Annotated in this window: 50 protein-coding genes and 1 pseudogene; 28 read left to right on the top strand and 23 right to left on the bottom strand. The window is 63.4% G+C overall.

Annotated elements, in window-relative coordinates; all coding sequences use genetic code 11:
* Positions 1-66: 66 nt before the first annotated feature.
* The 5 genes from M622_RS39660 to M622_RS39670 form a co-directional block, all read right to left on the bottom strand.
* Positions 67-738, bottom strand: a complete 672-nt coding sequence (locus M622_RS39660; RefSeq protein WP_217995310.1) for an SIR2 family protein — start codon at positions 736-738, stop codon at positions 67-69.
* Positions 739-899: 161 nt separating this feature from the next.
* Positions 900-2,516 (bottom strand): hypothetical protein, encoded by a 1,617-nt coding sequence (locus M622_RS40415; RefSeq protein ID WP_217995311.1) that lies wholly within the window; start codon positions 2,514-2,516, stop codon positions 900-902.
* Between the two features lie 162 nt (positions 2,517-2,678).
* The gene (locus M622_RS39665; protein WP_084520726.1) at positions 2,679-3,350 is read right to left on the bottom strand and encodes a cold shock domain-containing protein; all 672 of its coding nucleotides are present in this window, start codon (positions 3,348-3,350) and stop codon (positions 2,679-2,681) included.
* 102 nt (positions 3,351-3,452) lie between these two features.
* A complete protein-coding gene (locus M622_RS40145; protein ID WP_157282008.1) occupies positions 3,453-3,965 on the bottom strand; it encodes a hypothetical protein in 513 nt (170 codons plus the stop codon).
* Positions 3,966-3,971: 6 nt separating this feature from the next.
* Positions 3,972-4,556, bottom strand: a complete 585-nt coding sequence (locus M622_RS39670; protein ID WP_084520727.1) for an SHOCT domain-containing protein — start codon at positions 4,554-4,556, stop codon at positions 3,972-3,974.
* Positions 4,557-4,690: 134 nt separating this feature from the next.
* Here M622_RS39670 and M622_RS29795 point away from each other — a divergent pair, with 134 nt between their 5' ends.
* From M622_RS29795 to M622_RS29825, 7 genes are all read left to right on the top strand, one after another.
* Entirely contained in the window at positions 4,691-5,716 is a 1,026-nt protein-coding gene (locus M622_RS29795; RefSeq protein ID WP_052028707.1) for an integron integrase, read from the top strand.
* A gap of 169 nt (positions 5,717-5,885) precedes the next feature.
* On the top strand, positions 5,886-6,821 hold the full coding sequence (locus M622_RS29800; protein ID WP_021249304.1) for a phosphoribosylaminoimidazolesuccinocarboxamide synthase: 936 nt from the start codon (positions 5,886-5,888) through the stop codon (positions 6,819-6,821).
* Between the two features lie 110 nt (positions 6,822-6,931).
* Positions 6,932-9,040: a M3 family metallopeptidase gene (locus M622_RS29805; protein ID WP_021249305.1), complete on the top strand. Its 2,109-nt coding sequence runs from the start codon at positions 6,932-6,934 to the stop codon at positions 9,038-9,040.
* Positions 9,041-9,110: 70 nt separating this feature from the next.
* On the top strand, positions 9,111-10,676 hold the full coding sequence (locus M622_RS29810) for a Fic family protein (RefSeq protein WP_021249306.1): 1,566 nt from the start codon (positions 9,111-9,113) through the stop codon (positions 10,674-10,676).
* Between the two features lie 91 nt (positions 10,677-10,767).
* Positions 10,768-11,541, top strand: coding sequence for an exodeoxyribonuclease III (gene xth, locus M622_RS29815; RefSeq protein ID WP_021249307.1), 774 nt, complete (start codon positions 10,768-10,770; stop codon positions 11,539-11,541).
* A gap of 31 nt (positions 11,542-11,572) precedes the next feature.
* On the top strand, positions 11,573-12,283 hold the full coding sequence (locus M622_RS29820; RefSeq protein WP_031346821.1) for a Crp/Fnr family transcriptional regulator: 711 nt from the start codon (positions 11,573-11,575) through the stop codon (positions 12,281-12,283).
* A 113-nt stretch (positions 12,284-12,396) separates the two neighbouring features.
* Entirely contained in the window at positions 12,397-12,588 is a 192-nt protein-coding gene (locus M622_RS29825) for a YgaP family membrane protein (RefSeq protein ID WP_021249309.1), read from the top strand.
* A 77-nt stretch (positions 12,589-12,665) separates the two neighbouring features.
* Here M622_RS29825 and rsmA read toward each other — a convergent pair whose 3' ends face one another.
* Genes rsmA through M622_RS29845 form a run of 4 tightly spaced genes read right to left on the bottom strand, consistent with a single transcriptional unit; the run spans position 12,666 to position 18,390 of the window.
* On the bottom strand, positions 12,666-13,499 hold the full coding sequence (gene rsmA, locus M622_RS29830) for a 16S rRNA (adenine(1518)-N(6)/adenine(1519)-N(6))-dimethyltransferase RsmA (protein ID WP_021249310.1): 834 nt from the start codon (positions 13,497-13,499) through the stop codon (positions 12,666-12,668).
* 37 nt (positions 13,500-13,536) lie between these two features.
* Positions 13,537-14,568, bottom strand: a complete 1,032-nt coding sequence (gene pdxA, locus M622_RS29835; RefSeq protein ID WP_021249311.1) for a 4-hydroxythreonine-4-phosphate dehydrogenase PdxA — start codon at positions 14,566-14,568, stop codon at positions 13,537-13,539.
* A complete protein-coding gene (locus tag M622_RS29840) occupies positions 14,565-15,881 on the bottom strand; it encodes a peptidylprolyl isomerase (RefSeq protein WP_021249312.1) in 1,317 nt (438 codons plus the stop codon). Before M622_RS29840 ends, pdxA begins: the two co-directional genes overlap by 4 nt.
* Positions 15,882-15,912: 31 nt before the next feature.
* Entirely contained in the window at positions 15,913-18,390 is a 2,478-nt protein-coding gene (locus M622_RS29845; RefSeq protein ID WP_021249313.1) for an LPS-assembly protein LptD, read from the bottom strand.
* A gap of 99 nt (positions 18,391-18,489) precedes the next feature.
* On the opposite strand from M622_RS29845, the gene M622_RS29850 reads away from it, so the two are divergent.
* The 9 genes from M622_RS29850 (at position 18,490) to hemF (ending at position 28,258) form a co-directional block, all read left to right on the top strand.
* On the top strand, positions 18,490-19,548 hold the full coding sequence (locus tag M622_RS29850) for an aminoglycoside phosphotransferase family protein (protein ID WP_021249314.1): 1,059 nt from the start codon (positions 18,490-18,492) through the stop codon (positions 19,546-19,548).
* 45 nt (positions 19,549-19,593) lie between these two features.
* Positions 19,594-20,334: an N-acetylmuramate alpha-1-phosphate uridylyltransferase MurU gene (murU, locus tag M622_RS29855; RefSeq protein WP_021249315.1), complete on the top strand. Its 741-nt coding sequence runs from the start codon at positions 19,594-19,596 to the stop codon at positions 20,332-20,334.
* 97 nt (positions 20,335-20,431) lie between these two features.
* Complete coding sequence (locus M622_RS29860; RefSeq protein WP_021249316.1) at positions 20,432-21,787, top strand: aminopeptidase P N-terminal domain-containing protein; 1,356 nt, start codon at positions 20,432-20,434, stop codon at positions 21,785-21,787.
* Positions 21,780-22,973, top strand: coding sequence for an FAD-dependent monooxygenase (locus tag M622_RS29865; RefSeq protein WP_021249317.1), 1,194 nt, complete (start codon positions 21,780-21,782; stop codon positions 22,971-22,973). The genes M622_RS29860 and M622_RS29865 overlap by 8 nt, the downstream gene beginning before the upstream one ends.
* A gap of 137 nt (positions 22,974-23,110) precedes the next feature.
* Positions 23,111-24,133 carry a tRNA dihydrouridine synthase DusB gene (dusB, locus tag M622_RS29870; RefSeq protein ID WP_021249318.1) on the top strand — a complete coding sequence of 341 codons (1,023 nt, stop codon included), beginning with the start codon at positions 23,111-23,113 and terminating at the stop codon, positions 24,131-24,133.
* Positions 24,130-24,369, top strand: coding sequence for a helix-turn-helix domain-containing protein (locus M622_RS29875; RefSeq protein ID WP_021249319.1), 240 nt, complete (start codon positions 24,130-24,132; stop codon positions 24,367-24,369). Before dusB ends, M622_RS29875 begins: the two co-directional genes overlap by 4 nt.
* Positions 24,370-24,456: 87 nt before the next feature.
* The gene (purH, locus tag M622_RS29880) at positions 24,457-26,052 is read left to right on the top strand and encodes a bifunctional phosphoribosylaminoimidazolecarboxamide formyltransferase/IMP cyclohydrolase (RefSeq protein ID WP_021249320.1); all 1,596 of its coding nucleotides are present in this window, start codon (positions 24,457-24,459) and stop codon (positions 26,050-26,052) included.
* A gap of 13 nt (positions 26,053-26,065) precedes the next feature.
* The gene (purD, locus tag M622_RS29885; RefSeq protein WP_021249321.1) at positions 26,066-27,343 is read left to right on the top strand and encodes a phosphoribosylamine--glycine ligase; all 1,278 of its coding nucleotides are present in this window, start codon (positions 26,066-26,068) and stop codon (positions 27,341-27,343) included.
* A gap of 6 nt (positions 27,344-27,349) precedes the next feature.
* Entirely contained in the window at positions 27,350-28,258 is a 909-nt protein-coding gene (gene hemF, locus M622_RS29890; protein ID WP_021249322.1) for an oxygen-dependent coproporphyrinogen oxidase, read from the top strand.
* Between the two features lie 78 nt (positions 28,259-28,336).
* Here hemF and M622_RS29895 read toward each other — a convergent pair whose 3' ends face one another.
* From M622_RS29895 to hemC, 4 genes are read right to left on the bottom strand one after another with little or no spacing between them, the layout of a single operon-like run.
* Positions 28,337-29,563, bottom strand: coding sequence for a heme biosynthesis HemY N-terminal domain-containing protein (locus M622_RS29895; protein ID WP_021249323.1), 1,227 nt, complete (start codon positions 29,561-29,563; stop codon positions 28,337-28,339).
* A 10-nt stretch (positions 29,564-29,573) separates the two neighbouring features.
* On the bottom strand, positions 29,574-30,890 hold the full coding sequence (locus tag M622_RS29900) for a uroporphyrinogen-III C-methyltransferase (protein ID WP_021249324.1): 1,317 nt from the start codon (positions 30,888-30,890) through the stop codon (positions 29,574-29,576).
* A 9-nt stretch (positions 30,891-30,899) separates the two neighbouring features.
* On the bottom strand, positions 30,900-31,685 hold the full coding sequence (locus M622_RS29905) for a uroporphyrinogen-III synthase (protein WP_021249325.1): 786 nt from the start codon (positions 31,683-31,685) through the stop codon (positions 30,900-30,902).
* A 7-nt stretch (positions 31,686-31,692) separates the two neighbouring features.
* Positions 31,693-32,625, bottom strand: a complete 933-nt coding sequence (hemC, locus tag M622_RS29910) for a hydroxymethylbilane synthase (protein WP_021249326.1) — start codon at positions 32,623-32,625, stop codon at positions 31,693-31,695.
* Between the two features lie 31 nt (positions 32,626-32,656).
* Here hemC and M622_RS29915 point away from each other — a divergent pair, with 31 nt between their 5' ends.
* Together M622_RS29915 and ppc are read left to right on the top strand one after the other, a co-directional pair.
* The gene (locus M622_RS29915; RefSeq protein WP_157282011.1) at positions 32,657-33,196 is read left to right on the top strand and encodes a thioredoxin fold domain-containing protein; all 540 of its coding nucleotides are present in this window, start codon (positions 32,657-32,659) and stop codon (positions 33,194-33,196) included.
* Between the two features lie 69 nt (positions 33,197-33,265).
* A complete protein-coding gene (ppc, locus tag M622_RS29920) occupies positions 33,266-36,016 on the top strand; it encodes a phosphoenolpyruvate carboxylase (RefSeq protein WP_021249328.1) in 2,751 nt (916 codons plus the stop codon).
* Here ppc and M622_RS29925 read toward each other — a convergent pair whose 3' ends face one another.
* Together M622_RS29925 and M622_RS29930 are read right to left on the bottom strand one after the other, a co-directional pair.
* Positions 36,017-36,793, bottom strand: a complete 777-nt coding sequence (locus M622_RS29925; RefSeq protein WP_021249329.1) for a LytR/AlgR family response regulator transcription factor — start codon at positions 36,791-36,793, stop codon at positions 36,017-36,019.
* Entirely contained in the window at positions 36,790-37,818 is a 1,029-nt protein-coding gene (locus M622_RS29930) for a sensor histidine kinase (protein ID WP_021249330.1), read from the bottom strand. The genes M622_RS29925 and M622_RS29930 overlap by 4 nt, the downstream gene beginning before the upstream one ends.
* Positions 37,819-37,916: 98 nt before the next feature.
* Between M622_RS29930 and argH the strand changes: the two genes are divergently transcribed.
* The 7 genes from argH to M622_RS29965 all read left to right on the top strand — a co-directional run bounded on the left by argH (position 37,917) and on the right by M622_RS29965 (position 44,796).
* Complete coding sequence (argH, locus tag M622_RS29935) at positions 37,917-39,362, top strand: argininosuccinate lyase (RefSeq protein WP_021249331.1); 1,446 nt, start codon at positions 37,917-37,919, stop codon at positions 39,360-39,362.
* Between the two features lie 11 nt (positions 39,363-39,373).
* Entirely contained in the window at positions 39,374-40,660 is a 1,287-nt protein-coding gene (locus M622_RS29940) for a serine/threonine-protein kinase (protein WP_021249332.1), read from the top strand.
* Positions 40,657-41,562 (top strand): fructosamine kinase family protein, encoded by a 906-nt coding sequence (locus M622_RS29945; RefSeq protein WP_021249333.1) that lies wholly within the window; start codon positions 40,657-40,659, stop codon positions 41,560-41,562. Before M622_RS29940 ends, M622_RS29945 begins: the two co-directional genes overlap by 4 nt.
* Positions 41,563-41,830: 268 nt before the next feature.
* Entirely contained in the window at positions 41,831-42,448 is a 618-nt protein-coding gene (locus M622_RS29950; protein ID WP_021249334.1) for a hypothetical protein, read from the top strand.
* On the top strand, positions 42,445-42,720 hold the full coding sequence (locus M622_RS29955) for a hypothetical protein (protein ID WP_021249335.1): 276 nt from the start codon (positions 42,445-42,447) through the stop codon (positions 42,718-42,720). The genes M622_RS29950 and M622_RS29955 overlap by 4 nt, the downstream gene beginning before the upstream one ends.
* A gap of 58 nt (positions 42,721-42,778) precedes the next feature.
* The gene (locus M622_RS29960) at positions 42,779-43,642 is read left to right on the top strand and encodes an HprK-related kinase A (protein ID WP_021249336.1); all 864 of its coding nucleotides are present in this window, start codon (positions 42,779-42,781) and stop codon (positions 43,640-43,642) included.
* A complete protein-coding gene (locus tag M622_RS29965) occupies positions 43,639-44,796 on the top strand; it encodes a nucleotidyltransferase domain-containing protein (protein WP_021249337.1) in 1,158 nt (385 codons plus the stop codon). The genes M622_RS29960 and M622_RS29965 overlap by 4 nt, the downstream gene beginning before the upstream one ends.
* Here the strand turns inward: M622_RS29965 and grxD are convergent.
* The 5 genes from grxD to M622_RS29990 all read right to left on the bottom strand — a co-directional run bounded on the left by grxD (position 44,793) and on the right by M622_RS29990 (position 49,043).
* A complete protein-coding gene (gene grxD / locus M622_RS29970) occupies positions 44,793-45,116 on the bottom strand; it encodes a Grx4 family monothiol glutaredoxin (protein WP_021249338.1) in 324 nt (107 codons plus the stop codon). The two genes, M622_RS29965 and grxD, sit on opposite strands and share 4 nt — an antisense overlap.
* A 130-nt stretch (positions 45,117-45,246) precedes the next feature.
* Positions 45,247-46,107 (bottom strand): peptide chain release factor N(5)-glutamine methyltransferase, encoded by an 861-nt coding sequence (gene prmC / locus M622_RS29975; RefSeq protein ID WP_021249339.1) that lies wholly within the window; start codon positions 46,105-46,107, stop codon positions 45,247-45,249.
* Positions 46,107-47,186 (bottom strand): peptide chain release factor 1, encoded by a 1,080-nt coding sequence (gene prfA / locus M622_RS29980; RefSeq protein ID WP_021249340.1) that lies wholly within the window; start codon positions 47,184-47,186, stop codon positions 46,107-46,109. Before prfA ends, prmC begins: the two co-directional genes overlap by 1 nt.
* Before the next feature lie 57 nt (positions 47,187-47,243).
* A complete protein-coding gene (gene hemA / locus M622_RS29985; RefSeq protein WP_021249341.1) occupies positions 47,244-48,497 on the bottom strand; it encodes a glutamyl-tRNA reductase in 1,254 nt (417 codons plus the stop codon).
* Between the two features lie 93 nt (positions 48,498-48,590).
* Positions 48,591-49,043 carry a YkgJ family cysteine cluster protein gene (locus M622_RS29990; RefSeq protein ID WP_217995312.1) on the bottom strand — a complete coding sequence of 151 codons (453 nt, stop codon included), beginning with the start codon at positions 49,041-49,043 and terminating at the stop codon, positions 48,591-48,593.
* Between the two features lie 442 nt (positions 49,044-49,485).
* On the opposite strand from M622_RS29990, the gene M622_RS40150 reads away from it, so the two are divergent.
* The 3 genes from M622_RS40150 (at position 49,486) to M622_RS30005 (ending at position 51,045) form a co-directional block, all read left to right on the top strand.
* Positions 49,486-49,866 (top strand): hypothetical protein, encoded by a 381-nt coding sequence (locus M622_RS40150; RefSeq protein ID WP_157282017.1) that lies wholly within the window; start codon positions 49,486-49,488, stop codon positions 49,864-49,866.
* A 115-nt stretch (positions 49,867-49,981) separates the two neighbouring features.
* Positions 49,982-50,587 (top strand): type IV toxin-antitoxin system AbiEi family antitoxin domain-containing protein, encoded by a 606-nt coding sequence (locus tag M622_RS30000; RefSeq protein WP_021249344.1) that lies wholly within the window; start codon positions 49,982-49,984, stop codon positions 50,585-50,587.
* Complete coding sequence (locus M622_RS30005; protein WP_021249345.1) at positions 50,584-51,045, top strand: nucleotidyl transferase AbiEii/AbiGii toxin family protein; 462 nt, start codon at positions 50,584-50,586, stop codon at positions 51,043-51,045. Before M622_RS30000 ends, M622_RS30005 begins: the two co-directional genes overlap by 4 nt.
* Here the strand turns inward: M622_RS30005 and M622_RS30010 are convergent.
* The 3 genes and pseudogenes from M622_RS30010 to M622_RS0120235 form a co-directional block, all read right to left on the bottom strand.
* Positions 51,024-51,890: pseudogene (locus tag M622_RS30010) on the bottom strand (IS3 family transposase); the annotation flags it as partial. The gene M622_RS30005 and the pseudogene M622_RS30010 overlap by 22 nt on opposite strands.
* Positions 51,891-52,317: 427 nt before the next feature.
* On the bottom strand, positions 52,318-55,395 hold the full coding sequence (locus M622_RS30015; protein WP_021249347.1) for an AAA family ATPase: 3,078 nt from the start codon (positions 55,393-55,395) through the stop codon (positions 52,318-52,320).
* Positions 55,392-57,212, bottom strand: coding sequence for a hypothetical protein (locus M622_RS0120235; RefSeq protein ID WP_021249348.1), 1,821 nt, complete (start codon positions 57,210-57,212; stop codon positions 55,392-55,394). Before M622_RS0120235 ends, M622_RS30015 begins: the two co-directional genes overlap by 4 nt.
* Positions 57,213-57,671: the final 459 nt, after the last annotated feature.

The raw sequence follows: 57,671 nt of genomic DNA on the forward strand, positions 1-57,671 counted from the left end.
GGACGGGGGAAAGGGGCGAATCATGCCAAAATCTCAGAATCTAGGCCATTGTTATATAAGCGTTTGTTAATAGTGCACCAACGCCGCTGGAATGGGTTCTCCATACTTTTGTTTTCGATAGGCTATAGCACCACCATCAAACCCATCCCAATAAGGAATTTTATTTAGTGCTAATGCATCTTCTAAAAGAGTGTCATAGTTGGTTGTGAAAATATTGACAGCTTTTCTTCGCTCATGAACACCAGCGGATGCGTGATTAAATAGAGTGTCAACAAATTCTAAATGTGCTTCGATGTCTACAATTGGTTTAGACAAAGAGCCTTCTTCAACTGTATTTCCATCCTTGTCCTCAACATAGCCACACCGGATAACATTTGAGATAGACTCAAGAATTTTATTATGTACATCCTCTAGGGTTGCTAAATCAACTTCCACCCCACGAATTACAGTTTTCTTTTCTTTATTTCTTTCAGCTAATGCAGCATAGTCGCCAAGATGACTAAGAACATGCTCTATATGGCACTGCTCTGGCAGCTCTTCAAACAGTGGAGTGATAATATCGTCATATAACTTCTTATGACTAGCTTCTATATCCTTCTTAACTTTATTCGTTAAAGGGTACATTAACGGTAATTTAGCATCGAAACTTATTCCTGCACCCAATAGCCAACTTTGCTCACTACACTTCAAGTGTTCCTCTACTTGCAAGAACAACTCGTCATCAATCAAATCATCCATTTTCTTTCCTTCTTATAGAGTTGTACCGAAGCTTGCAACCAGAGCGTTATAACGCCTGAGCTCAGGTGCGTTTGAGGAGACGCCTGCTTTTGCGACAGCAAAAGTGGGTGGCGGGTCAAACGTCACCTGCAGCGATTTGTTGGGCGGCAGCTTCACCTCGCTTACCTACCGGGCAGAGGGAGGTGTTTACCGCAGTGACCTATTAATACGCGCCTTGATGCTTGGTCGACCTCAAAATGCACGCGAATAGTAGATTTTGGATCATCCGCGACGCCGACCTTTAGATGCTTAAGCATTTCGACCTCCCGCCCATCAAAATCAAACTTGCGATAGGCCGAATATTGTTTGTTGTTGGCAACCGTATCGGATTCTCTCGCGGCAAATTCATTATTAGTAAAAGTCGCACGGGCGTCAGTGTCCCCCCCTTTGAGATAGGCGGGTAGATATTCGGTTACTAGCCGGTTCAACATGTCCAAGAGCCGCCGATTTTGGGCAAACGAACCGACCTCCCTTGCGCTTTCCACGGCAGAAGGCAGAACTACGAGACGTTTTGGGTACACCTTAGCAAGTAAACTCAAGCACTCCTCAGGGCTTGGACCTTTCGAGTCGGCCGCGACCTCGATTAAGTCTCTGACGATTTCCTCATCTTCAGGCAAATCTACCGCGACTTCGCTTCTCTGGCTGTTGATGTATGCGCTTTGCTTGATCTGTTTTTCGAGGTCTTGAACTTTCTCCTCACTTTCCAGCAACGTGAACTCCAAGCTCTCTTTTTGTTGCTGTGCTTGATCGAGGTCAGCACTGAGTTGGGATAGTTCTTCGTAGACCATCCCGAGTTCATCTCGTAACGCATCATCTGGTTTTTCAGCCAAGTCGGCGATACGTCTTTCAAGCCTCAACTTAGCCGACAGATTTCTTACGCCCTCGGGCCTTATTCGGTTTCGTTGCCTTGGGATATTGGTGTTGTGACTGACGCGCCCCAAGATGAAGCACTCTATTTTATGTGGAGTATCTAACTCGGCGGGAATGTCTCTGGGTAGGATTCTGTAAGCAAAAACCCTGCCATCTCTGTGCGGCACGCGAATGATATTGACCGCACCTGACCATGCAGAGTATTCGCGGCCAAGAACCTCCGCCATGTCGTAGCTGTTGAAATCTTTGGTGGCACCGACAACCTGTGCCAAGCCAAACAACATGTTTTGCAGCCTTTGCGGATCAACGGTGTACCTACCGTCATTGTCGGGGCTAACAATTACCAGCGGGTAATTACGCGATGAATTGTTAATGTCCGCCAAGAGGCCACGGTACGAATCCAAGCCGTCCCCCACCCACTTTACGGCCGATCCGATACTGCCAGGTGAGAATTGAACGTTTGGCTCATCTTGCACGTTCGAAAAAATGAACTTTACAACGCGAGGTCGGCTCGCCTGAACGGGGTCGGAAACGAGAATGCTTTGCTCTTCCGTATAAACGACGCACGAGAAATGGGCTGGTCCACCATCTTCGTCTTTCAGTCCAAGTTCCGTAACCCACTGCCTACCTGTGACGTTCGGGTCAGAATGCTTAAGCACCCACGAATACAGCCTGAAGTTATCCGCAATTGCTCTATCCGTCCTCAAATAAGCTTTTGGAGTTCCGCCTGTACGTTCTCCGGGAATTGTTATGTCTCGAATGACTACGCGTTCCCCCAATTTTTCAGATAACCAGCCTGATATGCCTCGGAGCACTTGAAGCGCTGGATTTTCCCCAACCAGCTCAATTTCATTTGCGTAAACAAGCACAATAAATCCCCCATGTTCCCCGTTCGATCAGTAGCTGGTTGTATCAAGCTCGGTACGTTCTAGCACTCGCTGTCTCTGCCGCTCAACGTTTGGTTAAGGGGCCGGCTTTAGCCGGTCCCGAGTGAGCGAAGCGAGCGACTTGAACCACTTGTTAGGTTTAGCTTACACAAACCATGTGACTGCACCGACGACACAAATGATCGGAACGGACGCAATAACCAAAAATAGACCAAGGCAACCTGAATTGGATGATGAATAAGAGCTCCGGCTTTCTTGTTGCTCTTTAGGTTGTTCGCGCAGCCATGCCTGGTGACAGGATTTGCAATATAGCCTATTCAGTCCTCTATTCCAGGCAAGGACTGTTCTCTCGTCGTGACTGGAGACCGCTCGGCACTTTGAGCATGAGAACAGTTTGTTTGCAGGCTGCTTCTTTCTGCTTGATATGAAGAAAATAACTAGTAGAAAAATTGCGCCAGGCACCAAGGCTGACTCTGGTGCGCCTGTTTTTATGAATAGACCTAATGAGATAGCAAGAAGTACAGCCAGAGCAAAGTAAGCAAAATAATCTAGCCCATCTTTCTTGACGGGCTCTGTGATTATTCTTTTAGAGCTCCCTGAGTTGGAAAGTGATACACCTTCAAGCAGCACGTGCGTTGCTTTGAGGCGACCTTGGGAGTCTTTGGCAACTTCAAAAATGACGGCGTCACCAACTTCAGGCTTGCGAGTTGCCTTTTTGACGCTTGAGATGTGGAAGAAAACCTGTTCGTTTTTACCTTCAGGACTGATGAAGCCGAAGCCTTTATCATCCTTCCATGAAACTATTTTTCCTTTCATTCTTGTGGAACTCTCATTTTTAACAGCGTACCTAACGACCAAGCTCACTGGCGGCTATGGAGCGTAGCGGAATAGCCGTCCAGTGCAGCGCCTTGTTATATTTTAACTGTATGCAGCAAGATAAGCGTCAGAGAATCTACGCCAAATTGGCTGAAGGTTTTCAAAATCCAATTTCCCATTGGATATTCCGCCTTTCATACTGCCCAACTGGACTTCGTCCGTAAGCACCTCGCTCTGGTTCTGCCAATGATCTTTAAGGTGTTTAGGCTTCTTTGGCGTGGGATACCGACCATCCCAAATAATATACTCTGCCAAAATATTGAATAGAGATTCTTCCTCATCTGTTATTGATAGGCCTGCTGTCGCAGCGAGATCAACAAGCTTGTGATTTTTGCTAAATTCAGTTTTTCGAGCAACACAATGAGCCTTGAAAATCAGCTCGAATGACATTCCAATCAACATTTTATAGGTTGCCCAGCAATTCACCTCAAGATTACGGTTTTCTTGCATTGCAACCCATAGGGTTCTAGCGGACACCAACAGATCATGCGACTTACTGTGCCAATATGCAGAGGTGCCTTGCCGCAATTCAAATTGCTTTTCATATGCATCCATAAATCGTCATGCCCGCTTTAGAAGTTTTCTCCTAGCCTCGTTAAACTCCTCCTCTGATATATGACCATCTTCCTTAAGCTTTGCCCATTTAATAAGCTCATCTGCAACGGAGTATTGTTTGAGCTTTTCTCCCTTTATGATATCCACCTCACCTAAAGCCACTGTATTCGATGGGTTTTTAGGTTTAGTTGCAAAAATTCCGTTGACTTCGATCCATTCGCTATGGTTAGAAAGTGGATTGATAAAGAGATGTTTCACAAAAACCAAATATGCTATACAAATTCCAGCGAACACTAGAGAAATGATCAGCTCTTCGCCCAGACGATCCCATCGGTCTTCTGCATTCAAAGTGGTTGCGCAGTAAGCTGCAGAGATAATGCAACCCACCAAAATGAGAGAGACATATCCACGAAAGTTTCTAGTTGCTGTGGTTACATGGGAAAAATCTTCATTCTTTTTCATCATGAATATCCCAAATGCTAAAAATAAAGTGGGAATTACCCCTACAAGAAACCCTATAGATGGAAGCATAAGCAATCCAAATATTAATATTTTACTTTGGTCGCTGCTGTTTAATGGTTGATTGCTCACACAATATCCTTTGGAATATAACGTGTTTTAGCCCGCAGTTCTGCGGGGTTGTGCGGAACCCTGCGGTATATCCGGTCGAAACCCGCAAGACGAAGTGCTTGATGTCAATCGCATTTCAGAGTTATTCTGTATTTATGTACAGCCCTAACCCAGCCGGCAAACCCCGCAGCCCTCGGAGCGAACCACCCGCCCCGCCGCTGACGGCTGTGCGGCTGCTCGACCAGGTACGGGAGCGAATTCGGTACAAGCATTACAGTTTGCGGACTGAGCAGCAATACGTTTATTGGGTACGTGCGTTCGTCCGCTTCCACGCGCTGCGCCACCCTCGCGAGATGGGCGCACCCGAGGTAGAGCAGTTCCTGAGTTGGCTCGCCGTGGAGCGCAAGGTGGCGGTGTCCACTCACAAGCAGGCGCTGGCCGCGTTGCTGTTTCTCTATCGTAGCGTCCTGGGCGTCGATCTGCCTTGGCTGTCGCAATTCGAGCGCCCGAAGACGCCGGTTCGTCTTCCGACGGTGCTGTCCCGCGAAGAAGTCAGCGCGCTACTGAACGCGATCGAGGGTCCGGTGGGCGATCTCGCTGGTCTGGTGTATGGGACAGGGATGCGCCTGATGGAAGCGCTGCGCCTGCGCGTCAAGGATGTCGACTTCCAGCGCAGACTGATCGTGGTGCGCGAGGGCAAGGGCAACAAAGATCGCGTGGTGATGTTGCCCGACCGTTGCGAGAATGCCCTGCGCGAACAACTGCGACGAGCGCATCTGCTGTGGGCGCAGGATCGTGCGGACGGGGTTCCGGGGGTGGAGATGTCGGAGTCGCTCATGCGCAAGTATCCGCGCGCAGCCGAGTCCTGGCCCTGGTTCTGGGTGTGGCCCTCGCCCACCTTGTCGGTCGATCCGCGCTCGGGCGTGCGCAGACGCCATCATCTATATGAAGAGCGCTTGCAGCGGGCGCTGCGTCAAGCGGTCCAGAAGGCCGGCATCGCGCGTCATGTCACGGTCCACACGCTGCGCCACTCGTTCGCCACGCACTTGCTCGAGGGTGGTTACGATATCCGCACCGTGCAGGAACTGCTCGGCCATGCCGATGTTTCGACCACGATGATCTACACGCATGTACTCAACCGCGGTGGCCGAGGCGTTGTGTCCCCATTCGACCGACTATGACCGGCCGCACAAGGAAATCAGTATCGTCGCGAACTCTCGCCGGCTTCCAACTTCCGCCGACGTCCCCCCGGGGCGATGCCTTTCACGCGTTTCCATTCGCCCCCGCCCGCTCGAAAGTACCCGCCCCTCCCCTATAATTCCGCCTTTGCCAGCAACCCGAGGCCCTACCGTGGCGACGCCCCTTTTCGAGACTTCCATCAAGAGCTTGCCGCTGCTTGGCCGCGGCAAGGTGCGCGACATCTATGCCGTCGACGACGCGACGCTGCTGATCGTGACCAGCGACCGCTTGTCGGCCTTTGACGTGATCCTGCCCGATCCGATTCCGGACAAGGGCCGCGTGCTGGTGGCGCTGGCGAATTTCTGGTTCGACAAGCTCGGCCACATCCTGCCCAACCAGCTCACCGGCATCGACCCCGAAACCGTGGTCGCCGCCGACGAGCGCGACCAGGTGCGCGGGCGCGCGCTGGTGGTGAAGCGCCTGACGCCGCTGCCGATCGAGGCGGTGGTGCGGGGCTATGTGATCGGTTCGGGGTGGAAGGATTACCAGGCCACTGGCGCCATCTGCGGCATTGCCCTGCCCGCCGGCTTGCAGCAGGCGGCGAAGCTGCCGGCGCCGATCTTCACGCCTTCGTCCAAGGCCGACATGGGCGAGCACGACGAGAACATCTCGTTTGAACAAGCCCAGGCACGCTGCACGACGATGCTCAAGGACGCGCTCGCCGGCACCGGCAAGACGGGCGCCCAGTTGGCCGAAGAGGCCCGCACGGCGGCGATTGCGCTGTATTCCGCGGCCGCCGATTACGCCGCAGGCCGCGGCATCCTCATCGCCGACACCAAGTTCGAGTTCGGCATCGACGCGGCCGGCACGCTGCACCTGATCGACGAGGCGCTCACGCCCGATTCCTCGCGTTTCTGGCCCGCCGACAGCTACCGCGAAGGCATCAGTCCGCCGTCCTTCGACAAGCAGTTCGTGCGTGACTACCTGGAAACGCTCGACTGGAACAAGACCGCGCCCGGCCCCAAGCTGCCGGCCGAGGTGATCGAGCACACCGCAGGCAAGTACCGCGAAGCCTACGAGCGCCTGACCGGCCAGGCCCTGGCCTGAGCGGCCGGCTTGCGTGCGCGGCACGGGAGGGCCGATCGGGGCACGATTGCTGCGCTGAACGGTCCCAGCCTTCGCACAGCCCCCTATTCATATAAGAGAGCCCCCCGCACATGAACGCTACCGTCGCCAATCCCTTGCTCGACTTTTCGGGCATGCCGCGCTTTGCCGATATCAAGCCGGAACACGTCGAACCCGCCATCCGCGGCCTGATCGACGAGAACCGCGCCCTCATCGAACGCCTCACCGCCGAAACCGCCACGCCGACCTGGGACGACTTCGTCAGCCCGATGGATGAGGCCGGCGAACGCCTCGGTCGCGCCTGGGGCGTGGTCGGCCATCTGCACAGCGTGTTCGACGTGCCCGAATGGCGCGAGGCCTACAACGCCATGCTGCCCGACATCTCGCGCTTCTTTGCCGAAGTGGGACAGAACCTGGCGCTGTTCGAGAAGTACAAGGCGCTGCACGACAGCGCGGAATTCGCCACCCTGTCGCCGGTGCGCCAGCGCATCCTCGAGCACGCCCTGCGCGACTTCCGCCTGTCCGGCGCCGAACTGGCCGACGAACTCAAGCCGCGCTTCCAGGCCATCCAGGAAGAACAATCGCAGCTCGCCGCCAAGTTCTCCGAGAACCTGCTCGACGCCACCAACGCCCACGCCGAGTGGGTCAGCGATGAGGCCGGGCTGGCCGGCATCCCTGAGGATGCGCGCGCAGCCGCACGCGAAGCGGCCCAAGCCGAGGCCAAGCCGGGCTGGAAGTTCACCCTGCAGATGCCGTCCTACCTGCCGGTGCTGCAATACGCCGACGACCGCGAGCTGCGCGCACGCATGTACCGCGCCAACGCCACCCGCGCTTCCGAGCTCGGCAATCCGGAGCTCGACAACGGCCCGCTGATCGGCCGCATCCTCGCCCTGCGTCATGAAGAGGCGCGCATGCTCGGCTACCGCAACTACGCCGAAGTGTCGCTGGTGCCCAAGATGGCCGACACGCCCGAGCAGGTGCTGGGCTTCCTGCACGATCTCGCCGCCAAGGCCAAGCCCTTTGCCGAGAAGGATCTGGAAGAGCTGCAGGCTTTCGCCAAGGCGGAGCTCGGCATCGACCGCCTCGAGCCCTGGGATCTGGGCTACGCCTCCGAAAAACTGCGCCAGGCGCGCTACGCCTACTCTGACCAGGAGGTGAAGCAGTACTTCCCCGAGCCCAAGGTGCTCGACGGCCTGTTCGGGGTGATCCGCGCACTGTACGGCGTTGACATCCTGCCCGACGAGGCGCCGAAGTGGGACCCGGACGTGCGCTTCTTTCGCATCGAGAAGGATGGTGAAAGGGGCAACGAACTCGTCGGCCACTTCTACCTCGACCTGCACGCGCGCAGCACCAAGCGCGGCGGCGCGTGGATGGATTCGGCCCGCAGCCGCCATCGCAACACCTGGGGCAGCGACAGCCCGGTGGCCTATCTGGTGTGCAACTTCCCCGGACCGGTGGGTGGCAAACCCGCCACCTTCACCCACGACGACGTGCTCACGCTGTTCCACGAGTGCGGCCACGGCCTGCATCACCTGCTCACCAAGGTGGATGAGCTCGCGGTCTCCGGCATCCACGGCGTGGAATGGGACGCGGTCGAGCTGCCCAGCCAGTTCATGGAAAACTTCTGCTGGGAATGGGACGTGCTGCAAGGCATGACCGCCCATGTCGACACCGGCGCGCCGCTGCCGCGTGCGCTGTACGACAAGATGATCGCCGCCAAGAACTTCCAGAGCGGCATGCAGACCGTGCGCCAGCTCGAGTTCTCGATGTTCGACCTGCGCCTGCACGGCGAGTTGGGCGCCAGCGCAGATGAAAGCGGGGATGCCGGCGCGGCGCCGGTGCCGATCGAACGCGTGATGGCCGTGCTCGACGAAGTGCGCAAGGAAGTGGCGGTGATGATTCCGCCCGCCTGGCACCGTTTCCCGCACAGCTTCGCGCACATCTTTGCCGGCGGCTACGCGGCGGGTTACTACAGCTACAAGTGGGCAGAAGTGCTGTCCGCCGACGCCTTCGAAGCTTTCGAAGAAGCCGGCGCCGGCCGCGGCAGCCTGCTCGACCCCGAAACCGGCGCGCGCTTCTGGCGCGAGATCCTCGCCGTCGGCGGCAGCCGCCCGGCACTGGAATCCTTCAAGGCCTTCCGCGGCCGCGAACCGAGGCCGGACGCACTGCTGCGTCACAGCGGGATGGTGGCGCAGGAATGAAAATCAGTCTTTTGACAAAGCACAATAGTAGTGCAATCATTAAGCACGATATTAGTGCGATGATGCTGAGATGGCCACTCCCAACGAGAAGCTTGCCGCATCGCTGGAAGAGCTCAAGACGCTTCAATACAAAGGGCTGCGCGTCATTCGCAGCGCAGCCCTGTCGCGCACGCACCGCGAGCGTCTGAGCAGGGCGGGCTATCTGCAGGAGGTCATCAAAGGCTGGTATTTGCCCGCCCGACCGGAAGTATCCAGCGCCAGTCTCGAAGGCAGCACAGCCGCCTGGTTCGCCGGCATGCGCGACTTTGTCGCCGGCTACTGCGAGGACCGGTTCGGCGAAAGCTGGCACCTGAGCCCGGACCAATCCCTGCTGCTGCGCTCCGGTGAGCGCAGCTTGCCACGGCAACTGCAGGTCTGGTCTAGCGCCGGTAATAACCAGTTGGTGTCCTTGCCCCACGCTTGCTCCTTGTTTATCTACCGGGCACCCGCACTGCTGCCCGCCGAACCGCATGCCGAAGATCAAGGCATCCGCCTCGTAACGCTGGCGGCTGCGCTCACGGCCGTGTCAGCAGCTTTCTTTATTCAGCAGCCACTGGCTGCGCGCGTGGCACTGGGGATGGTCGACGACACCGCAGAGCTGTTGCAACGCTTGCTCGACGGCTCCCACTCCGTCATCGCCGGACGGCTGGCGGCTGCGTTTCGGGCGGTAGGCCGTGCTGACTTCGCAAACAACATCACCCAAACCATGCGCAGTGCCGGCTACACGGTTCAGGAGGTTTCACCGTTCGACCTGCCACCGCTGCTGCTGCGTGCTGGCCAAGCCGTGTCACCCCACGTGCAACGCCTGCGCCTGAACTGGGCGGCGATGCGCGACGCTGTCATCGCCGCATTCCCGCCACCCAAGCCCCCACCGACCGACCCGATGCAAGCCCTCCGGGACATCGAGGAGCGCTACCTGGCGGACGCCTACCACTCGTTGTCGATCGAGGGTTACCACGTAAGCGCGGATCTGATCGAGAAAGTGCGCAACGGCGTCTGGGATTCGGAAGGCCCTGACCGCCAGCAGCGCGACGCCATGGCCGCCAAGGGCTATTTCGAGGCCTACAAGCTCGTGCGGGATTTCATCCTCAAAACGATGCGAGAACCAGCACAAGCGGTCGCGCCACAGAGTTTACGCGAGGCGATGAACACCTGGTATCTGGCGCTATTCAGCCCCAGCGTGCAAGCTGGCCTGCTCAAACCTTCGGATCTCGCCGGCTGGCGCAACAGCCAGGTGTTGATCCGCGGTGCGCTGCACGTGCCACCGGCCAAGGAAGCTGTGCGCGAAGCCATGCCCGTACTGTTCGAACTCATCGAAAGCGAGCCACACCCCGCTGCACGGGCCATTCTTGGGCACTTCCTGTTCGTCTTCATTCACCCTTACATGGATGGCAATGGTCGCCTGGCGCGTTTCTTGATGAACGCAATGCTCGTCACCGGTGGCTATGTGTGGACCGTCATTCCAGTGCAGCAGCGACAGACCTATATGGAGGTGCTGGAGCAAGCCAGTTCCTACGGCGAGATCGAACCGTTCGCAAGATTTGTCGCCCAACTGACGCGTGATCAGCTCTCAAGCCCCCTGCCGCGACCAAGCTGATTCAGATCGGCATGATTCACTCACCTGCCCCAGCACTTGCACGCTCTACACGCTGAAGAATTTCCCAATAATCCCAATAGGTTAAAAACCAATGAAACTTGTCACCTGGAACGTCAACTCGCTCAAGGTCCGCCTGCCCCAGGTCCTCGACTGGCTCGCCGCGCACAAGCCGGACGCGCTCTGCCTGCAGGAGCTCAAGCTCGAGGACAAGGTCTTTCCGCGCGCGGAGATCGAAGCGGCGGGCTACCACGCCGTCTTCATCGGCCAGAAGACCTATAACGGCGTCGCCATCCTCAGCCCGCAGCCGATCGACGAAGCCACGGTGGTGCGCAACATCCCCGGCTTCGAGGACGAGCAAAAGCGCCTCATTGCGGCGACGATCGACGGCGTGCGCGTGGTGTGCGGCTACTTCCCCAACGGCCAGGCGGTGGGCTCGGACAAGTTCGAATACAAGCTGAAGTGGCTTGCCGCGCTCACCGACTGGCTGGCCACGGAGCTGAAGACGCACGAGCGCCTGGTGCTGGCGGGCGACTTCAACATCGCGCCCGAAGACCGCGACGCCCACCCCGACTGGAAGGACGAGATCCACGTCTCCGAGCCCGAGCGCGCCGCCTTCCGCGCGCTGCAGGACCTCGGCCTGATCGATAGCTTTCGCCTGTTCGAGCAGCCCGAGCGGGTGTTTTCGTGGTGGGACTACCGCATGCTGGCCTTCCGGCGCAATTTCGGCCTGCGCATCGATCACCTGCTGGTGTCGCCCGCGCTGCGCGAAGCCTGTCGCAGTTGCACGGTGGACAAGGAACCGCGCCGGCTGGAACGGCCGTCTGACCACGCGCCGGTAGTGCTGGAACTGGATATGGGGGCGTGACGGCCATCGCCGAATGACTGACAATGGACCGATGACAACGCACCCAGACTCCCCCAGCACGCCCAGCACCCCGAGCACCGACAGCGAACGCCTGGAGGATTGCTACCCGGTGCTGGCCGCGCTTTCCGCCCCCGCACGCGAGCGTCTGCTGCGCGCGGCGCAGTGGATGCGCGTGCCGTCCGGGGCGATGCTGTTCGACGACCTGCAAAGCTGCGAGGGCTTTCCCTTCGTCATCGAGGGCTCGGTGCGCGTCAGCAAGTGCGCGCCGAGCGGGCGCGAGCTGCCGCTGTACCGCGTTGGCCCGGGCGAGACCTGCATCATTTCCTCGTCCTGCCTGCTGGGCCATGAGGACTACAACGCGCGCGGCGTCACCGAAGCTGACACCTTGCTGATGATGCTGCCCAAGCCGGTGTTCGATGAAATGCTGGGCGAGCGCCCCTTCCGCGAATTCATCTTTCATCTGTTTGCCGAGCGCATTGCCGACCTCATGCAGCTCATCGAGGAGGTGGCCTTCCGCAAACTCGATCAGCGCCTCGCGACCTTGCTGCTGGGCAAGGGCCGCCTGCTGCACGTGACCCACCAGCAGCTTGCCGATGAGCTCGGCAGCGTGCGCGAGATCGTCAGCCGCCTGCTCAAGAATCTGGCCGATCAGGGGCTGGTGCGCCTGGCGCGCGAGCAGGTGGAGATCCTCGACCCGGCAGGACTGCGCAAGCTGTCAGCAGAGGGCTCGAGCAAGCCCTGAGCGCACGCTCTTGACGGGCTATGTAACCATGGTTACAGACGCAGGACATGCCGACGTGATCCAATCACCTCACTGTCCCGTTTCTGTTACTTGTTACCTGTTAGGAGAACCCCATGAAGACAAACGTTGGCGGCATCGACAAGATTTTGCGCATCCTGGTCGGCCTCGGTCTGATCGCCTGGGCGCTGATGGGTGGTCCGGTTTGGGCGTGGATCGGCATTCTGCCGCTACTCACCGGCGCCATGGGCTGGTGCCCGGCCTACACGCTGCTGGGCATGAACACCTGCCCGCTGAAGAAGAAGTAAGTCCCCGCAGCACCAAGAAAAAGCCGGCTCAGAGCCGGCTTTTTTGCTTTGGTTTTCAGGCTGTAGCGCATGCCCGATCAATTCTGCGCGCGCGCGCTGCAATGGTTGGCGATGGCGACAAACTGCTCGAGCGACAGCCTTTCACCACGCAGGCCAGCATCGATGCCCAGCGCCTCGAAGTCGCTGTCGGTCATGAAGCTGCGCAGGGTGTTCTTCAAGGTCTTGCGGCGCTGACCGAAGGCGGCGGTGACGATCTGCCCGAACAGCACCGAGTCCTTCGCCCCCAGCTGGTCCTTGGGCAAGGGGGCCATGCGCACGATGCTGGACATGACCTTGGGCGCCGGTCGAAAGGCACCGGGCGGCACATCAAACATCCGCCCCATGCGAAAGCGGTACTGCAGCATCACCGACAGGCGGCCGTATTCCTCGGTGCCGGGCTCGGCCACCATGCGCATCACCACCTCTTTCTGCAGCATGAAGGTCATGTCCTTCACCTGGTCGGCGAAGTCGGCGAGATGAAAAAGGATGGGCGTGGAGATGTTGTAGGGCAGATTGCCGACGATGCGCAGCGCGGGCTCGCGGTCTGCACTCGGGCTGCCATCCGGCATTGCCGTCAGGCTGGAAAAATCGAACTTCAGCGCGTCGCCCGCGTGCACCGTGATCTGCTCCGGCGTGTAGCGTTCATGCAGGCGGGCGATCAGGTCGCGATCGATCTCGACCACATGCAGATGCCCGAGGCGCTCGATCAGGGGCGCGGTCATCGCGCCCAGGCCAGGGCCGATCTCGACCAGCAGTTCGCCCGGCTGGGGGCGGATGGCGTCGACAATCTTGCGGATGATGTTGGGGTCGGACAGGAAGTTCTGACCAAAGCGCTTGCGTGCGCGGTGGCCGTCGGTCTCGCGGTCTTGCATGGGAATCCTTGTTGCCGTGCGCGCTTACAGCGCTGTGTTACGACGCTGAGGTGGTGGCATGGGCGGCGCGTGCGATCACCATCATCGCCGCCAGATCGATTGCAGCGAACAGGCTGCCGGGGTCGGCGCGACCGCTGCCGGCAAGCTCGAGCGCGGTGCCATGGTCGACTGAAGTACGGATGATGGGCAGACCCAGCGTGACGTTCACGCCGCCACCGAAGCTGGCGTGCTTGAGTACCGGCAGACCCTGGTCGTGATACATCGCCAGCGCCACATCACCCTTTTCCAGGGTATGGGGCACGAACAAGGTGTCGGCCGGCAAGGGGCCGATGAGCTGCATGCCCTCGCCGCGCAGGCGTTCGAGCACCGGTTCGATGACCTCGATCTCCTCGCGCCCCATGTGCCCGCCTTCGCCGGCGTGCGGGTTGAGCCCCGCCACCAGGATGCGCGGCTGGGCAATGCCGAAGTCGGTGATGAGCGCCGCATGAACGATGCGCAGGGTCTCTTCCAGCGCCTGCGGCGTGATCGCCGCCGGCACCTGGGACAGCGGCAGGTGGGTGGTGACGAGCGCGACCCGCAAGCCGCCACCGACCAGCATCATCACCACACGTGGGGTCGCGGTGTGCTCGGCGAGGTATTCGGTGTGACCGCTGAAAGGCATGGCAGCGGCCGCACCCAGGCTTTCGCAGATCACCCCTTTGTGCACTGGCGCGGTGACCATGGCGGCAAACTCGCCGCGCTTGCAGCCGGCGATCGCACGGTCGAGCAGGTCGAGCACGTAACGGCCATTTGCTGCATCGAGCACGCCTGGCCGCGACGGTGTGGCCAGAGGCAGGTGCAGCACTTCAAGTACGCCGGAGCCGGGCTCGGCGTGCGCGTTCCAGGGCTCGAACCGTGTCGTAAAACCCGCGCGCGCGCCACGTTCACGCAGCAGATCGATGTCGCCCAGGACGACGGGGCGCAGCGGCCAGTCACGCTCCGCCAGGCGGGCGCACAACTCCGGCCCGATGCCGGCGGGCTCGCCGCTGGTGATGGCAAGGGCCGGCTTCGGCCTCTTGTCAGCGCTCACTCGCGCTCCAGGCGCACATCAACATAGGTGCTGTCACGCAACTGGCGCAGCCAGTCGTCGTAGGCCTCGTCGCCCTTACGCTCGCGCAGTGCTGCGCGAGCAGCGTTGCGCTTGCGCTCGTCGGTGACGTCCTGCAAGCGACGCTGCACCACCTGGATGAGGTGCCAGCCGAAAGGCGACTGCACCGGCGGACTGATCTCGCCCGGCTGCAGTGCGTTCATCGCGCGCTCGAACTCGGGCACCGTGTCGCCCGCGCTCAACCAGCCCAGGTCACCGCCCTTGGCCGCCGACAGGTCGGACGAGTTGGCCTTGGCCAGCTCAGCGAAGTCGCCGCCATTGACGATGCGCTCGCGAATCCCGCGCAAGCGCGCCTCTACATCGGCATCACTCAGCACTTCCGAGGTCTTGATCAGGATGTGGCGGGCATGGGTCTGTTCGAGCTTCTGCACCGCGGCATCGCCGCCGCCGCGTCGATCCACCAGTCGCACGATATGCAGGCCGGAGGCGCTGCGCAGCACCGGCGAAGTCTCGCCCGGCCGCATGTTGCGCACGGCTTCGGCAAACAGCGCCGGCAGACGGTCGAGCGGCCGCCAGCCCAGGCTGCCCCCTGACAGACCATCGGGAGCGTCCGACACCTCAGCCGCCACGCGGGCAAAATCTTCACCCGAGCGCAGGCGAACCATCACGCGCTCGGCGCGCGCACGCAGGGCCTCGATCTGTTGCGGTGATGCACTTTCCGGGGCGCCCAGCAGGATGTGTGCGACCTCGAACTCCTGGCCGGAAAAGGCATCCGGGTTGTTGGCGAGAAAGTTGTCGATCTCGGCATCGGAGACGACAACCTTGCTATCCACCTCGCGCTCGCGCAGGCGGGTCAGCAGGATCTCGGTGCGAATCTCGTCGCGGAAGCGCGTCCACGACACGCCGTCCCTGTCCAGCGTGGCGCGCAGCTGATCCATGCTGAGTTTGTTGTTGGCGGCGATGCGGTCGATGGCGCGCTCGAGCGTGGCGTCGTCCACCCGCAGCGAGGTCTCGCGCGCGAGCTGGAGCTGGGCACGCTCGACGATGAGACGTTCGAGCAGCTGGCGTTCGAGCACCTCGGTCGGCGGCAATTCGACGTTCTGGCGCTGCAACTGGCGTACCGTCTGATCGACACGGGCACGCAGCTGCAAGGAGGTAATGACTTCGTCGTTGACCACCGCAACGATGCGATCGACCTCGACGGATCTGGACGCCGCATGCGCGGGCAGGCTGAGCGCAGCACAGGCGAGGCCGGCTGCCAGCAGAAGACGGGTACGGGACAGGGAGCGGTTCATGGTATCCAGGGGTGATGAGGCTCGGACGCAGTCAGTCGAAACCGAACACGCGATCCGCCGAAGAGTCGTTGATCTTGCCATAGCCAGGCACGCTGCGCGTGATCAGGCTGAGCGGATTGGAGCCAATGCCGGCGAGGTCGTTGAGTTCGAGCTGGACGTAAATGGCCTTGGAGACATCGTCACGCTCGATCGCGAAGCGGTGCATGGCGACGCGGAACACCCAGCAGCCGCCGTCGTACTCCAGGCCACCGATGGCTTCGGTGACGCGATCGTCAAGCAGGGAGTGCGTCACCCGGCCCACGCCGTACCAGCCACGACCCAGCGGCCATTGCCCGGACACGTCGACGTCCTCCAGACCGACAAGGTTCTCGGCGATACGCAGGTTGGGCGCATAGCGGTAGCTCAGGTTGAGCACCTTGGCGTAGTCGGGCTGATAGCGCACGCTGGCGTTGACGCGGTCCGTCCGCGTCGTCTCGGTGTTGTACTGCACGTAGGAGCTGACCGAAAACTCCTTCGAGATACGCCCACCCAGTCCGGCAAGCAGTTCGGTGCCGCGGCCGGCGTCACGCAGCTCATCCGCGCTGTAAAGATAGACCTCTTGATCGGAAAAATAATAGCGCTGGCCGAGCATGGCGCGCAGGCGTTCGACGCCGCTCTCGGCATCGATGAGGCGGGTGGTCACCGCCGCCGTGAGGTCGTTGGCGTCGCCGATGCGGTCGGTGCCGGAAAAACGATTCTCCGCAAACATCTGCGCGAAGCCCACATCGAAGCGGCTGGCGTCGAAGAGCGGGATATCTTTCTGGTCACGCGAGGGCACGCGCAGATAGTAAAGCCGCGGCTCCAGCGTCTGCAGATACTGCCCACCGAAGATGAAGGTGTCACGCTCGAAGAAAAGCCCGGTGTCGGCGGACATGATGGGCAGGGAACGGGTGATGGCTTCACGCCCGTTCGGCGTGAGCGGCGAGCGGTCGAGATCGTAGCGCGAGTAGTGCACACCCACCTTGGGGGTGAAGAACCAGGCGGCGCCGGCGAGCGGCAAGGACAGCTGAGGGTAGACGACGAAACGCGTGCCCTCGTCCTTGTTCAGGTCGGCATCCTCGTGGGCAAACCTGACCAGTTCGCTATCGAAGTCCGCGACCAGCCCGGCGGGCAGGTCGGGACGCGCACCTGACACCTTCAGCTGCGGCAGTCGACGATAAGGCGAGATGTTGCGCGAGTCGGGGTCGGGGCTCAGGGTCTGGTAGCTCTGCGCCAGCAGGGAGGCCGTCCACCAGCTTGAACCGTGATACACGAGCTGCCCCTGGCGGAGCAGGTTCACCTGCGAGGCCACGCCGACACGCGAGGACAGGTCCTCGAAGTAGGCATCATCCGAAACCGAGTTGTAATCGATCGCGCCATACAGGCTGGGCGTGATGCGCTGCTGATGCTGCACCGACGCCAGGGTACGCCGCTCGCCGCTCTCGCGATCCTTCCCCATCCACTCGGTCTGCACCGTGCCGCGGTAGTCGTCGGCCATGTAACGGAACTCGCCGCCGAGCTGGAGCCCGCGCCGGCCCATGATGCGCGGCGCGATGGTGGCGTCGTAGTTGGGCGCGATGTTCCAGTAATAAGGCGCGGTGAGATCGACCCCGGTCTTGTTCGACGAACCGAAGGTCGGCGGCAAGAGGCCGGACTGGCGCTGCCCGGTGAGCGGGAACTCCGCCCACGGCATCCAGAAGATAGGCGTATCCATGAACACGATCGAGCCACCGTGGGCGGTGCCCACCTCGCGGTCGTAGTCGAGTTCGAGTTCGCGCGCCTTGATGTACCAGTCCGGATTGCTGGCCTCGCAGGTGGTCCAGGTGGCGTTCTTGAGCCGGTACTGATTCTCGCCTTCCAGTCGCAACTCGTCGGCCTTGCCGCTGCCGGCCACGATGCGGGATTCCTCGCCGCTGAGGTTGGGCTGACGCTGACGTGAGAGCTGATAGACGGGCGACTCGAAGCTGCCGGTGCTCTGGCCGATCACCAGCGTGGCCTTCGGGCCGACGATGGTGTCATCGCCCTGGCGCAGCTCCACGTTGCCTTCCGCCAAGGCCTCATCGGTCGGTTCGCGGTAGGTGACACGGTCGGCGGTGAGGATGGTGTCGTCACGCTGCAGTTCGGCCTCACCCTCGGCGACGAGCTCGATCGTGCGCGCGCCGACGATGCGCAGGGCCTTCACCGAAGTACTGCCCGCGGGCAGGGCGAGCGCAGGCACGGGCTGGGTGACGGACACGCGCGCCTGCGCGGGTGAACCGGGTGCTGGCGAAACGGCGTCTGCCGCAGGCGCCACCTTGGGGCTTGCAGCCGACGCCGCACCTGGTTTGGGCGTGCGCGCAGCCGGTGGCAGCGGTGCTGGCCTGGCGGTTCGTTTGGCCTCGGGCACAAGATCGGGCGACACCAGCAGCGGCGGCAAGCCGGCAGCGATGGCGGTGCCGGACATCCAGCACAGCAAAAGGGGAATCAGACGCAGGCGGGTATTGAGGGGCATGACAGGCTAGCTTTTCCTGTCGTTCGCAGGGCAATCCCCCGTCGCACGACCGTGTTGATAAACTCGCGGATTGTACACGAACACCCGTGGAGAACTTGTTTGCAACGTCTCGAAGAACTGCGAAGCTGGCTCGCGTCCGCCCTGCCCGACCAGGCCTTCACGCTCGCCCCGGCCTCGGCCGACGCCAGCTTCCGCCGCTATTTCCGCGTCAGCTTTGCCGACGGCAGCCCCTCACGCATCGTCATGGACGCCCCGCCCGAGAAGGAAGACAGCCGCCCCTGGCTGCAGGTCGCCGAACTGCTCCGCAGCGCCGGCGCCCACGTTCCCGAGGTGCTGGCTACGGATGTCGAGCGCGGCTTCCTGCTGCTGTCCGACCTTGGCTCGACGACTTATCTCACCGCCCTCAGGGGCAGCGAGTCGCCGACGAATGAATTGCAGCACACGGCCCATCTGCAACACGCCGCCAACCTCTATGCCGACGCCCTCGGCACCCTCGCCGCCATCCAGTGTGCGAGCCGCCCCGGTGTGCTGCCCGACTACGATCGCAGCCTGCTCCTGCGCGAGATGATGCTGTTTCCCGAGTGGTACCTCAGCCGCCACAAGGGGGTGACGCTGAGCGATGCCGACACGGCGACGCTTCACGCCGTGTTCGAGCGCATCCTCGCGGTGAACCTCGACGAACCCAAGGTGTTCGTGCATCGCGACTATCACTCGCGCAATCTGATGCTGCTCGAGCCCGCCGCCGGCCTCGGCGCCAACCCGGGCATCATCGACTTCCAGGACGCGGTGTACGGCCCCATCACCTACGACTTGGCCTCCCTGTTCAAGGACGCCTACATCCGCTGGGACGAAGACTTCATCCTCGACCTGCTGGTGCGCTACTGGGAAACGGCAAGAAAGCTCGGTCTGCCGGTGCGCGCAGAGTTCAGCGATTTCTTTCGGGACTTCGAGTGGATGGGCGTGCAACGTCACCTCAAGGTGCTCGGCATCTTCGCCCGCCTCCACCACCGCGATGGCAAGGACGGCTACCTGGCCGACATGCCCCTGGTGATGGACTACCTGCGTCGCGCCTGCAAGCGCTACCGCGAACTCGGGCCGCTGCTGAAGCTGCTCAACCGCATCGACCCCGAAGACACCCGCGTCGGCTATACCTTCTGACGCCCGTATTTTGAAATCCGTATTTTGACCACTCCTCCCAAAGCCATGATCCTTGCCGCCGGCCGCGGCGAGCGCATGCGCCCCCTCACCGATCACACGCCCAAGCCCCTGCTCTCAGTCGGTGGCAAGCCCCTCATCGTGTGGCACATCGAAGGCCTGCGCGCCGCAGGCGTGACCGAAATCGTCATCAATCACGCCCATCTTGGCCACCGCCTGATAGACGCGCTCGGTGACGGCCACGCGCTGGGGGTGCGCCTCTGCTGGTCAGCCGAGCCGCTTGCACTGGAAACCGCCGGCGGCATCCGCCACGCACTGCCGCTTCTGGGCGAGGCCCCCTTCATCGTTGTCAATGGCGACGTGTTTTGCGATGCCGACCTGGGGGCGTTGTGCCGCGCCGCTCAAGCCCTGGGCGCGGGCCCCGGCCTCACCCAGGGCGAGCTCGCCCACCTGCTGATGGTGGACAACCCCGAGCATCACCCTGCGGGCGACTTCCACCTCGACGCCGGCGCACACTTGCACGCTGAGGGCAGCCCGCGCCTCACCTTCTCCGGCCTGGGCGCCTATCATCCCGCGCTCTTCGCCGAGCTCGCCGACGGCAACGCTGCCAGGCTTGCGCCGCTGCTGCGCACCGCCATGGACGCGGGCCGGGTCAGCGGCGCTCACCACGGCGGGCGCTGGGTCGACGTCGGCACACCGGCCCGGCTCGCGGCGCTGGACGCAGCCTTGAACGCCGAGCGGGTCGCAGCGGAAAAGGCCGGCTTGCGCACCCTGCGCGGCGCACACTGACGCACTTGTGGACCGACCCGCAGTCACAGCGCACACGCGTCCCGCGCTGTGTCCCGCCCCGAATGCAGCCGATCAGCCCATGCCATAATCCATCGCCATGAACGCACCGACCACGCCCGAGCTCCACCCCGCCCTCGACCTCGCCCCTTTTCGTGCCCGCCGTGAGCGCCTGCTCGCGCGCATGAAGGCCAAGGGCGGTGGCGTCGCCATCCTGCACACCGCGCCCGAGCGCATCCGCAACCGTGACGCCCACTACCCCTACCGCCACGACAGCTACTTCTATTACCTCACCGCGTTTCGCGAACCCGAGGCCGTCATCGTGCTGGTCGCGGGCGAGGACACGAAGCAGATCCTCTTTTGCCGCGAGAAGGACGAAGAGCGCGAGGTCTGGGACGGTTTTCGCTACGGCCCTGCAGCGGCGCGCGAGATCTTCGGTTTTGACGAAGCATGGACCATCGGCGATCTGGAAAAACGCCTGCCCGACTACCTCGCTGACCAGCCGCTGCTGTGGACCGGCCTGGGCTACGACAACACCTGGGACGCCAAGGTCCTCGGCGCCCTCAACGCGGTGCGCGACAAGGCCCGCAGCGGCCTCACGCCGCCGCACTCGGTGCGTGACCTGCGTGCCGAGCTCGACGAGATGCGCCTCATCAAGGACGCCTCCGAGCTGGCCACGATGCGCCGCGCCGCACGCATCTCCGCCGCCGCCCACTGCCGCGCGATGCAGGCGACACGGGCCGGCCGCTTCGAGTACGAGATCGAGGCCGAGCTGCTGCACAGCTTTCGCCGCGCGGGAAGCCAGGCCCCCGCCTACACCTCGATCGTGGCCGGCGGGGCCAACGCCTGCGTGCTGCACTACGTCGACAACGACCACCTTCTGCACGACGGCGAGCTGCTGCTCATCGACGCCGGCTGCGAACTGGACGGTTACGCCTCGGACATCACCCGCACTTTCCCGGTCAACGGCCGCTTCAGCGGCGCGCAACGCGAAGTGTACGAAATGGTGCTGGCCGCACAGGATGCCGCCCGTGAGGCCACCCGCCCGGGCGCGCACTGGAACGAGCCCCACGACGCCGCGGTGAAGGTGCTCGCCCAGGGCATGCTCGACCTCGGGCTGATCAAGGGCAGCCTCGATGGCGTGCTGGAGAACGGCGACTATCGCCGCTTCTACATGCATCGCACCGGCCACTGGCTGGGCATGGACGTGCATGACGCGGGCGAATACAAGCTCGACGGCGAGTGGCGTGCGCTGCAGGAGGGCATGGTGCTGACGATCGAACCCGGCTGCTACATCCGCGCCGCCGCCGACGTGCCCGAACACTTGTGGAACATCGGCATCCGCATCGAAGATGATGCCGTGGTGACCGCCAAGGGCTGCGAGCTCATCACCGCGGACGTGCCCAAGACCATCGCCGACATCGAAGCCTTGATGCGGGAGACGCCTCATGTCTAACGAAGGCACGCGCAGCACGCACGACCTGCTGATCATAGGCGCCGGCCCGGTCGGCCTGGCACTGGCGCTGGCGCTCAAGGACGCAGGGCTCGACATCGTGCTCGCCGATGCCCGCCCGCGTACGGTGGTGAGCGCAGACCCGCGCGACCTCGCGCTCGCCCACGGCAGCCGCCTCACGCTGCAGCGCCTGGGCGTGTGGGATGCCATCGCCACCACGGCCATTGAACACATCCACATCTCGCAGCAAGGCGGCTTCGGACGCACGCTTCTCGACGCCGCCGAACACGAGCTGCCCGCGCTGGGCTACGTCGTATCGGCAGGCGGGCTCACCGCCGCCTTGCGTGCGGCGGTGGACGCGGCCGGCATTGCGGTCATGGACGAAACCGAAGTCCTCAATCTGGCACCCGGTGCCGACGACATCATCGCCAGCCTGGGCGGACCGGGGCGCCCGGCCACCACCCTGAGCGCGCGTCTGGCCGTGTGCGCCGAGGGTGGCTTGCGCGCCGGCGACCCGAACGTGATCGAGCACGACTACCAGCAGCACGCCCTGATCGCTCAGCTCGGCGTCGCCGGCGGCCACCGCAGCACCGCTTTCGAGCGCTTCACCGACGAAGGCCCGCTTGCCTTGCTGCCCAAGGACGGGGGCTACGCGCTCGTCCATGTGGTGCGCCCAGACAGCGCGGACGCGCTCCTCGCGCTCGACGATGCGGCCTACCTGGCTCGCCTGCAGGCCCACATCGGCAATCGCGCGCGCCTCACCAACGTGAGCAAGCGGCTGCGCTATGCGCTCGTGCTGCGCTACCGCAAATCCGCGATCGGCCAGCGCACGGTGTGGCTGGGCAACGCCGCGCAGACCCTGCACCCGGTCGCAGGGCAAGGCTTCAACCTCGCGCTGCGCGACGTGTGGGCGCTCGCCGACACACTGCTGCGTCATTGCAGCGAGGCTGCGCCCGGCGCCCGGCGCGACCCCGGCAACACCCGCGTGCTCAGCGACTATGCCCGCCGCCGCGGGCTCGACCGCCTGGGTACGATACGTTTCACCGACACCCTGGCGCGTGTTTTCAGCAACGACATCGCGCCCTTGCGTCACGCCCGCGGCGCCGCGTTGTTCGCGCTCGATGTGTGCCCACCCCTGCGCCACTTCATCGCCCGCCGCATGATGTTCGGTGCTCGCGCCTGGCCCTGAACCTCGCTGCGCTGGGCGGGCCACGCAGGCGGGCAAACCCCCTGTGGGAGTGTAATTTCGGCATCCTCAAGTGGCGCGGGGCGGCAGGCGGCGCCGTCATCGGTTAAAATCCCGCTTTTTGCCGCCTGACCAGACACATGCAGTTTGCCGGTTTCACCTTGCGCAACAATCTTTTCGTCGCTCCGATGGCCGGAGTGACGGACCGTCCTTTCCGCCAGTTGTGCAAGAAACTCGGCGCCGGCGTCGCCGTGTCCGAGATGGTCACCTCCAACTCCCTGCTCTACGGCAGCGAGAAGACCCAGCGCCGTGCCAATCATGAGGGCGAGGTCGATCCCATCTCGGTGCAGATCGCGGGCGCAGACCCGGCCATGATGGCCGAGGCCGCGCGCCACAACGCCGACCGCGGCGCACAGATCATCGACATCAACATGGGCTGCCCAGCCAAGAAGGTGTGCAACGTGATGGCGGGCTCGGCGCTGATGCAGGACGAGGCGCTGGTCGCCCGCATCCTCAACGCGGTGGTCAAGGCCGTGCCGCACACGCCGGTCACGCTCAAGTTTCGCACCGGCTGGAATCAGGACAACCGCAACGCCCCGGTGATCGCGCGCATCGCCGAAGATTGCGGCATCCAGGCCATTGCCATCCATGGCCGCACGCGCGCTGACCAGTATCGGGGCGACGCCGAATACGACACCATCGCTCACGTCAAGACCCTGGTGCGCATCCCGGTGATTGCCAATGGCGACATCACCACGCCGCAGAAAGCCAGGCAGGTGCTCGAGTACACCGGCGCGGACGGCATCATGATCGGCCGCGCGGCGCAGGGCCGACCGTGGATCTTTCGTGAGATCGAACACTTCCTTGCGACGGGCGAAGTGCTCCCGCCGCCGCTGGTCAGCGAGATCAATCAGGTGTGCCGCGAACACCTCACCGATCTGTATGCCTTCTATGGCGACGAACGTGGGGTCAAGATCGCGCGCAAGCACATTTCCTGGTACACCAAGGGCCTTGTCGGCTCAGCCGCCTTTCGCCGCACCATGAACCAGATTCCCGACATCCCCGCGCAGCTCGCCGCAGTGGATGAATTTTTCGGTCGTCTCGCCGAAGCCGATCTCCGCCTGAGCTACGAGACCGAACCCGCGCAGGAACTCGCAGCATGAATGCCCGCAGCAACGAGATCGCGGACGCCGTCGTCCGCACGCTGGATCAATACTTCCGCGACCTCGACGGCGAAAAACCGGCCGCCATTCATGACATGGTGATCCGCAACGTCGAGCGCCCGATGCTGGAGTTCATCCTCCAGCAGGCCAAGGGCAATCAGACCGTCGCCGCCGACATGCTTGGCATCAACCGCAACACGCTGCGGCGCAAGCTCACCGACTACGATCTGCTGTAGGCGCACAGCCACCGCCGGATCGCGCGCCGTGCTCAAGCCCGGCGCCTCGATTCCACCTGTTTTTCAATCCTCGCTTCCGGTCCCACGATGAAAGTCACTCAAGCCCTGATCAGTGTTTCCGACAAACGCGGCGTGCTCGATTTCGCCCGCGAACTCGCCACGCTCGGCGTCAAACTGCTATCGACCGGCGGCACCGCCAGCATGCTGCGCGAAGCCGGCCTCACGGTCACCGACGTCTCCGAGCACACCGGCTTCCCGGAGATGCTCGACGGCCGCGTCAAGACCCTGCACCCCAAGGTGCATGGCGGCATCCTCGCGCGCCGCGACCTGACCGAACACATGGACACGATTGCCGCGCACGACATCGGCCGCATCGACCTCGTGGTGGTGAATCTCTACCCCTTCCAGCAGACCGTGGCCAAGCCCGACTGCACCCTGGAGGACGCGATCGAGAACATCGACATCGGCGGCCCGACCATGGTGCGCGCTGCGGCCAAGAACCATGGCAATGAAGAAGGCGGGGTGGGCATCGTCACCGACCCCGAGGACTATGCGGCCATCGTCAGCGAACTCCAGTCCAATGGCAGCAAGCTCAGCCACAAGACGCGCTTCGCGCTCGCGGTGAAAGCCTTCACCCACACCGCACGCTACGACTCGGCGATCTCCAACTACCTCACCGCGCTGGTCACCAACGACGCCGGTGACGTGTCGCTGCAGAGCTACCCCGAGCGCCTGCAACTGGCCTTCGACAAGGTGCAGGACCTGCGCTACGGCGAGAACCCGCACCAGAGCGCAGCCTTCTACCGCCAGCCCGGCGCCGCCGAAGGTGGGGTTGCCGGCTATACGCAGCTGCAGGGCAAGGAATTGTCCTACAACAACATCGCCGACGCCGATGCGGCCTGGGAGTGTGTGAAGGCCTTCGAGCACGACGGCGCAGCCGCGGCCTGTGTCATCGTCAAGCACGCCAACCCCTGTGGCGTGGCAGTGGGCGCGAGCGCCCTGGAAGCCTATACCAAGGCCTTCTCCACCGACCCGACCTCGGCCTTCGGCGGCATCATCGCCTTCAATGGCGAAGTCGACCGCAGCACGGCGGAGGCGGTGTCGGCGCAGTTCCTCGAAGTGCTGATCGCGCCCTCCTACAGCGCCGACGCGCTCGAGCTGCTCGCCAGCAAGAAGAACGTGCGCGTGCTCACCTGCGCGCTCGGCGAGCCCACCAGCGCCTTCGACTACAAGCGCGTGGGCGGTGGCCTGCTGGTGCAGAGCGCGGACGACGCCCGCATCCAGCTCGCTGACCTCAAGGTGCTCACCCGTCGCGCGCCGTCAGAGAGCGAGCTGCGCGACCTGCTGTTCGCCTGGCGTGTGGCCAAATACGTCAAGTCCAACGCCATCGTGTACTGCAAGGACGGCATGACTGTCGGCGTTGGCGCAGGCCAGATGAGCCGCGTCGACTCCGCCCGCATCGCCAGGATCAAGGCCGAGAACGCCGGGCTGAACATCGCGGGCTGTGTGGTCGCCTCCGACGCCTTCTTCCCCTTCCGCGACGGCCTGGACGTGCTGGCTCAGGCCGGCGCCACCGCAGTGATCCAGCCCGGTGGCTCGATGCGTGACGAGGAGGTGATCGCTGCCGCCGACGAGCACGATATCGCCATGGTGTTCACCGGCTTTCGCCACTTCCGCCACTGATCCGGAGCATTTCATGAAAGTCCTCGTCATCGGCGCCGGCGGCCGCGAACATGCGATCGCCTGGAAACTCGCGCAATCGCCCAGGATCACCGAGGTGCTGGTGGCGCCAGGCAATCCCGGCACGGCGCGCGAGCCCAAGCTGCGCAACCTGGCACCGAGCGCGGTGGCCGATCTGGTCGAACTGGCGCAGCGCGAGCAAGTGGGCTTCACCGTGGTCGGCCCCGAGGCGCCGCTCGCCGCCGGCGTGGTCGATGCCTTCCGTGCTGCCCAACTGCCGATCTTCGGCCCGACCCGGGCCGCGGCCCAGCTCGAGAGCTCGAAGGATTTCGCCAAGCAGTTCCTCGTCCGTCACAACATCCCTACGGCGAAATACGAGACTTTCTCGGACGCGGCGGTGGCCCATGCCTACATCGAACGCGAAGGCGCACCGATCGTGATCAAGGCCGACGGCCTGGCGGCAGGCAAGGGCGTGGTGGTGGCGATGAGCGCGGACGAGGCTCACGCCGCAATCAACATGATGCTGCTCGACAACAAGATGGGCGATGCGGGCGCACGCGTGGTCATCGAAGAGTTCATGGAGGGCGAGGAAGCCAGCTTCATCGTCATGGCCGACGGCAGGAATGCGCTCGCGCTGGCCACCAGCCAGGACCACAAGCGCCTGCTGGACGGCGACCGGGGGCCGAACACCGGCGGCATGGGCGCCTACTCGCCCGCGCCGGTGGTCACGCCCGAGGTGCACGCGCGCGTGATGCGCGAGGTCATCCAGCCCACGCTGGCCGGCATGGCCGCCGAAGGCCTGCCCTACACCGGCTTTCTGTACGCCGGCCTGATGATCGATGGCGAGGGCAGTCCGCGCGTGGTGGAGTTCAACTGCCGCCTGGGCGACCCGGAAACGCAGCCCATCCTGATGCGGCTCAAGAGTGATCTCGCCGATCTGGTCGAAGCAGCGATTGCCGGCACACTCGATCAGAGCAAAGCCGAATGGGACCCGCGTTTCGCCCTTGGCGTCGTGCTCGCAGCTGCGGGCTATCCGGACAGTCCGCGCAAGGGTGACCCGATCACCGGCCTGCCCACGCATGCGCTCGCAGATGCGCACGTGTTCCATGCCGGCACGGCCGAACAGGATGGCCAGGTCGTGACCGCCGGCGGGCGCGTGCTGTGCGTGACCGCACTGGGCGAGGACGTGCACGCGGCACAGCAGCGCGCCTACGCGCTCGCCGCCGCCATCCATTTCGACGGCTGCCAGTATCGCCGCGACATTGGCCACCGCGGCCTGGCACGTGCGAGCTGAAGCGCGATGAATCCCGCCACCCTCAAGCCCTGGTTCAGCACGCTGCAGCAGACCATCGTCAGCCACCTGGAAGCCTTTGATGGCAAGCTTTTCCAGACTGACAGCTGGGAGAGGCCTGGCGGTGGTGGCGGGCTGACCCGCGTCATCGAGGAGGGCAATTTCTTCGAGCGCGGCGGGGTGAATTTTTCCCATGTAATGGGTGAGGCCATGCCGGCCTCAGCCACCGCGCATCGCCCCGAACTCGCAGGTCGCCGCTTCGAGGCCATGGGCGTGTCGCTGGTGCTTCACCCGCGCAATCCGCATTGCCCGACGGTGCACATGAACGTGCGCTGCTTCCTCGCCCTGGCCGAAGGCAAGGCGCCGGTGTGGTGGTTCGGCGGCGGCATGGATCTGACGCCCTACTATCCGCTCGAAGAAGACGTGCGCCACTTCCACGCCACCTGCAAGGCCGCCATCCTGCCCTTCGGCGGCGAAGCCGAGTACGCGCGCCTGAAGGACTGGTGCGACCGCTACTTCTTCCTCAAGCATCGCAATGAACCCCGTGGCGTCGGCGGGCTGTTCTTCGACGATCTCGGTGCCGACGGCCAGACCGACTTCGACACCGCCTTCGGTCTTACCCAGTCAGTGGGCAATGCCTTCCTTCCCGCTTACCTGCCCATCATCGAACGCCGCAAGGACCTTGCTTTTGATGAGCGCGAACGCGACTTCCAGGCCTACCGGCGCGGGCGCTACGTGGAGTTCAATCTGGTCTTCGACCGCGGCACCTTGTTCGGCCTGCAGTCGGGCGGACGCACCGAGTCCATCCTGATGTCGATGCCGCCGATGGTGAAGTGGCGCTACGACTGGCATCCCGAGCCCGGCTCAGCCGAAGCCCGGCTTTACGAGGACTACCTCAGGCCGCGCGACTGGGCCTGAGTACGCGCCCCGTCGGGCTGAAGGGCGTGCTGTGTTACTGAACGCAGCTGCGCCCAGCACACAACAACAAGACTCCGCTCAGGCGGGCAGCAGGGCCAGGCGGGATTTCTGCCCGCCCGCCACGAGCTCAGCGGCTGCGCGGTAGTGGCCTTGCGCCTCGTCCCTGCGTTCGAGACTCTCCAGCAGGTGGGCAAGCGCGAGATAGGCCTCGACTGTGGCGCCATGCTGGATGGAAGACTCGAGGTAGCTCTGCGCCTTGCCCCACAGTTGGGCATTGATGCACAACTGGCCCAGAGAAAACAGCAAGCCCGCATCACGCGCCTGCTGCGGCAACCAGCTCTCGGCCTTTTGCAGGCAGGCACGGATGTCGCCCTCGCCTACCGCACACCACGCGTACTGACGCGCAAGGTCAGAGTCCCAGCGCTCGTCGAGCAGGCGCTCGACCTGCTTGCGCGCAAGCTCACCATGGCCCACGCGCGCCAGCAGCGGCAACACGCGCTCGATCAAGCCACGGTCCTGCAGCTCATTGGTCGGAATCTGCTTCCAGTACGCGCCCAGCGCTGCGCCGTCGCCCGCGAGCTCGCGCATGCGCTCGACGTGAGCACGGCGCAACATCGGCGCCGCCTGCTCTTCAGTCAGCGCCTTGTGCTTGCGCAATTGTCGAACGGTGGCGACCAGTTCCTCCCAGCGCCCCAGCGCCGAGGCCACGCTGGCCTCGAGGCGCAGCATGGCAATATGCCTATGCCCAGCCTCGCGCAAGCTCGCCAGACGCGCCCCCGCCTCGTCGAAACGACGCCCCTCGACGGCAAGCTCGGCTTCGGTCATCAAGAGTGCGACATCGTCCCTGGCGCCTTGCTTCGCGCTCTGCTCGGCGGCATGCCCGAGCCATTCGCGATATCGCTGCTCATCGTGCAAGGCGTGGGCGGCACGCGCGGCAACGAGCGCGGCCACTGATGCCTCATCACCGATTTCGTAGGCGCGTGACGCCGACTTGAGCGATTGTGCGAAGCGACCTTCAAACAGCGCATGGATGGAATCGGTCAGCGCGCGGCCTGCGCGTTCACGCCGGCGTCGCTCGCGCCACTGTGCGACCCGGGTCGGCAGTTGCAGGGTTCGGCTGATCAGACGCATGAGCGCGTACCCAAGGGCAGAGCCCACGACCACGATGACCACGAGCAGATTCAGCGACAACTGCACGCGCCAGGGCGGCATCACCAGCAGAACGTAACCATCGTTGAGGCCGGCCACCATCGCCACACCGACGGCAATGGCGAAGATGCCAATCAGCCAGATCAGAGTACGCATCGCGGCCCCCTCACTGTGCCGCGGACGCGGCGGGCGCGTCCGGCTCGGCGTCGGCAGCAGGCGGCGAAACGGTCTCGTCGGCGTTTGCGGCAGCTTGCGAAGCGAGCTCAGGAGACTCCTCGACTCGCTCCTGAGACGACAGCTCAGCTGCCGCGTCCGGCATCGAACCGAGCTGCGCCGCCCCGCCCCGCACCTGCATGATGCGCAGCGCGGTAAAACTCTCGGTGAGTGTGGGCAACTCGGTCCGGATGGCCACGGCCTCGAGCGCGCTGAGCTCCTGCAACGCCATCTTCACGCGCTCGTCGCGCTGGTCGAAGAAGCGCTCGATCCAGACCCGTGCCTGCGCGAGATCGGCACCATAGGTGCGAGCGTCGCGGGCGAGCAGCGCCAGACGCGCGGTGAGCAGCCTGATCTTGAGGTTTTCACGCAGGAAAGCATTCTGCGCCGGCGCCAGCAGCACCGGGTCGTCCTGGTCGAGACGCTCCATGCGCACCAGACCGCGCACTTCGCGCCACACATCGTCGGCCAGCTCACGTGCGAGGCCGATTCCTTTCGTCATCCAGTCGCCCCCTGCGGCAGCATCGGCATCGGCCGTGGCTGCCGCCATGGCAGGCGCTGGCAACTGACCCTCGTAGGCCAGCGGCATGGCATCGGCACGCTCGAGAAGTCGCTCCAGGCGCAGACCCAGACCAGACACATCGACAACGGGCTGTAATTTCAGCGCCTCGATGTCATGCGCAAGCGCCCGCCGCAGCGGGGCGTACTGGCCGCGGTCGTGCGTCGCCAGCCGGGCATCGGCCTGATTGAGCGCAATCAGTGCCGCCTCCACGTTGCCGGCGAGCTGGAGTTGCTGGGCCGCCAGGGCAACCGCCTGCTCGACCTCCGCCACCACGCCGTCTTCGCGCGAGCGGGAAAATTCCTGATACAGCGCCTCGAGCGCGGCGGCCTGACCCTCGGTCGCTTCAACCTTGGATTCGAGCGCACCCAGCTTGCCCTGCAAGGAGGCCATGGTCTCCTGCTGCTGACGCACGATGCCGCGCGCCTCGCTGGCCAGGCTCTCGCTCTCGGCGAGGCGGCTGGCCAGCGTTTCACGCAGCTGGGCGGACTGGGTGTGCGTGTCGCGCGCCTGCCACACGGACCAAGCGGCCGCGCCACCCGCTGTGAGCGCCACCAGCAAGGCCCACCAGGCGATGGTCTGGCGCGCTGACACGGTTTCGGCGGCGCCGGGCTGGCTCGTCGGTGTCGATTGTTCGGGCATGGAGGCGTCCTTGCGGGATGATTGGGCGGCGCCCGGCGGCAGGGTCAGTGCGGGAATTTCTTCGTTCATGGTTGCAGTTTAACCAAAGTGCTTCGTCAATGCCTGCAGCAGACCGTCGTCACCGGCCTCGGTCTCGATGACGTTGACAAAGCCAGCGGCGCGCGCTTCGGTGCCGATGCGCGCGTGCGAGGCGAACACCACGACTTCGCGCAAGGCGTGCATTGCGTGCTCACCCAGCATCACCTTCAGGTTGCGTACGCCCTCGCTGCTGGTCAACAACAGCGCATCGAGTTCGCCACGCGCCGCCGGCTCGAGCAGCAGCGCCGGGTCAAGCTGCGGACAGGAGCGCTGGTAGCAGGTGACGTATTCCACCTCGGCGCCACGCGTGCGCAGCGTGTCCCGAATCAGGTCGCGCCCGCCATCGCCACGAAAGATCAGCACCTTGCGCCCACCCATGGCCGCCGCAGAGAACTCGGGCAAGGCCAGTACCGACTCGCTATCGAAGCCGTCCTGCGGCACCACCGCATCACTGAAACCACGCTCGATCAGCACCTTCTCGCTGCCCTTGCCCACGGTCGCCACACGCAGTCCGGACGGCCAGGTGCGGCGCGCGCCGACAAACTCGAGCGCATGATGAATGGCATTGGGGCTGACGAAAAAGGCGAAGTCAAACTCGTCCAGACGCGGCACGATGGCCTCGAGCTCGGCAGTATCGGGCGCCGGAGCGATCGCCAGCACGGGAAAGCGGATTGCGCGTCCACCGCCCGCCTCTATGCGTCGGCACAGGGAGTCGGCCTGCTCCAGGGGTCGCGTCACGACCAGCGTGCGGCCTGCCAGCGGCGCCTGCGTGGACTCAGTCGACATGTGCAACTCAGCCAATGTCCGCAAGAATCGCTTCCGCGCCCTGCGCACGCAGATCCTCGGCCAGAGCCTTGCCCAGCGCCTCGGCCGCGGCCGCCGCGCCCTCGCTCTGGGCACGCACGATTTCGCTGCCATCCGGGCGGGCGACAAAGCCGCGCAGCCAGATCCTGCCCTCGCGCATCAGCGCATAGGCGCCCAGCGGCACCTCGCAGCTGCCGGCCAGCGCGCGCGCCACCGCACGTTCGGCGAGTACGCAGGCAGTGGTGTCGGCGTCAACCAGGGGCTGCAGCCAGCCGATGATGTCCTTGCGCGCCGCCAGGCATTCGATGCCCAGCGCGCCCTGGCCGGCTGATGGCAGCGACACCTCGGCCGGCATCACCGAGCGGATGCGCTCACCCATCCCGAGCCGGGTAAGGCCGGCAGCAGCGAGGATGATGGCGTCGTACTGGCCTTCGTCGAGCTTGCGCAGACGGGTGTCGAGATTGCCACGCAGGCTGGTCACGCCCAGAAAGGGATATTGCGCATGGATCTGCGATTCGCGACGCAGCGAGGAGGTGCCCACCACCGCGCCTGGCGGCATGTCGGCGAGGCTTTCGTAGCGGTTGGAGACAAAGGCGTCGAGCGGGCTTTCGCGCGCGGTGATGCAGGGCAGGGCGAACTCCTCACCCATCAGCATCGGCACGTCCTTCATCGAATGCACGGCGATGTCGGCACGGCCGTCGAGCAGCGCGTTCTCGAGTTCCTTGACGAACAGTCCCTTGCCGCCGACCTTGGCCAGCGGTCGGTCGAGGATCTGGTCGCCACGCGTGGTCATGCCCAGCAGTTCGACGCGACAGGCGGGATACAATCCCTCGAGGCGGGCCTTGATATGCTCTGCCTGCCACAGGGCAAGACGACTTTCACGGGTGGCGATGACGATACGCTCGGGGTTCGCTAGGCTCACGATTGGGATCACTCAAGAACAGGATTCGGTCATGCTAGGGATGCTCGACTTTCGCCGCACCGCAGCATCAGGGTTCGCACCAATGGTGCGCAAGGTGGCTGCGATTCTAGCATGCGTGCCGATGGCGCTCTCAGCGGCACCGCCCATGCAGCCCAAGGCGATGGAGACCTTGCCGCAGGCGACCAACCTCGCACGTGATGCGGCGACGATGCGCGAAAAACGCATGCCGATGCTGGTGCTTTACAGCCAGCACGGCTGTCATTTTTGCGCAACCGCGCGTAGTTATCTGGCGCCGATGGCGGCGGCCGAGATCAGAGGCCGGCATGTCCTCTTCCGTCAGATCGACATCGACTCCGATGCCGGGCTGGTGGATTTCTCGGGCACGCAGTCAAGCCATCGCGCCGTGGCAAAGGCACAGAAGGCGAGCTTCACGCCCACGGTGAGGCTGTTCGACGCTGACGGCCGCGCCATTGGCGAGGACATCGTCGGACTGCGGCTGGAGGACTTCTATGGCCTGTATGTCGACAACGCGATCGCACAAGCACGTCGCCACATGGGCGCCAGTGACTGAGCATACGAACCCCGCGCACAAAGCCTGATCGGCCGCGCGCAACCTGCAACCCTTTTAGCTCCTCTCGAGATGACCCACGACAAAGACGCGCCGCTGCGCGAAGACATCCGCCTGCTCGGCCGCCTGCTCGGCGACACCGTGCGCGACCAGCAAGGCGCAGCCGCATTCGAACTCATCGAACGCATCCGCCAGAACTCGGTGCGCTTTCACCGCGACGACGACAGCGCGGCTCGCCGCGAACTCGAGGATCTGCTCGACGCCCTGTCGCGCGAGCAGACGATCCAGGTCGTGCGCGCCTTCAGCTACTTCTCGCACCTCGCCAACATCGCCGAGGACCAGCACCACATTCGTCGCTCGCGCGCGCACCTGATCGCCGGCTCAGCGCCGCGTGAAGGCAGTCTGGCGCACGCCATCGAGGCCGTGCTCGGCAGCGGCACGGCCGACTCCGCTGCGCTGATGGCATTCTTCGACAGCGCGCTGGTGTCGCCCGTGCTCACCGCCCACCCCACCGAGGTGCAGCGCAAGAGCATCCTCAACTGCGAAACCGTGATCGCCCGTCTGCTCGACGAGCGTGACCGCATGCTGCTGACCCCCGACGAAGCCGAGGCCACGCTCGAGGCCCTGCGCCGCGCGGTGCTCACCCTGTGGCAGACGCGTGTTCTGCGCACCGCCAAGCTGTCGGTGATCGACGAGATCACCAACGGCCTGTCCTACTTCGACACCACCTTCCTGCGCGAACTACCGCGCCTCTACGCCGCCCTCGAAGATCGTCTTGCCGCCGCCTCCCCGGGGCTGGGCGGCACCGAACTCGCGCCCTTTCTTCAGGTTGGGAGCTGGATCGGTGGCGATCGCGACGGCAACCCCTTCGTCACCGCCGAGGTGCTTGACAAGGCCCTGGCGATGCAGGCCACGGTGGTACTCGAGTATTACCTCAACGAGTTGCATTCCCTGGGTTCGCAGTTGTCGATGAGCCAGGGGCTGGTCAGCGCCTCGGATGCGCTGCAGGCGCTGGCCGAGCGCTCGCCCGACACCTCTGCGCACCGCCGTGACGAACCTTATCGGCGCGCGGTGTCCGGCGTCTACGCCCGTCTCGCCGCCACCTATCGAGAACTTCTCGGCACCGCGCCACCCCGCCATGCGGTGGCCAGCGCCGAACCCTATGCCGACGCCGCCGCTCTGGTAGCCGACCTCGATACCGTGCACCACTCGCTCGTTGCCAACGGCGCGGCGACGCTGAGCCGTGGCCGCCTGCGCCAGTTGCGGCGCGCAGCCAAGGTGTTCGGCTTTCACCTCGCGCCCATCGACCTGCGCCAGAACTCGGACGTGCACGAACGCGTCATCGCCGAACTGCTCGAGATCGCCTGCCCTGGCACCGACTATCGCGCCCAGGACGAGGCCGGCCGCTGCGCACTGCTGCTCGAGGAGCTCGCCACCGCGCGCCCACTGGCCTCGCCGCACGTGAAATATTCGGAAGAGAGCGAGGGCGAGCTGGCGATCTTTCGCAGCGCACGTCGCGCCCATCTGCGCTATGGCACGTCGGCGATCCAGAACTGCATCATCTCCAAGACCGACGACGTCTCCGACCTGCTCGAACTGGCGGTCTTGCTCAAGGAAGCCGGCCTGCTGCGCCCGCTCGAGAATGCGCTCGACGTCAACATCGTCCCGCTGTTCGAGACCATCGATGACCTCGAGAACGCCGCTGGCGTCATGGAGCGCCTGTTTTCGCTGCCGATCTATCGCGCACTGCTGGGCGCGCGCAAGCACACACAGGAAGTGATGCTGGGCTATTCGGACAGCAACAAGGACGGCGGCTTTCTCACCTCAGGCTGGGCGCTGTACAAGGCCGAAAGCGAGCTCGTCACCACCTTCGCCCGCCATGGCGTGCGCCTGCGCCTGTTCCACGGCCGCGGCGGCTCGGTAGGCCGCGGTGGTGGGCCGAGCTATCAGGCCATACTCGCCCAGCCCGACGGCGCGGTGCAGGGCCAGATCCGGCTCACCGAGCAGGGTGAGGTGATCGGCGCCAAGTATGGCAACCCCGAAGTGGGCCGCCGCAACCTCGAGGTGCTGGTGGCGGCGACCCTGGAAACCAGCCTGCGCCCAGCCGGCGATGCGCCCACCCCACCGGCCTTCGTGGCCGCCATGCAGGCACTCTCGGATGCGGCCTGCACCGCCTACCGCGGCCTGGTGTACGAAACCGAGGGCTTCGAACGCTACTTCTGGGAGTCGACCGTGATCAGCGAGATCGCGGCGCTCAACATCGGCAGCCGCCCGGCCTCACGCAAGAAGAGCACCGCAATCGAAGACCTGCGCGCGATTCCCTGGGTGTTCAGCTGGTCGCAATGCCGGGTGATGCTGCCGGGCTGGTACGGTTTCGGCAGCGCGGTGCAGGCCTTCCTCGCGCAGCACCCCGAGGACGGGCTCGCGCTCCTGCAGCGCATGGCGCGCGAGTGGTCCTTCTTCGCCACGCTGCTGTCCAACATGGACATGGTGCTGGCCAAGAGCGACCTCGCAATCGCCAGCCGCTACGCCGATCTGGTCAAGGACGTGAGCCTGCGCGAGGCGGTGTTCGGGCGCATTCGTGCCGAGCACCAGAGCACGGTGCAGGTCTTGCTGCAGATCACCGGCCAGACCGAGCTGCTCGAGGGCAACCCGCTGCTCAAGCGCTCGATCCGCAACCGCTTCCCCTATCTCGATCCGCTCAACCACGTGCAGGTCGAACTGCTGCGCCGCCACCGCGAGCACGGCGAGGACGTGCGCATCCGCAACGGCATCCACATCTCCATCAACGGCATTGCCGCCGGGCTGCGCAACAGCGGCTGATCACAAGCGCAGCGCCTGCCGTACCGCCGGCCACTGGCGGCGGCTCACCGGCAGGCGCTCATCGACGCCCTTGAGCAGCACCTCCCAGTGGCCCTCGGCCTCAGGCTCGCCGACGCGCTCCACGCCCTGCACCGCCGCGCGCGCGACCAGGCAGTTGCGATGCAGGCGCAGCAGGCGCTGGGGGAACTCCTGCTCGAGCTGGACGAGGGATTCATCGAGCACATAGTCGCGCGCTAGCGTGCGCGCGGTGACGTACTTCAGCTCGGCCTTCAGGTAGAGCACCTCCTCGATCGCCAGCAGCAAGATGCGGCCGCGCTCGCTGATGCTGAAATGTCGACGCTCACCCGGCGCCAGCGCGGCAAGCCCCTGGTCGCTGAGCGCCTGCGCACTGCCCAGCTTGGCCAGCGCCATCGCCAGACGTTCGGCCCGCACAGGTTTGAGCAGGTAGTCGATCGCCGCAAGCTCGAAAGCTTCGACCGCGTACTGGTCATAGGCGGTAACGAAGATCACCGGCACGGGCGCAGGCAGGCGCGCGAGATGACGCGCGAGCTCGACCCCGTCCATGGCCGGCATGCGAATGTCGGCCAGCACCACGTCAGCGCAAGCGGTTTCGAGCAGGCGCAGGGCTTCGATGCCGTTGGCGGCCATGCCGACGACGACGCTGGGGCAGGTGGCGGCGATGTCGCCGAGCAGATCGCGCAGACGGGCGCGCGCAGGCGCCTCATCATCGACGATCAGCACGCGCAGCGCGCCCGGCAGCTGGGCAGGGATGTTCATGGCGGCGAGGTCCGATAGGGCAGACGGATGCGGACACGATAGCGTCCGTTGCTACAGGCGTTGTCGAGTCCGGCCTCGAGATCGAAGAACAGCATCAGGCGCTCGCGGATGTTGTCCAGCGCCATGCGGTTACCCTCTGGATGGCGTGCGACCCCGGACACCGGGTTGTCCACCTCGAGGCGCAACTCATCGCCGCGGCGCTCGATGCGCACGCGCACCTCGCCACTTTCGGCCGACGGTTCGATGCCGTGATACACCGCGTTTTCGAGCAAGGGCTGCAACAACAGCGCGGGCACCTGGGCGCGCATCAATGCGGCGTGCTCGGGCGTGCCGGAAACGGGCAAGTCCCAGCGCACCGCCAGACGCTCTCCCAGGCGCAGGCGCTCGAGGTCGATATAGCGCTCGCACAGCGCCATTTCATCGCCGAGCGGGACCAGCTCCCGGTTTTCACGCATCAATACACGAAACAGGTCGGCGAGTTCTTCCAGCGCACGCTCGGCACGGCGCGGATCGCTGCGAATCACGCCCAGCACGCCATTGAGGCTGTTGAACAGAAAGTGCGGGCGAATGCGGGCGCTCAGCGCCTGCAGACGTGCCTCGGCCAGTGCCGGCGAATAGCGCCGGTTGCGGTAGTCGAAATAGAACAGGCACAACAAGGCCGCCGCCAGCGCCCAGGCCAGATGGCGGAACAGGCTGCCACCGTCGATGAGGGGATAACTGAGCACCACCGCCAGCACCACCAGCGCCAGCACCCCGGCCTGCGCAAGCTGCGCTGGCCACGCCCGCAGCCAGGGCGATGCCAGATAAAGCAGCAGCACGATGAACAGCAGCGGCAGCTCGACGCGCCCCGCCATCAAGGCCGCCTCAGCGAGCAGGCGCCCGCCTTCATCCACACGTACCAGCAAGGTGGCGAGCGCGAACAGATTGACCACCACCAACAGGCGCAGGATGACACCGAGATTGCGGAAATCCGGCAGCGTCGCCGGTGCGCCAAGTGCCGCGGATTTTTGCTTTATACTTTCCATCGACTTTCCATCGCACTTCCGTGCCGCAACGGCGGCGGAACCCCCTCATGCATGGCCTGTCGCACCGGGCCGGCCGACACTCTTTCCCGAAACGCATTATGACAGACACCCCGACTCCGGCTGCCGGTGCCCACCCGCCTGCACACGACGCTGCCAAAGCCTGGTCCGGCCGCTTCACCGAACCCGTCTCCGAACTCGTCAAGCGCTACACCGCGTCGGTGCTTTTCGACCAGCGCATGGCTGCGCAGGATATCCGCGGCTCGCTCGCGCACGCGAAGATGCTGGCGCGTCAAGGCATCATCGCCGCATCCGACCTCGCCGACATCGAGCGCGGCATGGCGCAGATCCAGGGCGAGATCGAACGCGGCGAATTCGCCTGGAGCCTGGACGACGAAGACGTCCACCTCAACATCGAAAAACGCCTCACCGCGCTCGTGGGCGATGCCGGCAAACGCCTGCACACCGGCCGCAGCCGCAACGACCAGGTCGCCACCGACATCCGCCTGTGGCTGCGCGACGCGATCGACCAGATCCTCGCGCTCGTCGTCGACTTCCAGAAGAATCTGCTCGACGTCGCCGAAGCCAATGCCGACACCCCGATGCCCGGTTTCACCCACCTGCAGGTCGCGCAGCCGGTCACCTTCGGCCATCACCTGATGGCCTATTACGAGATGAGCCGGCGCGACGCCGAGCGTTTCAAGGACTGCCGCAAGCGCACCAATCGCCTGCCGCTGGGCAGCGCGGCGCTGGCCGGCACCAGCTTCCCCATCGACCGCGAGTTCGTCGCCGCCGAGCTCGGCTTCGACGAGGTCTGTGCCAACTCGCTCGACGCCGTCAGCGACCGCGACTTTGCGATCGAGTTCTGTGCGGCCGCGGCGCTGCTGATGACGCACCTGTCGCGCCTGTCGGAAGAGCTGGTGCTGTGGATGAGCCCGCGTGTGGGCTTCATCGACCTCGCCGACCGCTTCTGTACCGGCAGCTCGATCATGCCGCAGAAGAAGAACCCCGATGTCCCCGAGCTGGTGCGCGGCAAGACCGGCCGTGTCAATGGCAGCCTGATCGCCCTGCTGACCCTGATGAAGGGGCAGCCACTGGCCTATAACAAGGACAACCAGGAAGACAAGGAGCCGCTGTTCGACACCGCCGACACGGTGATCGACACCTTGCGCATCTATGCCGACATGATCACCGGCATCAAGGTCAAGGCCGATGCCATGCGCGATGCGCTGTCACAAGGCTATGCCACTGCCACCGATCTTGCCGACTATCTGGTGAAGAAGGGCCTGCCCTTTCGCGACGCCCACGAGGCGGTGGCGCTGGCCGTGCGCGCGGCCGAGGTCAAGGGCTGCGACCTGCCGCAGTTTTCGCTCGATGAACTGCGCGTCGCCATGGCGCCGGTAGCGGGTGCAGCCCAGCGCCTGGATGATGAAGTGTTTGCCGTGCTCACGGTCGAAGGCTCGCTGGCATCACGCAAACACATCGGCGGCACCGCGCCCGTTCAGGTGCGTGCGGCGATCGCGCGTGCACGCGCTCAGCTCGGCTGAACAGGCACCCGATGAGCGCGGAGCGCATTGGCAAGTACGAGATTCGCCGCCCGCTCGGCGAAGGGGCCACCAGCATCGTCTTCCTGGCCTGGGACCCCTTCAATCTGCGTGAGGTGGCGATCAAGCAGCTGCGCCCCGAAGTGCTCAAGGACCGCGAGCGCGGTCGCCTGTATCGCCAGCTGTTCGCCAATGAAGCCGCCTTCTCCGGGCGGCTGCTCCACCCCCACATCGTGCAGATCCACGATGCAATGGTGGATGACGACACCGCCTACGTGGTCATGGACTACGTGCCCGGGGGCACGCTCGAGCGCCTCACCCGCGCCGGCTCACTGCCCAGCTTCGAGCGCGTCATCGAGATCGTGTTCAAGGCGACACGGGCGCTGGATTATGCCTTTCACCAGGGGGTCACGCACCGCGACATCAAACCCGCGAACATCCTGCTGATGAGCCCGGAAGGCAGCGACATCCGCATCTCGGACTTTGGCGCCGCGCTCAATACGGCGCGCGAGACCACGCAGATCTCCGGCGTCGGCTCACCCGCCTACATGTCGCCACAACAGGTGCGCGAAGTGCCGCTGGACCATCGCACCGACATCTATTCGCTCGGCGTGGTGATGTTCGAGCTGCTCACCGGCCGCCTGCCCTTCGAGAGCGACAACAACTACAGCCTGCTCTACCGCATCGCCAACGAGACCTTGCCGCTGCCGTCGGACCTGCGCCCGGACGTACCCGAAGCGCTCGACCGCATCGTTCGTCGCGCCACCGAGTCCGACATCGAGCACCGCTACCAGGACTGGGCCGAGTTCTCCCACGACCTCGCCCTGGCGTTCCGCAATCACAGCGTCGAGATCGGCCGCGACTCGGTGCCGGAAGCAGAGCGCTTCGACACCCTGCGCACGATGCAGTTCTTTCAGGAGTTCTCCGACGCCGAGCTGTGGGAAGTGATCCGCGTGTCACAGTTCAGCCGGGTGCAGGCTGGCACGCTGATCATGAAGGAGGATGAGGGCGGCGATTCGATCTGCTTCATCATCGATGGCGAGGCGCGCGTGAAGAAGCGCGGGCGCTTGCTGCATGTACTGAGCGCGGGCGAGTGCTTCGGTGAAGTGGCGGTGTTCTCGGCCGCGGCGGGTGTGCGCTCGGCCTCGGTCGAAGCCGCCACCGAAACCCGGCTGCTGACCCTGCGCGCCCACGCCCTGCGCCGCGCCAGCAACGTCTGCCGCATGCATTTCTACAAGGCCTTCCTCGAGGTGCTGGCGACCCGTCTGTCGCACGCCAGCGCCCGCCTCGCCAACCTATGAACCACCCTGCCCTGCCCCTGATCGAACACGCCATCCGCGAGCGCGTCGGCCACCAGTTCAGCATTCGCAGCACGCGCGCGGTGAGCGGCGGCGACATCAACGACACCGTGGTCGTCGCCGATGGGGCGGAGCACTATTTCGTCAAGCTGGGCAAGGCCGAGCGCCTGCCCATGTACGAGGCCGAAGTCGACGGCCTGCTGGCGCTGGCGGCGACGGGCTGCATGCGCACGCCAGTGCCGATCGCCTGCGGCGACGATATGGAGCACGCCTTTCTGGTGCTCGAGTATCTCGAACTACAGCCCTTGCAATCCGACGAAGACGGTGCCCGCTTCGCGCAGGCGCTGACGCAGCTGCATCAGAACACCGGCGCGCAATTTGGCTGGCGACGCGACAACCATCTCGGCAGCACGCCACAGCTCAACACCCCCACCGACAACTGGGCGCTGTTCTTCATCGAGCATAGGCTGCGCCCGCAGTTCGCCCTCGCACGCGCAAACGGCTTCAGCGGCGAACTGCAAAAACAGGGCGAGCGCCTGTTCGCTCGAGTACCGGCCCTGTTCCTGGACTATCGCCCGCGCGCAAGCCTGGTGCACGGCGATCTCTGGCACGGCAACGCGGCCATGCTCGCCGACGGTACGCCCGCAATCTTCGACCCCGCGGTGCATTACGGTGACCGCGAAGCGGATCTGGCCATGAGCGAATTGTTCGGCGGCTTTCCGGGGCGCTTCTACGCTGAATACCGTCGCCTCTGGCCGCTGGCGGAAGGCTACGAAGAGCGCAAGCTGCTCTACAGCCTGTATCACCTGCTCAACCATCTGAACCTGTTCGGACGAGGGTATCTGAGAGAGACGCTGCGTCTGGCGACGCGGCTCAACACGCATCTGTCCATGCAAAGGATTTGATCAGCGCAGGCAAATGCAGCGCCCCGTTCCAGGCCACAACGCCCACAGCACCTGTCGGGTTTTTTTACATGTCACGCAAGAAACACGCTGAATGGAGCCCCGGAACGCACAGCATCGTGCACAACAGCCCGCCACCACTGCCACTCAAAGAACCTTGCACGATTCTTGCTTATGTCTACTCTGTCACGATCCGTCCGGTTTTCACGGCGGATGGAGAAATGGCGTGCTATTTTAATCCTCAAGATAGGTGCACCTTGTTGGTGATGCGATGACCCAGACTCAAGTAAAAAACGCTTCCGATAGCGATGCCGCGAACGAACAAGCCTCCGGGCTGAGTGTGCGCCGCCGCAAACTGCTGGGCGGAGTGGCGGCCAGCCCCTTGCTGCTGAGCGTCGCGAGCCGTCCGGTCTGGGCCCAGGGCGGGATGTGCACGCCTTCGGCACTGGCGTCTGCAAACCTGTCGGGACAGCATGGCTTCACCGGCTGCGGCATCTCGGCGGGATTCTGGAAAACAAAAAAGAACTGGTGGCCAACGCCCTCCAACACTGCGTTTCACTCCATCTTTCCAAAGATCCGGTACAACAACATCATCATCCACGAGCTGAACACGTTCGGTGGTCCGACTACGCTCGGTGACGTCATTGATGGAGCCTTTACTGGCGAAGATCCCGGCAACCTGGCATTCATCTTGATTGGCGCCTACCTCAATGCGCTTGCTTTCCCAAGCGGCGGCGGGGCACCAGGGTATGCGTATACCGCACAGCAGATTGTCAATGCCTACGGCCTGCTCGACCACGGGACCAAGCCTGCTTTCATAACCCTGAAAGACACGCTTGATATTGCGAACAACACGTATGATGCGACCACGGCAAAGCCTTGGGATTGAGCGCGACACCTGATCAAGACCTGCAGCTTGATGCGGATTTTCGCGAGTTCCGGATCTGGGATGGAGATGTGGTGCTCTATGACAGTCAGAGCGGAAACACGCATCGCCTGCTTCACCCGGCCGGGCTCATCATCGACGCTCTGAGCCGCGCTGAACGACTCTCACCCCTTGCACTGTACGAGACCTGTTCAAGCGCACATGCGCTCGATCGAGGTGCTTTCGAGCAGACTCTGACGCTGTTGATCGACCTGGGCGTCCTGGCCCCTTCCTGACTTGTTACTTGGCGACCTGACTCACGATCAGCTCTCGAGCTGCCTGCGCGGAAACGGCTTGCGCCTGCAGACCGGACCCTTCGTGTTCCGCATCAACTCCCCTCTGCCCAAGGTCGCTGAAAGCCTCCATCTGCTCTACGACGCCTTCCCGCTCGCAGAACCCGACGCCTTTGCCGATTTTCATGTGCGCATCCGCATTTCCTCTGGTCTGCGGCGTGTACTGCGGCCGCAATCCATCTTTGATCTGGACGGCATCGAGCCCTTCAAGCCCTTGCCCGGCAAGCAGGCTTTCGCCCTGCTCGAGTGGGGCATGAACTGGTGCATCTACAGCCATGCCCACCAGTTCCTGATCATCCATGGTGCTGTGCTGGAAAAACACGGCCGTGCCATCCTGCTGCCCGCCCCCTCAGGCTCCGGCAAGAGCACCCTGTGCGCAGCCCTGATGTGCCGCGGCTGGCGGCTGCTGTCGGACGAGCTCATCCTGATCGACCCTGAGACGGCCGAGATCCACTCCCTGTGCCGCCCGGTCAGCCTCAAGAACCGCTCGATCGATGTCATGCGCGCCTTCGCACCCGACGCCCTCATCACCGCCCCCATCCCGGACACCTCCAAGGGCACGGTGGCACACATGCGGCCAAGCGCAACGAGCTTCGCCGGCATTCAGGACCACGCCCTGCCCTGGCGGGTGGTGTTTCCGCGCTACCGTGAACACAGCGCAACGCAGATCTCGCCGCTGTCTCGGGCAGACACCTTCATGCGCCTGGTGGACAACGCGTTCAACTACACCTTGCTCGGCACCCTCGGCTTCCGGACACTGGCCCGGGTGATCGACCGTGTGCAGGGCCTGGACGCCGAATACAGCGCACTGGACGACATCATCGCGCGCCTGGATGCGCTGGTGGCCGCAGAGGTCGCGCGATGAGTCTGCCCGCCTGCCTGCTGATCGAGACCCTGCTCGCACCCGAGCGCGCGCCAGTGCTGACGATGGCCGAATGGGAGACCCTCATCGGCCAGGCACGCGCCTCCCAGCTGCTGATCCGGCTGGCAACGCTACTGCGAGAACAAAGCCTGTTGCAGGATATCCCGCCCGCGCCACGGCGCCATCTGGAAAGCAGCCTGCGCCTGCACCAGCGCCAGCTGCAGGCGGTACGCTGGGAGGTGGAGCACCTGATGCTGGCATTCAGGCAGGCCGAGATACCACTGGTCTTGCTCAAGGGCGCAGCCTACGCCGTGGCCGAGTTGCCACCGGGGCGATGCCGGATGTTCAGTGACTTCGATGTCCTCGTCAGGCGCGATCAGCTCGAGCGCATCGAGACCATCCTGATGATGCACGGCTGGTCCTCGGCGGACCAGAACGAGTACGACCAGCGCTACTACCGGACCTGGATGCACGAACTGCCGCCGATGCGCCACATCCTGCGCCAAAGCGTGATCGACGTGCATCACAACCTGATACCCGACACGGCCCGCCTGCGCCCTGATCCGGAACGGCTGCTGGCAGCCTCGGTGCCCTGCGCCCACCGGCCTGAAGTCCGCGTGCTGTGTGGCAAGGACATGATTCTGCACAGCGCAGTCCATCTCTTCCACGATGGCGAATTCGATCACGCCCTGCGCGACCTGTTCGACATTCGCGACCTGGTCGCGCACTTCATCACGGATGAGGACCGCTGGCGCGCACTCATCGCGCGCGCCGAGGAGCTGAAACTGTCACAGCCCCTCCATTACGCGCTTCGCTATCTGCAGCGCACGCTAAGGGTGAACATTCCGCATGCCGTGCACACCGTCCTGCGCCGGAACGAGCCTGGAAAGCTCGGCGTCGGCGTGCAGGACAGCGTATTCGGGCGCGGCCTGCTGCCCAAGCACGGAAGCTGCGACGACAGACTCTCCGGGCTCGCCAGAACAGCCCTGTATATCAGGGGCCATGCCCTCAGGATGCCGCCCAGGCTGCTGCTGCCGCACCTGCTGCGCAAGGCGCTGATGCGCAGCAACCTGCTCGCGGACCCGGCCGCCCCGCGCCGCCAGGAACCCCTGGCAGGCGCTGCGACATCCACGGCCGGGAGGCCGCGACGACCTTAAGCGGCGGCGCCGGCGTCCTTCAGCAGCTGCTGCAGCTCACCGTTCTCATACATCTCGCGCATGATGTCGCTACCGCCGACGAACTCGCCCTTGACGTAGAGCTGCGGGATGGTGGGCCAGTTGGAAAAAGCCTTGATGCCCTGGCGGATCTCATCATCGGAGAGCACGTTGACCGCGAGCACCTCCTGCACACCACAGCCCTTCAGGATCTGGACGGCGGCAGAGGAGAAGCCGCACTGCGGGAACTGCGGCGAACCCTTCATGTAAAGCACCACGTCGTTATTGGTGACCTGGTCGCGGATGACGTCTTGAACGCTCATGATTGTCGCCTTAAAAGTTGAGTTTAATAGTCGGGTAATTCTAGGGATACGGCTGCCCAGCGTCAATATCAGTTTTGGCCAAAACACAGCCAGCGCATGGCCACAGGCTGGTCGGCATCCGGACCGGGGCTCAGACCCGTCCCAGCCAGCGTCCACCGGAGACACGCTCGATGCCGGCGATATCCTTCCACGAGGCGATGGCAGCGAAGCCGCCATCGGCCAGCAGGCCGCGAACGGCAACGGCCTGATCGTAGCCGTGCTCGAGAAACAACCAACCATCCGGCTCCAGCCGCGCCGGTGCCTGCATGACGATTTCGGCGAGATCGTCCAGGCCCGCCGGGCCGGCAGCGAGCGCCCCGGGCGGCTCGAAGCGCACATCGCCCTGTTCGAGGTGTGGATCACCCGCCGCAACGTAAGGCGGATTGGCCACGATGAGATGGAAGCGCTCTTCACCCAAGGCGGCGAACCAGTCACTGTGGACGAAGGACACGCTGGCGCCCAGGCGTGCGGCGTTGGCCATCGCCACCCACAGCGCCTCGCGTGAGCGATCCAGCGCAATCACATCCGCATCGTCCAGCTCCAGCGCCAGCGTCACCGCCAGAGCGCCGCTGCCTGTCCCCATGTCGAGCACGCGCATGTCCTTGCGGCCCGCAAAATGGGCGAGCGCCAGTTCCACCAGCAGCTCGGTGTCGGGACGCGGAATCAGCACCGCCGGCGTGACCATGAACTCGCGCCCGAAAAACTCGCGCTCACCCGTGAGATAGGCAACCGGCTCGCCCGCCATGCGGCGCTCGACGAGCGCGCGATAGGCGCTCCAGTCCTCGCCGTCCAGTCGCTGCTCCGGCCAGGCCACCAGCCGCGCCGCAGGACACTGCAGCACAAAGCGCAACAGCACGCGCGCGTCCATGAGCTCGATGCGCGTGCGCGCCCATCCCAGTGCGCCGGCGATGTCCACGCTGCCGGGGGCCTGCGTTGGCTCATTGGCGCTCATCAGTCGTCCCCCAGTGCGGCGAGCAGCTCGGCCTGATGCTCCAGCGTCAGCGCGTCGATGAGTTCGTCCAGATCGCCCTGCATGACGTCATCGAGCTTGTACAGCGTGAGGTTGATGCGGTGATCGGTCACCCGCCCCTGAGGGAAATTGTAGGTGCGGATGCGCGCGGAGCGGTCACCGCTGCCGATGAGGGTCTTGCGCTGCGCGGCCTCCGCGCTGTGCTGGGCGTGCACCTTGGCATCGTAGAGGCGCGCCGCCAGCACCGCCAGCGCCTGCGCCTTGTTGCGATGCTGTGAGCGATCGTCCTGACACTCCACCACGATGCCGGAGGGGATGTGGGTGATGCGCACCGCCGAATCGGTCTTGTTGATATGCTGCCCGCCCGCCCCCGAAGCGCGGAAGGTGTCGATGCGCAGATCGGCCGGGTTGATGTCCACCGCCGTCACCTCATCGGCCTCCGGCAACACCGCGACGGTGCACGCCGAAGTGTGGATACGGCCCTGGGTCTCGGTCACCGGCACACGCTGCACACGATGGCCGCCAGACTCGAACTTGAGCCTAGAAAAGGCACCACTACCGCTGACGCGGGCGATCACTTCCTTGTAGCCACCCAGATCGGACGCGCTCACCGACACCAGCTCGACTCGCCAGCCGTGCTGCTCCGCATAGCGCGCGTACATGCGCAGCAGGTCGCCGGCAAACAGCGCCGCTTCGTCGCCGCCGGTGCCGGCACGGATCTCGAGAAAGAGGTTGCGCCCGTCGTTGGGGTCACGCGGCAGCAGCGCGCGCTGCAACTCATCTTCCAGCGCATCGATACGCGCCTCGCCGGCCTCGAGCTCGAGCTCGCCCAGCTCGCGCATCTCTGCATCAGCGAGCATCTCGCGCGCAGTCGCGCAGTCGGCCTCAGCCTGCCGGAACGACAGGTAGAGAGCGACCACCGGCTCGATCTCGGCGCGTTCGCGCGACAGGTCGCGAAACGCGTTCATGTCGTGCGCCGCGTCCTCGGCAGCGAGCATGCGGTCGAGCTCTTCCAGACGCCGGTCGAGGTGTTCCAGTTTGTCGCGGATACTTTGTTTCATGAATGAGGCAGTGCCGGTGCTCGCCCCACATGCAGGCGCGCAGACCGGCGCGCTGCGCTAGCCTTGGCGGGGGAGATTGAAGAGCTGGTGCACGAGCTGGCCGACTTCGGCCTTGTGCTCGTCATCGGCTTGGCTGAGGTAGCGCGTCGGTCCGTGCAGGAGCTTGTTGGCGAGGCCGTGCGAGAGCGCCTCGAGCACCTTGCAGGGATCGTCGCCCTTGGCCAGCAAGCGCATGGCGCGCTCGAGTTCGGTCCGGCGCAGCACCTCGGCGTGTTCGCGCAGGGCGCGGATGGCGGGCACGGTCTGGCGTGCAGACATCCAGTGCAGGAAACCATCCACCCGCGTGCTGATGATCTGCTCGGCCTCGATCACCGCCTGCTGACGCGACTCCATGCCGGCATCGACCACCTGCGCGAGATCGTCTACCGTGTACAGGAAGATGTCGTCAAGTTCGCCGACTTCGGGCTCGATGTCGCGCGGCACAGCCAGGTCGACCATCACGATCGGGCGGTGACGGCGGACCTTCACCGCGCGCTCGACCATGCCCAGGCCGACGATGGGCAGGGGCGCTGCCGTACAGGACACGACCACATCGAAGCGCGCCAGAGCGTCACCGATCTGATCGATGCGCATGGTCTGCGCGCCGAAGCGCGAGGCCAGTGCGAGTGCGCGTTCTTCGGTGCGGTTGGCGACCGTCATCGACTTTGGCTGCGCCCCGGCAAAGTGTGCGGCGCACAATTCGATCATCTCGCCCGCGCCGATGAAGAGCACATGCTGATCGGCCACACGTTCGAAGATGCGCGCGGTCAGGTTGACCGCCGCTGCCGCCATCGACACCGTATTGGCGCCGATCGCGGTGGTCGATCGCACTTCCTTTGCCACCGCAAAGGTGTTCTGGAACAGCTTGTGCAGCAGCGTGCCCATCGTACCCGCCTGCTCGGCGTGGCGCACCGCATCCTTTACCTGCCCCAGGATCTGCGGCTCACCGATGACCATCGAGTCCAGCCCGCTGGCAACCCGAAACACGTGACGAATCGCGTCGCGCTGCGGATAGGCATAAAGGTAGGGCGAGACGTCGTTGAGCGCGACATGATGAAAGCGCGCCAGCCAATCAGCCGCATGCTGCGGCTGCTCGGCAGCAAAATAGAGTTCGGTACGGTTGCAGGTGGACAGGATGGCTGCCTCGCGTACCGATTCGGCATGCGCCAGATCGTACAAGGCCAGCGCCAGCTTCTCAGGCTGAAACGCAACGCGTTCGCGAATGGCGAGCGGCGCTGTGTGGTGATTCAGGCCAAGGGCATAAAGCTGCATTCGGGATCAGGTCAGTGAGCGCACTGCGATGGGCGGGCGCGCATTATAGCACCCCGATCGGGGCTCAAAAATTGAGCGGAATCAGCCACTTCATCAGGCGCGCGGGGCACGCTCCGCGTACGCGCAGTAACCCGGTCGCGGGCCGCGCTGAGGATGCCGGCGACAAGTCTCGGGGCGCTGCTCATAAACGCTGCAGCGGCGCGTGAGCGCATCAAGGAAGCGACAATCCCCGCTTGCCCGACGCGCCAGCGTGAAGCGGCTGTGTTTGAAGTTGAAATGCTCGATCAGACCCGCCTTGCTCAGGCGTCGAGCGATCTGCTTGGGCGCTTCGTGCTCGGCTTCGAAGGGCTCAACGAGCGCAAGGCGCACCAGATCCGCAAGCCCGACTTCCACGGGGCATCGTGCAGCAGTTGGCTGAACAATGAGTGCACAAGCCATTGCGATACCGTGTCCAGGTATCGAGCCGATCGATATCGCCAAGACTTGATCGTGCTGCAGTTGCCATACGAAGCTGATCCTGTTTTGCTGATGATCGTGCGCGATCAAGGGCACTGCACACCCAGGCCAAGAACACGGATACGCCGAACCCGCATATCAGCAGTCTCTCAGCCCCGGTCGGAAGCCTTGAGACCCTCGCGCGATTCCGGGGAAGGATTTCGCGCAACCGCACATGCCCATGATTGTAAGTTCAGAGAGGCCGATTGGCACTCGCTGTTGCCGCAACTGCCAGGGAATCTGGGGGCTGCAACTTGGCTTTCCTCTCGTTTGTCGCCGTAATGCCCGGCACGAACGACGAAAGGAAATGCCATGCAAACCGAACCCGCCTTCACCGAAACGGAGCTTGCACATCGGTGGAACGTCAGCATCAAGACCCTGCAACGCTGGCGCAGTGAAGAACGCGGCCCGCCGTATATCAAGCTCTCAAAGGCCGTCCGCTACCCAGTGGATGAGATCGTCACCTATGAACAGATCAATCCGTTACCTTCTGATGGAGGTCGAGGCCTTCGAGCGCAAGGCTCGGGTCACTTGGAAATCCCCAACCGGACGCCCTTTGTCCGAATCGTCACCCACAGCACGCGAAGACGCCATCAAGCAGATGATGCAGAAGCGGGCCACACGCCGCGATCAGGTTTTTTACTCCGCCAAGGACGTGGTCGACATCACTGGCTTGCCCGGTTACTGGATTCACCAGAATCAGGAACGCCTGCGGCTCGGCATTCCTTTCTACCGAATCGCAAACGGTGACGTCATCCGCTTCAGCATCGAGGAGATCTTCCTCTGGGAGATGCATCACCTACGCCCATGCCGATACCCGGTCGACAGGGGCATTGATGTCAAAGAACAGCGGGGGCACCCACCTGCCACCTGAGAGGAAGGGGGGGGCGAGGCTGGCCGCCGCACCTACAGGTCGAGAATTCCCGTCACGTGTTCCTATTTTTCGTCGAATTGTTTCTTTAGACGAAAATATGGAACATACTCCACCCATGCTCTCCAGTACCCACAATCAACGCGTCCTCGATCTGGCCAGCCAGAAGGGGCTACTGCGCGCCAGCGATCTGGACGCCATCAGTGCGCCGCGGGTCGTTCTGACGCGCCTGACCGCTGCGGGTCTACTAGAGAAGGTGGGGCGTGGCCTGTACCGTCTGCCGGATGCACAGGTTTCGGAATTCGAGAGCCTTGGCACCATCGCCACCAAGGTACCTCAAGCGGTGTTCTGCCTGCTTACGGCGCTGCAGTTTCATGAGCTGACCACGCAACTGCCGCGTCAGATCTGGATCGCCATGCCTCGGGGCAGCCACCCGCCCCGTGTCGACTACCCGCCCGTCAAGATGGTGCAGTTCACGGGCGATGCCTATTCGGCAGGGATTGAGGAAGTCGAACGCGACGGTGTCCGGCTCCGGGTGTACAGCGTGGCCAAGACCGTGGCGGACTGCTTCAAGCACCGCAACAAGATCGGGCTGGATGTGGCGCTGGAGGCCCTGAAGGACGCCCGGGCGCGCAGCAAGGCCTCCGTCGACGACATCTGGCGTTTCGCCAAGATATGCCGCGTGGCCAATGTGATGCGCCCCTACCTGGAGAGCGTCGGATGAGTGCGGCCACCCCAAATGTCGCGGCATCCGTCCATGCGCGTCTGCTCAATGTCGCCAAGGCGCAAGGCGTCGATTTCAATCAGGTGCTGGTGCGCTTCGCCTTGGAGCGCATCCTCTACCGGCTGACCCAGTCGCCGCACGCGGACCGCTTTCTGCTCAAAGGTGCGCTGCTGTTCACGCTCTGGTACGACATGCCACACCGGGCCACACGCGACGCCGATCTGTTGGGTTTCGGTGCCAGTGATCTGGAGTCAGTGGCCCAAGTATTCCGGGACATCGCAGCTGTACCGGTCGACGACGGCATCGTGTTCGACCCAGCCTCCGTCACGGTCGAGGAGATCCGCAAGGAAGCTGGCTACGGCGGCGTTCGCGTGATCATTGCGGGCGATCTGGCCAGTGAATCGCCCCGGGTTCCGTGGAGGCTGGTTGGTTTAAGTCAGGCCATGGCGGTGGCCTGACTGGAGAGTTGCTTGTAGTAGTTTGCCTCAGCCTCTGCGGGCGGGATATAGCCGATGGGTTCAAGGAGCCTGTGGTGGTTAAACCAGGACACCCATTCCAGCGTTGCCAGCTCGACGGATTCCTTGGTTTTCCAGGGCGCTCGCCGGTGGATCATCTCCGCCTTGTACAAACCATTAATCGTTTCTGCCAAGGCGTTGTCGTAGCTGTCGCCCTTGCTGCCGACTGACGGCTCGATGCCTGCTTCGGCCAGCCGCTCGCTGTAGCGGATCGAGACGTACGAGTGGTGGATCAAGGCTTCCTCAGGACTTGGCTGGCGGGCGTACAGTGCCTGCTCCAGCGCATCGAGCACGAAGTCCGTGTGCATGGAACTGCTCACGCGCCAGCCCACAATGCGTCGGGCAAAGACGTCGATGACGAAGGCCACATAAAGCCAGCCTTGCCAGGTCGAGACGTAGGTGAAGTCCGAGACCCACAACTGGTTGGGTCGCTCGGCCTTGAACTGCCGATTGACCCGATTCAGTGGGCACGCCGCCTTGCTATCGCTGATCGTGGTGCGCACAACCTTGCCTCGCACGACGCCCCGCAGCCCCTGACGACGCATAAGCCGCTCGACTGTGCAGCGGGCCACCGCGACACCTTCCCGGTTCAGCTGCCGCCAGACTTTGTCGGCACCATAGACCTGCAAGTTTACCTGCCAGACCCGTTCGAGCTCGGGCATCAAGGCCTCGTCACGCTGCACTCTCAGGCTGCGTTGTTCAGGATTGCGCTGCAGGGCGACATGGCGCCGGTAGCCGGACGGGGCGATCTGCAATTGCTTGCAGATCGGCTCGACCCCGAAGGCATCAGTAAGCGCTCCACAAACCGTCACACAATAGTCGGAAATTGCCTACAGTCATCACAGAATAGTTGCGCCGGACTGATTCTGCCGCCGACGTTTCAGCAACTGACTAGTGATCGAATGCTATCAAGGGGAGGCTTCAAGGTACGACACGGACTGTACTCTGCCAACGGGTGCTTGTCGGCCTTTGCTGCCGGTGGCTTGATGGCGTGATCAGGCAGCAATGTGTTGGTCACCTGCCGTTCGAGCGTCGGGCGACAGCGAACGGCGGCTTCTCCGTCCTGCCAACGGGAACTACCGACCCTCAACAGCCGTTCGGCCTTTTCGCCCCAATGACCGGAGTGCAGCGATTGCTGCCCTTGCCAACCGCTGTCGCTACCGTTGGCACTGTAGAGCGGGACGTCTTTGCGTAGCGTACTGTCGCGATCTCACGTCATGTCCGCGACAGCGGCAATTCTTTGAATTCTTCGCCAAGGAACCGAAACTTGTGACGGAAAAGTCCAGCGAGCTTGGTATCCGCGGTCGCAAAGAAGATCTGTCGAGACCCATTGATCGCCAAGTGGCGCAGATGGTCCAGGAACGACAGGACGTTGATGTCATCCACGTGTGCAACCGGATCGTCGAAGAGCAATACTGGCGGGCCGGAGCGAAGGCGGCCGTTCATCGCCAGGAAAAGTGAAAGTGCAAAGGCGGCCCGCTGTCCGGTGCTCATTTGATCGAGTTCCACCTTGCCGCCCGACTTGCGGCGGACGATAGCCAGGGCGCCACCGTCGACCTTCAGTTCAAACTCATTGGGCATGTGTATGCTAGCGAACGTGCGCGCAATCTCCTGCGCGTTCTCGGCAAGAATCTGGTTGGTCAGTTCTCCGCCTGAGCTTTGTTGCGTCAAGGAAATCAGAACGCCCTCGGCATCCACCAGCCGCGTAATCTTCGTAGCGCACACCGTGATCTTGTCAACATGCTCTGCGACTGCCTTGGATTCCTTCTCGAGTGCTGCATCGTTCGACCCTTCCTGTGCGATGGCAGTAGCGACCCTTGCCACAAGCTGCTGGGTCATGGAAAGATCAACCGCAAGTTCGTTGGCGGTCATATTTGCGCCGATCGCCATCATCGACGCGAGCGCTTGCCGAGCGCTGAGCGCGGCTTCCACGTTGGAGACCTGCTTTTGAGCCGCCTTCGCGAGCGCGTCGGCACCGTCGGGAAGCTCGATCGATAGCCGTTCGGCCAAATCTTCGCATTCCCGCTCGATATCAGCCGATTCCTGCAGGGCGTTCCTAGACGCTTCTTGAGAAATCGAAAGCGCTTTCTTGTGCTCCGCTTGCGCAAGGTGCAAATCATCGAGCGATGGCAGCTCAGCCAGTCCCGCTGCTAGCAACCTGTTGGAGAGATCTTCTGCAGAGAGGCCATCGGCCTGCAACTGCTGGATCTGCCTCTGTACCGTCTCAAGGCTTGCCCGTTCGCGGTCTAGCAGTGCTTTCTCCTGATCGATCTGTGCGAGCGCTTCACGAACTACTGTCGATCGAGTGCCGTCACCCAGGAATGCCCGAATAGGATCGAGTGCCGACTGGGCCGAATGGACAACGACCAGTTCCTCCTCTGCCCGCGCAATTTCCGTTTGGAGCAGCGCCGCCTGCGATGACGTGTTGCTGTCGACCTCGGACATCATCCGGATGAGCAACTGACCGCTCTCGAACTCCGTGTGGCAAATCGGGCAGTGGTCGGGATTTGGGACGCGCTGCAAGATGTCTTGGGCTGTCGCACGCAGGCGCTGCATGAGCACCGTCAGGCTGCTCTGGGTTCTCTCTAAGCGCTGAAGAGACGCTCGGGCTGCGGTTGCCTGACGTTGAAGCTCCTGCGCGCGCGCCCGGACTGACGAAAGGGCTACCTCGACGCTCTGGTCCAGCAGGTGCTCCGCGACGTTCGCGCACCTGTCGCTGGCTACGGGCGCTAGTTTTGCCGCTCGTGTGCGGAAGCTGTCTTGCCTCTCCCGCACTTGCTTGGCCAACTGCGCAAAATCCGTGCGCCCGTATGGCAACAGCGCCTCGACCGCAGCGATACGGTCCGCCGCCGTCTGCGTGGCGCGCTGGGCCTTGGATTGCTCCAGTCTGGCAGCCTTGGCGCGTGCATCCAACGCCGAGGCCTTGCTGGCCTCCTCGTTCAGGTTCGCCAAGAGCTGCAGCGCGCTTTGCGGATCGCTATGCAGGACATCGACTGACGAATGACGAAGTAGTTCTGTTGCTGAGACCGCCTCTTGCAACATCTCGCGCAAGGCAGCGATACCGCCTTTGTCTTCCGGGGGCTGTAGCCATCCCAGCCGCTTCACAGCGGCAAGCAATTCCAGGAAGAGACTGTCGGAGAGCTTCGGCGCATTCTTGATGGTATCGACACGTGCAGAAGCCGCCGCCTTCAGTTGCTGACAGGTCTCGCTCTCGCGGCGTAGCCCCTTCAACTCGTCGCGCACTTGTTCCATCACCCGTCGAAGGCGATCGGCCAGGTGCTCAGCAGCCGCTCCGAGCACAAGACGCGTGACGTCGGCGCCGATCTGATCCGAACTCGCCGATACGCTGAGATTGACAGCAGCATCGGTATCAAGAAAGTTAAACTTACCGAAGCTGTCCTGAATACTGACCTTCTTGAGTTCGGTCTTCGCATACCAGTTCGAGTGGCGCGCTCGCAGTCGCGCCGCATCAGCCGTGGAGCAGAGCTTCTCTGCTGTGCCACCCAACTCCAAGGTCACAGCGGTCGGGTCTAGCAAGACGGAGGAACGTCGGTTTCGTCCGCAGTAGGCAAACTCAATCGCTTCGAGTAGCGAGGTCTTTCCCACGCCGTTGCTGCCGACAATGAGATTGACACGCCCCAAAGGGTGGTCCTTCTGCTCAGGCTGGGGCCGAAATCCCTTGATGGTCAGCCGTTTCAGAAAGTGGCCGGCCGCCGCCTTTTCTGCCGGCAGTAGCGCCATCGGAGAGACCGGCCTTGCGGCCTTGTCCTTTGAGCCAGCAACGATACGACGAACAGCGTCGGGTACCGAGATTTCGTCGTCCAAAATGAAACCTAGCCCGTGCTGCTCTAGCGTTTGCGACCAAGTGGTCGCCAGATCCGCTGGCAGTGCGCCAGCGGGCGCGGCCGGGCTACCCTTTCCAAGAAGGGTGGGTACATCGCCTTCCCGTACCACCTGTTTGCGGGCGTATTCGCGATCAGCCTCAACTATGGCTTTCAATCGGCCAAACTCCCCGCGCGCGGCCTCTTCGTCGCTCGTGACGAAATAGAGGTAGTGGCTCCATCGCAGATCCGTGGCGACCTGTGTGGAGAAGTACATCGGCGAAAGCACTTCTTCTTGATAGCGCTTGAGAGATGCAGCCGTTGTCGCCAACCGATCGTTCAGATCGAAGTAGCGGATTGCATACTCGCGCGCGCCGAAACGATCGACCCCGCGGAATACCCCGGGGCTCACGTCTTCGAGATCCGGGTATCGACCCCTGAGGATCGCTTCCACCTGCTGGGCATTGATCATGACCTATCTTCCGCGAAATCCACCGGCGAAGCGCCGGCGGGAATGTCGATAAGATTCATACCTTGCGGCCCGCGAGCGCCATAGTCGTTATCTCTCCGAAAGACAACGCACAGCCGATCCTGCGCACGAACGATCGCATCCGTGAGCTCGTCGCCGTACTTGCCCTGCCTGATGGCGACACTGAGCGCATGGTCTACTAGGGCCTTAGTGAGCTTCTGGTGAATGACATCGACCTCCGCATCGTCAGCCTGATCAGCCAGATATACGAGCGCGGCCGATCCGCGCCCTCCTGCGGACGGCTCTACGTTGTGGTGCGGCGCCTCCCGGCGCCATGCAAAGCGGAAGCCGTCAGCCAGATCCCGCACAGGCGCGGGCCATGGCACAGGATTCTGAGTCAGTCTGATCGCGTCATGTGCGCGCTGCAGTCGCCTTCTGCGAAAGGCGACGCCCGGTCTCGTAGGTTCGATCTCCTGATGGACCGTCACCCTTCGAATCGATTCCTCGTCCCTATCCAGTTGGAACGCATCGAGCTCGTTGACTGCGTACCACGTCGTTGGATTACCACGAGGGCCAACAAGAATTTCTATGGCTCGCTCTACGGCAAGTGGGCTTGCTTGCGCTGTCTGCTGCAGCGGACCTGCAATGGCCTGATAGCTGGCCAGTGCGACCGCGAATCCGTCGTGGGCAATCGCGCCGGCTTCCCAGGCGTCCATGGCTGAGTTCCATGTCCAGCGCTCTTCGACCGCGACAAAGCTCTTTGGCACGATGGCTTGCTCGCCTGCAAAGAGCAGCTTCTGCTTTTGCAGTTGAAGGATCTGACCTTCGTAGTTCAGGAAGAAGGAATGCCATCGTTGTGCCAACACGCTGTAGTAAAGCCCTCGTCGGTGCAGTTCGTCGATCAAGCCATCGTCCGCGCCGAACTTCGCTGGCGGCGCATACCAAGCGGACCCGGCGACGTTCTCCCAGTCGGCAACCTTACCACCGCCCTTCACCTCCTTGACGTTCTGGGCCCAGTTCAAACACAGCAGTTCGACATGGCTGCTGGTGCCGACGGCACACAGCCGCGCACGATAAGCAGCATAGTCGGCGTGAGCAGGCTTCGGATTGAGCTGGATGTGGATGAGCAAGCAGTTGAGGTGAGCCTGATCGACGTGGCTGGAAAAATCGAAAGCATCTGAACAGATGATCGACAACAGACTCATTTTGCCGGCGCCACGATTGAATGCGTATACAGCCTGCCCGACGCACAGCGAAGTTTGCTCAATATCGCGGTAATCCCTGCACGCGACGGTCTTGAACTGCGCAAGTAGAAACAGCACCTTTTGCCCACTGGCGTCTTGGGCCCAGAAAACGTAGAGCAATGTGTCCACGTAGCGCCGTTGCGCCACCTGCCGCGGGTCGAGCAGCTCGTGGTAAAACACGCACTCATTCCCTGCGTTGCAGCGCTCAGCCAGTGACTGGATTTCCACCGGTGGGATGCTCTCACAACCGAGAACCCAGAGAGCGCCTACCGGCGGGCGATGTTGTCCCGCAATAATTTCGTCTACGACTGTCCAGGGCGTGCAGTATTCAGGCGCAACCACCAAATCTGCGTGAGCTTGAACTGCAGCGGAGAGAAAGCCGCTGCAAAGAGCGTGACCGATCCTCGCGTCCGCGTGGCCGACCCGCACGTCATTTGCCTCGATGACGCCTGAGGGCTGCAGCAGAAGGGCACGATAGGGTTCCCGCGCGGGATTGAGCGCCTGCAGCGTAGCGAGCGTAAGCGGGCGCGGACGCTGAGCCAAGACATCCTCAACGTCAACAATTGTGATTGCCACTGAGCCTCTCCTCCAGCAGATGGCGTTAGCGTACCGCTGGGTGAGGTTTGCATCCCAGCAGCGACTTACGCCTCTTGTTTCGTTGGTCGTTCGCAGTGTAACGATTCGGTCGAGCGTACTCGATTCAACTTCGAGCATTGCTCCCGTTGCAGGAGGGAAAATTATCTGATTTGTCGCGCCAGATGAAGGAGACGGAAAGACCCTAGCCTAATGGTCACCATTCGAGTCGGTTGGGCAAGGGCGCCGCTGACTGGCAGTCCAGTTGCGAGACAGGTAGCAACGAGTTGCGAGTTCTGGATAACGACTGGTCTCGCCGCCCGCCGACACTCGGCCGCCAAACTTGAACGACCGCAGTTAGTCTCCTCCCGACGCTCGATCGGCGACCTTGAACGACAGGTCATGGCCGATTGGGTGAGGTCACCAACGGCCGCTTTGTAGAGTTCCAGTTCGCTGAGACGG

The sequence above is a fragment of the Thauera terpenica 58Eu genome (assembly GCF_000443165.1).
Taxonomy (GTDB): domain Bacteria; phylum Pseudomonadota; class Gammaproteobacteria; order Burkholderiales; family Rhodocyclaceae; genus Thauera; species Thauera terpenica.

What these genes read in the sequence shown, in the direction of transcription:
- M622_RS39660 (WP_217995310.1), bottom strand. Translation starts at nt 738, where the DNA reads ATGGATGATTTGATTGATGACGAGTTGTTCTTGCAAGTAGAGGAACAC.
- M622_RS39665 (WP_084520726.1), bottom strand. Translation starts at nt 3,350, where the DNA reads ATGAAAGGAAAAATAGTTTCATGGAAGGATGATAAAGGCTTCGGCTTC.
- M622_RS40145 (WP_157282008.1), bottom strand. Translation starts at nt 3,965, where the DNA reads ATGGATGCATATGAAAAGCAATTTGAATTGCGGCAAGGCACCTCTGCA.
- M622_RS29795 (WP_052028707.1), top strand. Translation starts at nt 4,691, where the DNA reads ATGTACAGCCCTAACCCAGCCGGCAAACCCCGCAGCCCTCGGAGCGAA.
- M622_RS29805 (WP_021249305.1), top strand. Translation starts at nt 6,932, where the DNA reads ATGAACGCTACCGTCGCCAATCCCTTGCTCGACTTTTCGGGCATGCCG.
- M622_RS29810 (WP_021249306.1), top strand. Translation starts at nt 9,111, where the DNA reads ATGGCCACTCCCAACGAGAAGCTTGCCGCATCGCTGGAAGAGCTCAAG.
- xth (WP_021249307.1), top strand. Translation starts at nt 10,768, where the DNA reads ATGAAACTTGTCACCTGGAACGTCAACTCGCTCAAGGTCCGCCTGCCC.
- M622_RS29820 (WP_031346821.1), top strand. Translation starts at nt 11,573, where the DNA reads ATGACAACGCACCCAGACTCCCCCAGCACGCCCAGCACCCCGAGCACC.
- M622_RS29825 (WP_021249309.1), top strand. Translation starts at nt 12,397, where the DNA reads ATGAAGACAAACGTTGGCGGCATCGACAAGATTTTGCGCATCCTGGTC.
- rsmA (WP_021249310.1), bottom strand. Translation starts at nt 13,499, where the DNA reads ATGCAAGACCGCGAGACCGACGGCCACCGCGCACGCAAGCGCTTTGGT.
- M622_RS29840 (WP_021249312.1), bottom strand. Translation starts at nt 15,881, where the DNA reads ATGAACCGCTCCCTGTCCCGTACCCGTCTTCTGCTGGCAGCCGGCCTC.
- M622_RS29845 (WP_021249313.1), bottom strand. Translation starts at nt 18,390, where the DNA reads ATGCCCCTCAATACCCGCCTGCGTCTGATTCCCCTTTTGCTGTGCTGG.
- murU (WP_021249315.1), top strand. Translation starts at nt 19,594, where the DNA reads ATGATCCTTGCCGCCGGCCGCGGCGAGCGCATGCGCCCCCTCACCGAT.
- M622_RS29860 (WP_021249316.1), top strand. Translation starts at nt 20,432, where the DNA reads ATGAACGCACCGACCACGCCCGAGCTCCACCCCGCCCTCGACCTCGCC.
- M622_RS29865 (WP_021249317.1), top strand. Translation starts at nt 21,780, where the DNA reads ATGTCTAACGAAGGCACGCGCAGCACGCACGACCTGCTGATCATAGGC.
- dusB (WP_021249318.1), top strand. Translation starts at nt 23,111, where the DNA reads ATGCAGTTTGCCGGTTTCACCTTGCGCAACAATCTTTTCGTCGCTCCG.
- M622_RS29875 (WP_021249319.1), top strand. Translation starts at nt 24,130, where the DNA reads ATGAATGCCCGCAGCAACGAGATCGCGGACGCCGTCGTCCGCACGCTG.
- purH (WP_021249320.1), top strand. Translation starts at nt 24,457, where the DNA reads ATGAAAGTCACTCAAGCCCTGATCAGTGTTTCCGACAAACGCGGCGTG.
- purD (WP_021249321.1), top strand. Translation starts at nt 26,066, where the DNA reads ATGAAAGTCCTCGTCATCGGCGCCGGCGGCCGCGAACATGCGATCGCC.
- hemF (WP_021249322.1), top strand. Translation starts at nt 27,350, where the DNA reads ATGAATCCCGCCACCCTCAAGCCCTGGTTCAGCACGCTGCAGCAGACC.
- M622_RS29895 (WP_021249323.1), bottom strand. Translation starts at nt 29,563, where the DNA reads ATGCGTACTCTGATCTGGCTGATTGGCATCTTCGCCATTGCCGTCGGT.
- M622_RS29900 (WP_021249324.1), bottom strand. Translation starts at nt 30,890, where the DNA reads ATGAACGAAGAAATTCCCGCACTGACCCTGCCGCCGGGCGCCGCCCAA.
- M622_RS29905 (WP_021249325.1), bottom strand. Translation starts at nt 31,685, where the DNA reads ATGTCGACTGAGTCCACGCAGGCGCCGCTGGCAGGCCGCACGCTGGTC.
- M622_RS29915 (WP_157282011.1), top strand. Translation starts at nt 32,657, where the DNA reads ATGCTAGGGATGCTCGACTTTCGCCGCACCGCAGCATCAGGGTTCGCA.
- ppc (WP_021249328.1), top strand. Translation starts at nt 33,266, where the DNA reads ATGACCCACGACAAAGACGCGCCGCTGCGCGAAGACATCCGCCTGCTC.
- M622_RS29925 (WP_021249329.1), bottom strand. Translation starts at nt 36,793, where the DNA reads ATGAACATCCCTGCCCAGCTGCCGGGCGCGCTGCGCGTGCTGATCGTC.
- M622_RS29930 (WP_021249330.1), bottom strand. Translation starts at nt 37,818, where the DNA reads ATGGAAAGTATAAAGCAAAAATCCGCGGCACTTGGCGCACCGGCGACG.
- argH (WP_021249331.1), top strand. Translation starts at nt 37,917, where the DNA reads ATGACAGACACCCCGACTCCGGCTGCCGGTGCCCACCCGCCTGCACAC.
- M622_RS29940 (WP_021249332.1), top strand. Translation starts at nt 39,374, where the DNA reads ATGAGCGCGGAGCGCATTGGCAAGTACGAGATTCGCCGCCCGCTCGGC.
- M622_RS29945 (WP_021249333.1), top strand. Translation starts at nt 40,657, where the DNA reads ATGAACCACCCTGCCCTGCCCCTGATCGAACACGCCATCCGCGAGCGC.
- M622_RS29950 (WP_021249334.1), top strand. Translation starts at nt 41,831, where the DNA reads ATGACCCAGACTCAAGTAAAAAACGCTTCCGATAGCGATGCCGCGAAC.
- M622_RS29965 (WP_021249337.1), top strand. Translation starts at nt 43,639, where the DNA reads ATGAGTCTGCCCGCCTGCCTGCTGATCGAGACCCTGCTCGCACCCGAG.
- grxD (WP_021249338.1), bottom strand. Translation starts at nt 45,116, where the DNA reads ATGAGCGTTCAAGACGTCATCCGCGACCAGGTCACCAATAACGACGTG.
- prmC (WP_021249339.1), bottom strand. Translation starts at nt 46,107, where the DNA reads ATGAGCGCCAATGAGCCAACGCAGGCCCCCGGCAGCGTGGACATCGCC.
- prfA (WP_021249340.1), bottom strand. Translation starts at nt 47,186, where the DNA reads ATGAAACAAAGTATCCGCGACAAACTGGAACACCTCGACCGGCGTCTG.
- hemA (WP_021249341.1), bottom strand. Translation starts at nt 48,497, where the DNA reads ATGCAGCTTTATGCCCTTGGCCTGAATCACCACACAGCGCCGCTCGCC.
- M622_RS40150 (WP_157282017.1), top strand. Translation starts at nt 49,486, where the DNA reads ATGGAGGTCGAGGCCTTCGAGCGCAAGGCTCGGGTCACTTGGAAATCC.
- M622_RS30000 (WP_021249344.1), top strand. Translation starts at nt 49,982, where the DNA reads ATGCTCTCCAGTACCCACAATCAACGCGTCCTCGATCTGGCCAGCCAG.
- M622_RS30005 (WP_021249345.1), top strand. Translation starts at nt 50,584, where the DNA reads ATGAGTGCGGCCACCCCAAATGTCGCGGCATCCGTCCATGCGCGTCTG.
- M622_RS30015 (WP_021249347.1), bottom strand. Translation starts at nt 55,395, where the DNA reads ATGATCAATGCCCAGCAGGTGGAAGCGATCCTCAGGGGTCGATACCCG.